The following is a 57,671-nucleotide window of genomic DNA, read 5'->3' as shown; positions in this document are numbered from 1 at the left end:
GGGTGGTAAGGTTTTCATTTAAAAATCTTTTTTAACTAAAATACAACCTAGATTTGAATAGATAAAAAATATATTTGTAAAAAACGATATGAATTACGAAGAAGCTGAATTAATTACCCAAAAGATTTTAAGAAAGGAAGGGGTTTCTCGTGATGAAAAGCTACAAGAGCTTTGCGAGTATATGGAAATAGAGTTTTCTCTCTATGATTGGGTAGGTTTTTATTTTGCAGCAGAGTCAGATACTGTTCTTTATTTAGGTCCTTTTGCTGGGGAGCCTACAGATCATACAGTTATTCCTTTTGGAAAGGGAATTTGTGGGCAGGTAGCAGTTAGTGGGAAAACATTTGTTGTCGATGATGTAAATGCACAGGATAATTATATTGCTTGTAGTATTGATGTTCGGTCAGAAATAGTTGTTCCAATTTTCGTTAATGGTAAGAATATTGGGCAGATTGATATCGATTCACATACAGCAGAGGCTTTTGGAGACGAGGATGTTTTGTTTTTGGAGAAGGTTGCTGAGGAGGTTGCTTTATTGTTTTAATAAATAATCGAGTTAGCAGGACTTTTATTTTAAAAATAAAGTAGATTTTTTCGATGTGTTTAGTTTTATTTCAAAAATAGAATTACATTTGCGCCTGAATTGTACGGGTTGTATAATTCATTACATAATAATCATTTAAAGAATATTGGCATGTATTTGACAAAAGAAATTAAAGGAGATATTTTTACTAAACACGGTGGAAATATTGCAAACACAGGTTCTGCAGAAGGGCAAATCGCACTTTTTACATTCAGAATTTCACACTTAACTGAACACTTGAAAAGAAATCGTAAAGATTATAATACAGAGCGTTCATTAGTACTTTTAGTAGGAAAAAGAAGAAGACTTCTTGATTACTTGAAGAAAAAAGATATCAATAGATATCGTGAAATTATTAAAGAATTGGGTATTAGAAAATAATCCATACTAAAGAGGTGCTTTTGCGCCTCTTTTTCTTTTTAGTCTTTTGGCAGAAAAAAAGTCTGGTTTTTCATTGGGTTTCATACAACTACACACAACTACAACAACACAACAACCCATTTAGTCCTTTTTTATAAAGGCGAAAACCTTTTAATTAATCAAAGTAAAAATTTAGTATGATTCCTAAGGTAACTAAAGAAATTATCGATTTGGGAGATGGTAGAAGCATCTCCATCGAAACAGGAAAATTGGCAAAACAAGCTGATGGTTCTGTTGTGGTGCGCATGGGAGATTGTATGTTGCTTGCAACTGCGGTTTCAGCGAGAACAGCAAATCCAGGGGTGGACTTTTTGCCACTAACTGTAGATTACAGAGAGAAATTTTCTGCCGCTGGACGTTTTCCAGGAGGCTTTTTTAAACGTGAAGCTCGTCCGAGTGATAGAGAAATTTTAACCATGAGATTGGTTGACCGTGTGTTGCGTCCTCTTTTTCCAGATGACTATCATGCAGAGACTCAAATCATGATTCAGATGATGTCTTATGACGAAGAAGTAATGCCAGATGCATTAGCTGGTTTAGCGGCTTCAGCTGCTTTAGCAGTGTCTGATATTCCTTTTTACAATTATATTTCAGAAGTACGTGTTGCACGTGTTGATGGGAAATTGATTGTAAATCCTAGTAAAGCCCAATTAGAGGTTGCGGATCTTGATATGATGATCGGTGCTTCTAAAGATTCTATCGCAATGGTAGAGGGGGAAATGAAAGAAGTTTCTGAAGCTGAAATGATTGAAGCTATTAAATTCGGTCATGAAAGTATCAAAGCTCAAATCGAAGCACAAGAACGTATGCGTGCTGCTTTAGGTTTGGGATATAGAACGTATGAAGGAGAAGAAGAAGATGCAAATGTAGAGTCTGCTATTCATTCTGCTGCATATGATAAAATGTATACTATTGCTTCATCTGCTAGTTCTAAACAAGAACGCAGTGAGAATTTTGATATTGTTAAAGCAGAGGTGTTAGCTTTATTCTCAGAAGAGGAGCAAAGTGCAAAATCTGATATGATTTCAATGTACTACTCTAAAGTTCAAAAAGAAGCAGTTCGTAATGTTATTTTAGATCAAGGTCTTCGTTTAGATGGTCGTAAAACGGATGAGATTCGTCCTATTTGGTCAGAAGTAAATTACTTGCCATCTGCTCATGGTTCTTCTATTTTTACACGTGGAGAAACACAAGCATTAGCAACTGTTACTCTTGGAACATCTAGAGAGGCTAATATTATTGATTTACCAAGTGATCAAGGAGAAGAGCGTTTCTACTTACACTATAATTTTCCTCCATATTCTACAGGAGAAGCAAGACCACTAAGAGGTACTTCTCGTAGAGAGGTTGGGCATGGTAACTTAGCACAACGTGCTTTGAAAAACATGATTCCTGCCGATTGTCCTTATACTATTCGTGTGGTTTCTGATGTATTAGAATCTAATGGTTCTTCTTCTATGGCTACTGTTTGTGCAGGTACATTGGCGTTAATGGATGCTGGTATCCAAATTAGTAAACCAGTTTCTGGTATTGCTATGGGATTAATTTCAGATGCAAAAACGGGTCGTTGGGCTGTTTTGTCTGATATTTTGGGGGACGAAGATCACTTAGGAGATATGGACTTTAAAGTAACAGGTACTGCTGAAGGAATTACAGCTTGTCAAATGGATATCAAGATTGAAGGTTTGGCATATGATATCATGGAACAAGCTTTATCTCAAGCTCGTGATGGTCGTTTGCATATTTTAGGTAAAATCATGGAAACTATGGAAGTTCCAAATGCTGACGTGAAACCTAAAGCTCCGAAAATTATTACAAGAACTATTCCTGGTAACTTTATTGGTGCTTTGATTGGTCCAGGTGGTAAAGTAATTCAAGAATTACAAAAAGCTACTGGCACAACAATTGTTATCAACGAGGTGAATGAAGAGGGTGTTATTGAAATCCTTGGAACAGATCCAGATGGTATTGAAGCTGTTTTAGCGAAAATTCGCTCTATCACTTTCAAACCAGAAATGGGTGGGACTTATTCAGTGAAAGTAGTTAAAATGTTAGATTTTGGTGCTGTTGTTGAGTATATAGATACACCAGGAAATGAAGTTTTATTACACGTTTCTGAATTGGCTTGGGAGAGAACTGAAAATGTATCTGACGTTGTTAAAATGGGAGATGTATTTGATGTTAAATACCTAGGGGTTGATCCTAAAACTAGAAAAGAAAAAGTTTCTAAAAAAGCTCTTTTACCTAGACCTCCAAGAGAGCCTAAGGCTGAAGGTGATTTTAAACCGAGACAATCTGATTCTGACAAAAAGAATTAGTATTTTGATAAATAGGAAAATGGGCTACAATTTGTAGCCCATTTTTTTTATATATTAACGAAATGATTGGAAAGATATGTTGAGAGCTTAGAGTGCTAATTTTTGGTTAATTCTTTTAAGTTGTTTATTGTTCAAGTGCTTTGTGTTTTGTCTTTTCTTTAAATTTTAGTATATTTGTAGTTGTAAGGAAAATAAATGTGATTAAAGTTTTTATAATCACTTAAATATTTGCACATAGTGCATCTTAATAATAATGGATTTCCTTTCTTTTAAGAGTCTTTCTGACTCTCCTTTATTGGGCTAGTTTTCTAGTCTGTCAAAAATCATTCTTTTGAAGAATGTCGATAGTTGAATCCTTAGTGGTTCTATCTGGACTGAGTAATCAGTATAATCTAGATTATTAATTGCGCTCTGTAAAGGAGCTAAACGATTTTGTAGTAAAATGAAAAATTTAAAAATTGGAATTATTGGTGCTGGTCCAAGCGGGCTTGCTATGTTGAGAGCCTTTGAAGCTGAAGAGAAGAAGGGAAATCCAATTCCAGAAATTAAGTGTTATGAGAAACAGGATAACTGGGGCGGTATGTGGAATTATACTTGGAGAACAGGTGTAGGAAAGTATGGTGAGCCGATTCACGGGAGTATGTATAAGTATCTTTGGTCTAATGGACCTAAAGAGTGTTTAGAGTTTGCAGATTATACTTTTTCTGATCACTTCGAACAGACTATATCTTCTTATCCACCTAGGGAAGTGTTATTTGATTATATACAAGGAAGAATTAGACAGAGTAATGCTCGAAAGTATATTCAGTTTAATACGGTAGCTCGTTGGGTTGATTACATTGAGGGTAAAAAACAGTTCAGAGTTGTTTTTGATAATTTGGTGGAGAACACCACTTTTGAGGAGTATTTCGATTATTTGGTAGTTGGAACAGGGCATTTCTCTACACCAAATATGCCTTATTTTAAAGGGATTGATAATTTTTCTGGTTCTATAATGCATGCTCATGATTTTAGAGGGGCTGATCAATTTACTGGAAAAGATATTTTACTAGTGGGTAGTAGTTATTCTGCTGAGGATATTGGAGTTCAGTGCTATAAACACGGTACGAATTCTGTGACAATTTCTTATAGAACAAATCCTATTGATTGTAAGTGGCCAGATGGAATTAAAGAAGTGCCTTTAGTGACTCATTTTGATGGAGATACTGCTTATTTTAAAGATGGAACTTCTAAGCGTTTCGATGCGGTTATTTTCTGTACGGGTTATCAACATAAATTTCCTTTTTTACCTGATAATCTTAGATTGAAAACCAAAAATTGTTTATATCCTGATGGGATTTATAAAGGAGTGGTGTATAATGATAATACGCAGCTGATTTATCTCGGTATGCAAGATCAGTATTATACTTTTAATATGTTTGATGCGCAGGCTTGGTTTGCTCGTGATTATATGATGGGAAGAATTGCTGTTCCTGAGAAATCATTAAGAGAAGAGGATATTGCAAAATGGATGGAAGGAGAAGCTAATTGTGGGACTAGTTGTGATCATGTTGATTTTCAGACGGAGTATATTCGGGATTTGATGGCTCCAACTGATTATCCAGATTTTAATCTTGACAAGGTTGCAGAAATGTTTAAAAGTTGGTTGTTGGATAAAGAAGAGAATATTCTAACGTACCGTGATAAAATCTATACTTCTGTAATGGATAATACCAAAGCAGAAAAGCATCATACTCCATGGATGAAGGAGTTAGATGATAGTTTGGAACGTTATTTAGAAGAAATCCCTGCTGATGAAAAGGAATTAAGTAAAGTAAATTACTATTAATATATTCTATAAAGCCCCACTAAAAGTGGGGCTTTATTTTTATTTAAAACTTTTTTACAAAAAAATGAAACCTTTTGTACTCATCGTACGTATAACTAGTAGTTGGTGACAACAAAACACAAAATTAAACGGATATAATACTATGAGACAACTTAAAATTACCAAGCAAGTAACCAATCGTGAGACGGCGTCGTTAGATAAATATTTGCAAGAAATTGGTAAGGTAGATTTGATTACGGCAGATGAAGAGGTAGAGTTAGCACAAAGAATCAAAGCAGGTGATCAAAGAGCTTTAGAAAAATTGACTAAGGCGAATTTACGTTTTGTAGTTTCAGTAGCGAAACAATATCAAAACCAAGGGTTGACACTTCCCGATTTGATTAATGAGGGTAACTTAGGATTGATCAAAGCAGCACAACGTTTTGATGAAACTCGTGGATTTAAATTTATTTCTTATGCTGTTTGGTGGATTAGACAGTCTATTTTGTCTGCCTTGGCAGAACAATCGAGAATCGTACGTTTACCTTTGAATAAGATTGGGTCGATTAATAAAATCAATAAAATGTATGCTTTGTTGGAGCAATCTAATGAGCGACCACCTTCTGCTGAGGAAATTGCTAAAGAGCTTGACATGACTGTTAATGATGTGAAAGAGAGTATGAAAAACTCTGGACGTCACTTGTCAATGGATGCACCTTTGGTTGAAGGAGAAGATTCTAACTTATATGACGTTTTGCGTTCTGGAGAATCTCCAAACCCAGACCGTGAGTTAATTCACGAATCTTTGCGTACTGAGATTGAGCGTGCATTAGAGACGTTGACGCCTAGAGAAGCTGATGTAGTGCGTTTGTATTTTGGATTGGGAGACCAGCATCCTATGACATTAGAAGAGATAGGTGAGACTTTTGATTTGACTCGTGAACGTGTTAGGCAAATTAAAGAGAAAGCTATTCGCAGATTAAAACATACTTCAAGAAGTAAAATCTTGAAAACGTATTTAGGATAAGGATTTAGAATATATAAAAAGCCACTTCAGTATTTAATATGAAGTGGCTTTTTTAATGAGGTTTTTTAAAGTAAAAAGGCGTAGCAAGTATTAGAACTGCTACGCCTTTGTTTTTTTAACGTCTGTATTTTAGTGTTTGTAGATTACTACTTTTACGTCGTTTTCTGTCATTACTTGAGTTAAGTCATGAGAAGCAAGTCCTTTCATGGCTTTGTCCCATTTCTTACCGCTTAAGCCAGCTGTTTCTTTTAGAGTGGTTATTTCCATTTTACCTTCTGCTTTTTCCAATATAGAAACCAATAGCTTTTCATCTTCGGATAACTCTACTTCTATTGTTTTCTTTTCAGGGCGCATTTGTGGGAAGAATAGTACTTCTTGGATGGAAGGGTTGTTTGTTAGGAACATTATTAAACGGTCCATTCCAATTCCTAGTCCTGATGTTGGAGGCATCCCATATTCTAGAGCTCTTAAGAAGTCTTGATCAATAAACATAGCTTCGTCATCACCTCTGTCAGCTAATGCTAATTGAGCTTCAAAACGTTCTCTTTGGTCTATTGGGTCGTTTAATTCTGAATATGCATTGGCAACTTCTTTACCACATATCATAAGTTCAAAACGCTCTGTTAATTCTGGGTTATCACGGTGTTCTTTGGTTAATGGAGACATCTCTTTTGGATAGTCTGTAATGAAGGTTGGTTGTATATAGTTTCCTTCACATTTCTCTCCAAATATTTCGTCTATCAATTTACCTTTACCCATAGAGTCGTCCACTGCTATTCCCATTTCTAGTGCGGCTTGGCGGATTTCATCTTCTGTTTTCCCTGTAATATCAAAACCAGTAAACTCTTTGATAGAGTCTGTCATAGTGATTCTCTTATAAGGAGCTTTGAAGTTTATCTTATGATTTCCAAAAGTAGCTTCTGTTGTTCCGTTTACTTCTTTTGCACAATGTTCTAATAAATTTTCTGTAAAATCCATCATCCAATTGTAGTCTTTATATGCTACATAGATTTCCATTGCTGTGAACTCTGGATTGTGGGTTCTGTCCATTCCTTCATTACGGAAGTTTTTAGAAAATTCATAAACACCATCAAAACCTCCAACGATGAGTCTTTTTAAATAAAGTTCGTTGGCTATTCTTAAGTATAAAGGAATGTCTAAAGCATTGTGATGTGTTATAAAAGGGCTTGCTGCGGCTCCTCCTGGTATAGATTGTAGTACAGGTGTTTCTACTTCAAAATACCCTGCTTCATTAAAATAGTTACGCATTGCGCTAAACAACTTCGTTCTTTTAATAAACGTTTCTTTTATGTGTGGATTTACAACTAAGTCCACATAACGCATTCTATAGCGTAATTCTGGGTCTGTGAAAGAATCAAAAACGTTCCCGTCTGCATCTGTTTTTGGTAGAGGTAGAGGGCGAAGTGATTTGCTTAATAGTGTAAGTTTTTCTACGCGAAGTGTCTTTTCACCAACCTGAGTTGTAAAAAGAGATCCTTCTATACCGATAAAATCACCAAGGTCTATTAGTTTTTTATATACCTCATTATATAAGGTTTTATCTTCTCCTGGGCATAATTCATCTCTATTGATATACAATTGAATTCTACCTTCGCTATCTTGTAGTTCTGCAAAAGAAGCCTTTCCTTGAATTCTAGAAGACATTAGTCTTCCTGCTACAATTACCTGCTTACCTTCCTTAAAATCATCCTTAATTTGCTTTGAAGTGTGGTTCACAGCAAATAGGTTAGCAGGATAAGGATTGACACCAAGTGCTTGTAGCTTACTTAGCTTTTCTCTTCTGATGATTTCTTGTTCTGAAAGTTGCATAATAATTGTGAATTTATATAAGAGCGCAAATATAGTTATTATTTGAGAGCGTGGCAATTGTAAGTGTGTAAATCAAGTGTTGGTTTTCAATAAACGATAGAACTGTTCTATAGTTGCTGATGTTTTGTTTTAAAATTGAAGGACTGAAAGTCAAAGATTTATTGTAAAAATAAAAGCAATTGCTAAAAGAGTTGAGTATTCAATCAAAAATGACGAATTTTGTAATCATATGTAAAAACAATATAGTATGAGTTTTTGGAGAGTAATTTTGTCTTTGTTTCTACCACCTCTTGCGGTGTTTGATAAGGGATGTGGGTCTATTTTAATCGTATTGCTTTTGACTATTTGTGGATGGGTTCCTGGAGTTATAGCTGCTTTGGTGATTTTAAATAACCCTAAATACAACCGTTAGGATGAATAAGGAAGTACAAATTTTAGATTTAGGGTTGAAAGATTACAAGGAGACTTGGGATTTTCAAGAAGCTCTTTTTCAAGGTATTTTAGATGTTAAGATATCGAATCGCAGAAATGAGCAGAATGAACCAACTAAGAACTATTTGATATTTGTTGAACATCCACATGTTTATACATTGGGTAAGAGTGGTGATTTTGCAAATTTGTTGTTAAGTGAAGAACAGTTAGCAGAGAAGGGTGCTTCGTATTATAAAATTAATCGTGGTGGTGATATTACTTATCATGGACCGGGGCAAATTGTTGGATATCCAATTTTAGATTTGGAAAATTTCTTTTCTGACATTCATAAGTATTTACGCTTATTAGAGGAATCGATTATTTTGACTTTGAAGGAGTATGGAGTTGAGTCGGGGAGAAGTGAAGGGGAAACGGGTGTTTGGTTAGGTGTTGGGACTCCTTTTGCAAGAAAAATTTGCGCCATGGGAGTTCGTGCTTCTCGTTGGGTTACTATGCATGGATTTGCTTTTAATGTAAATGCTGATTTAGGTTATTTTGATAATATTATTCCTTGTGGTATTCGTGGTAAAGGAGTTACTTCTTTGCATGTAGAACTTGGTATAGAACGAGTGGATGAAAAGGAAGTTGAGGAAAAGATTATCAAGCACTTTAGTTCTCTTTTTGAGGCTGAAATGGTTAGGTAGTATTAATGTTGAGTATTTTATAGATAATATTTTATTAGAACCATATAAAACAAGAATGAGATTTTCTTTATTTCGTATCTTTGTTTAAACAAAACATTTTATGAGAAATACAAAAATTGCACCTTCGATTTTAGCCGCCGATTTTGCTAATTTGCAAAGGGATATTGAAATGGTTAACGCAAGTCAGGCTGATTGGTTTCATATAGATATTATGGACGGGGTTTTTGTTCCTAATATTTCATTTGGAATGCCGGTTTTAGATGCTATTAGAAAACATGCACAGAAAACGATTGATGTGCATTTAATGATTGTAGATCCTGATCGATATATTAAAGTGTTTAAGGATTTGGGAGCGAATGTTCTTACTGTTCATTATGAGGCTTGTACGCATTTACATAGGACGCTTCAAGCTATTAAAGCTGAGGGCATGCGGGCAGGTGTTGCTTTAAATCCACATACTTCTGTTTCTTTATTGGAAGATGTTATTCAGGATATAGATTTGGTGTGTATAATGAGTGTTAATCCTGGTTTTGGTGGTCAAAGTTTTATAGAAAACACCTATGATAAAGTTAAGAAGTTGAAGCAGTTGATTATTGAAAAAGGGGCAAGTACGATAATCGAAATAGACGGAGGTGTTACGTCTGGAAATGCAAAGCAATTGGTAGATGCTGGTGCGGACGTTTTAGTTGCTGGAAGTTTTGTGTTCAATGCGCAAGATCAATTAGGAACGATTGCTGATTTGAAAAAACTTACTTGTTCTTAATCCATAGGGTTGAGTATAGATATAAAAAAGCGGGTTGGAATTTAAATTCCAACCCGCTTTTTAAATATATGATTGTAGGTCTTACATCATTCCAGGCATTCCACCTCCCATAGGAGATCCGCCATTTTCGTCTTTAATTTCTACTAAAGCACATTCGGTTGTTAGAATCATCCCAGCAACAGATGCTGCATTTTCTAAAGCTACACGAGTTACTTTCTTAGGGTCAATAATTCCAGCAGCAAGCATATCTACGTATTCGTTTGTTTTTGCATTGTATCCGAAGTTTCCTGTTTCTTCTAATACTTTTGCTACTACTACAGATCCTTCTAATCCTGCATTTTCTACAATAGTTCTCAAAGGAGACTCGATTGCTCTTGCTACAATTTGAATTCCTGTTTCTTCATCTGCAGATGCTGGTTGTATGCTAGCAAGTGATATTTTAGCTCTTAAAAGTGCTACTCCCCCTCCTGCAACGATTCCTTCTTCCACGGCTGCTCTAGTTGCGTGTAGTGCATCATCAACGCGGTCTTTCTTCTCTTTCATTTCTACTTCAGAAGCAGCTCCTACATAAAGAACAGCTACTCCTCCAGCTAATTTAGCTAGGCGTTCTTGTAGTTTTTCTCTATCATAGTCAGAAGTTGTTGTCTCCATTTGTGCTTTGATTTGGTTTACTCTATTTTTTATCATAGAAGCTTCTCCAGCACCGCTTACGATAGTGGTATTGTCTTTATCAATGCTAACGCGCTTGCAAGTACCTAGCATTTCTAAAGTTGTGTTTTCTAATGTGTAGCCTTGTTCTTCAGAAATAACTACACCACCTGTTAGGATAGCGATGTCTTCCAACATAGCTTTTCTACGGTCTCCAAATCCTGGTGCTTTAACTGCAGCGATTTTTAGAGCCCCTCTTAGTTTGTTTACAACTAAAGTAGATAAAGCTTCTCCATCTACATCTTCTGCGATAATAAGCAATGGTTTTCCAGATTGAGCTACTGGTTCTAAAATTGGCAAAAGTTCTTTTAATGAAGATACTTTTTTGTCATATAATAAAATGTAGGGAGCATCAAGTTCCACTTGCATTTTTTCTGAGTCTGTAACAAAATAAGGTGATAAATATCCTCTGTCAAACTGCATTCCTTCAACAACATCTACAAAAGTTTCTGTTCCTTTTGCTTCTTCAACAGTGATAACACCTTCTTTTCCTACTTTTTCAAATGCACGAGCAATTAACTCTCCAATTACTTCGTCATTATTTGCTGAAATAGCTGCTACTTGTTGGATTTTATCCATTGAGCTACCTACTTCTTGAGCTTGTTCTTTTAAATTCGCTACAATTGCTTCTACAGCTTTGTCAATTCCACGTTTAAGATCCATTGGATTTGCACCGGCTGCAACGTTTTTAAGACCTTCTTTTACGATTGCTTGTGCTAAAACAGTAGCAGTTGTAGTTCCGTCTCCTGCTAAATCATTTGTTTTAGAGGCTACTTCTTTAACCATTTGAGCTCCCATGTTTTCAAGGGTGTCTTCTAGTTCGATTTCTTTAGCTACTGAAACACCATCTTTAGTTACAGTTGGTGCGCCAAATGACTTTCCAATGATTACATTTCTACCTTTTGGTCCTAATGTTACTTTTACTGCGTTTGCTAATGCGTCTACACCGCGTTTTAAACCGTCGCGTGCTTCTATTTCGAATTTAATATCTTTTGCCATCTGTATTTACTGTTTAAAATTATTATAGAGTTAGGTGTTGATTAGATAATTGCTAAGATGTCGTCTTCACGCATCATCAAATAATCTTTTCCTTCTAACTTTAATTCTGTTCCTGCATATTTTCCATAAAGAACGGTGTCGCCTAATTTAACAGTCATTTCATGATCTTTAGTTCCCTTTCCAAAAGCAACAACGATTCCCTTTTGTGGCTTTTCTTTTGCTGTGTCTGGGATGAAAATTCCTGAAGCCGTTTTAGTTTCAGCTGGTAGTGGTTCAATAAGAACTCGGTCTGAAAGTGGTCTAATGTTTAATGCCATACTATTTATAATTTATGAAATGGATGTTTATTATTAATCTTTCTAAATAAGAAAATTCACAAAGTATGCCAAAGGTGTTTTATGACAGTTTGTGAAATAAAAAATGCCAGCTTGTCAGGGCTGGCACAGTCTTATATGTGTTTTTTGAACTATTTTGTTTCTTGTACAGGCGCTTCTTCTGTTACTGGAACAACTTCATTGTTAGCTGGAGTTGCTTCGTTAGTTTGAGGTGTGCTTACTGGTGTGATTGGCGTAGCAACGGCATTCGGGTCTAGTACTTTAGAATCTCCATTTATACCACCTCCACTGAAGCTCATGCTTGATAACAGTATCAATGCGATTAATAAACCTCCTAATGTCCAAGTACTTTTGTCTAAGAAGTCATTTGTGTTTTTTACACCTCCAACTACTGTTGAACCTCCGAATGAAGAATCTAATCCTCCTCCTTTAGGGTTTTGTATCATAATTGCTACGATAAGTAAGAAACAAACAAATGTTATTAATATTAAGAATATGGTAAATGTGTTCATTGTTTTTAACTGTTATGTTGTTGTAACGCTTTTATATCTATAATTTGGTCTGCAAAGAAACTACTTTTTTCTGGATATTTCAAAATTAAAATCTCATAAGCTTGTATTGCTTTCTGATATTTTTTCTGCTCTAGGTAAATTTTAGCTAATGTTTCTGTCATTAGACTTGAATTGTCTTGAATAGAAACCTCTATATTTATTGGTGTTAGAGGCATATTCTTTGTTGTGATAATTTTAGGATTTGTTTCGATAAATTTATCTATCAAATCTATTTTTTTTTGTCTTTTTGGGTCAGAAAATTCATAATTGCCGTCTTTTATTTCGTCTTTTTCTCGATTTATAGGGCCTGATTTATGTAGTTGTAGCCATTCTTGAAAGGAGTGCTTCTCCTTTTTATTGAATTCTAGAGGTTCTCCGATATGTAAACGTTGTTCTAAATTTACTCTATTTTCAATAATAGTATTCGACTCTAATTTAATTTCAGTCGATCTATTTTCGTTTAAATCTTCTTTATTGTCTTCAGTAGTATCTACAGCTATTTTTGGGCTCTTTTTTTCTAAAGTTGTTATTGCTTGAATAAGAGAGTCAACTAATTTATTTGATTTACTTTCTTTAGCTTCAATTTGCTCTTCTTTAATATCAGTTACAAGACTAAATGGTTTGTAGGAAACAAATTCAGTAGAAGTGATAAATTCAAAAAGGATGTCTCTGTCAGCGGTATGGGCAGCCGTCTTTTTTAATTCTGTGTTATACTTAAAACTTTTTTGTTTGTATAGACTTTGTAAATAAAGGGCTCGAGCAGATTGAAAGTACGGGAAATCATGAAGAAGCTCTTCTAGAAAAGGAGCGTCTTCCGATTTTATAAGGTTTGGATTCTGAAGAATATTATGTAAGTCGTTAGTATTCACTTTTATGATTTGTTTTTACCATTTTGCTAAAGATTCATTGAAAACGTCTTGTGTAATTCTCTCATAAATTTCGTCTAGTGCTGTTGATAATGCTGATCCTGCTAACTGTGTATCTGCCCCGAAATCATAAAAATGTGAAAATCTTTTTTCAAAGTCGTCTTCTGGATTTTTCTTGTTGATAAAACGAACATTGATTGAGATGTACAATCTGTTTTGAGCAGCTCGTTGGTCTGCTGTTGCTGTCATGGGGGATATTCTAAAGTCAGTGATTTCTCCCTCGTAAATTAAATCTGCTCCAGAATTAGTTAAACTTAAGCTTGTTTGATTCTGAATTAAATCTTGTAAAGCTAAGGTGAATGTTCTTTCAATTCCTGGTTCTACTAATTCGGCATTATTCTGAAAGTAATTTACTTGAAATGAATCAGCATCTATTTTCCCCGTTCCTGTAAAATTGTAATATTTACAACTGTTAAAACAAACGGTTGTAGCCAAAAATAGTAAAATATATTTGAATCTCATGGTGTTACAAATTAAATTGTTTGATTTTTCGATACAAAGTTCTTTCGGAAATTCCTAATTCATCTGCGGCAGCTTTCCTTCTTCCGTCATTTCTCTCTAAGGCTTTCTTTATTAATTCGATCTCTTGCTCGTCTAATCTTAATGATTCTTGGTCATCTATCGTTTCTGCTAATAAATATGTGGTGTTATCATCTTCATCTTCATTGTCTTCAAATGTTCGCTGTCTATTGGCTACATCAATAGGGTAGATTTCTACGTTGAGATTTGTGTCTTTGCTTTCTGTGGTGGGTGTAGAATCATCTTGACCGTAGATGCGTTTGATTAAGTTCTTATTTGTTTCTTGAACGTGATTATGATCGTTTTCCATTAACTCAAGAGTGAGTTTTTTTAAGTCATTTAAATCATTTCTCATGTCGAAAAGAATCTTATATAAAATTTCTCTTTCGCTGCTGAAATCACTTTCTGCCTTCTTTGTATTTATAAGTGAGGGTAGTTGTTTATCGTGATTTGATGGTAAATAACTTTGTAGTATTTGTAATGAGATGATGCGATTGGTTTCGAGTACGGAAATTTGTTCTGCTACATTACGCAATTGGCGAATATTTCCATCCCATCTGTATTTAACTAAATAATTTGCGGCTGCTTCGTCTAATTTAATAGGTGGCATTTTGTACTTATGAGCAAAGTCTGATGCAAATTTACGAAAGAGTAAATGAATGTCTTCTCCTCTTTCTCGTAAAGGCGGTAAGGTAATCTCGACGGTACTCAATCTGTAATATAGGTCTTCTCTAAACTTTCCTTTTTCAATAGCTTCTGCCATATTTACATTTGTAGCAGCAACGATTCTGATATCTGTTTTTTCAACTTTGGAAGATCCTACTTTCATAAACTCTCCATTTTCTAATACACGGAGTAGTCTTACTTGTGTAGTTAAAGGGAGTTCTCCTACTTCGTCTAAAAATATGGTACCGCCATCTGCTACTTCAAAATAACCTTCTCTTGTTGCTGTAGCTCCTGTAAAAGCACCTTTTTCATGACCGAAGAGCTCGCTGTCTATAGTCCCTTCTGGGATTGCTCCACAATTGACTGCAATGTATTTTCCGTGTTTTCTATGAGAAAGCGAGTGTATTATTTTTGGAATATTTTCTTTTCCCACACCACTTTCTCCTGTAACTAGAACCGAGATATCGGTAGGTGCTACTTGAATGGCTTTTTCAATAGCTCGGTTTAGTTTGGGATTGTTTCCTATGATTTCAAATCGTTGCTTGATGGCTTGAACGGTTTCCATAGATGTTTTTATAAGGTTAGAGAATGGTCTAATTTTTTGGTTTTAGTGCTAAGAGTGCATTTCACTGTAATTTACAGCTTCACCTATTAGAGTTGCAGAGGTGCAATTCGTGATTTTTACTAAAACAAAATCTCCTGCTTTATAGTTTTCTTTAGGAAATACTACAACGGTATTTTGAGAGGTTCTTCCAGACCATTCGTTTTCTGATTTCTTAGATGTTTTTTCGATAAGTACTTCAACTGTTTCACCTATGAAACGCTGTGTTCTTTCTAGTCCTATTTCTCTTTGTAAATCTACAATCTCTTGAAGCCTTCTTTGTTTAACATCTTCAGGGATATCATCCTCTAGTTTTCTAGCTGCTAAAGTTCCTGGTCTTTCAGAATAAGAGAACATAAAGCCAAAATCGTACTTAACATATTCTATAAGGGATAAAGTATCTTGATGGTCTTGTTCTGTTTCTGTAGGGAAACCTGCTATTATATCTTGTGATATGCTGCAATTTGGAATTATGCTTCGAATTTTATCAACGAGTGCCATGTATTCTTCTCTTGTGTGCTGGCGATTCATTTCTTTTAAAATTCTGGTGCTTCCTGATTGAACTGGAAGGTGTATGTATTTACAAACATTATGATATTTGGCAATAACATGAAGTACCTCTTCGTGCATATCCTGCGGATTAGACGTTGAGAATCTAAAGCGCATTTTTGGAAATTGAATTGCACAATTTTCAAGTAGTTGTGCAAAGTCAACTGCTGTTGCTTTTTGCATATCAGTTGCTTTGTCGTAGTCTTTTTTCAGACCACCACCATACCAAAGATAGCTATCGACATTTTGACCTAGTAGCGTTACTTCTTTAAATCCTCTACTGTAAAGATCAGTGATTTCTTCTAAAATGCTTTGTGGGTCCCTACTGCGTTCACGCCCTCTTGTAAATGGAACGACACAGAAAGTACACATGTTGTCACAGCCTCTAGTGATTGATACGAAAGCGGTTACTCCATTGCTCATCAATCGAACAGGAGAAACGTCTCCGTAAGTTTCTTCTTTTGAAAGAATTACATTTATAGCATCTCTACCTTCTTCTACTTCTTTAAGTAGGTTGGGGATGTCTTTGTATGCATCTGGACCTACTACTAAATCAACAATCTTTTCTTCTTCTAAGAATTTGCTTTTTAATCGTTCAGCCATGCAACCTAAAACTCCTACTTTCATTTTAGGATTAGATCTTTTTACCTTATTATACTTTTCGAGTCTTTTTCTTACAGTTTGTTCTGCTTTGTCTCGAATTGAGCATGTATTTACCAAAACCAAATCAGCTTCTTCTAAATTTTGAGTGGTATTATATCCTTGATCTAAAAGTATAGATGCGACTACCTCACTGTCTGAGAAATTCATTTGACATCCATAGCTTTCAATAAAAAGCTTTTTTGTGTTGTTTTCTTTTTGCGCTAATTCTAGGCTAGTTCCTTGTAAACTTTCTTCAATTACCTTTTCCATTGTGTCTTTGTAATGGGTTTTATTCAATTGACAAATATACTTTTTAATATGGTTCTGACAAGTTGGCAGTTGAGTATTTAACGTTTATTTCAATTTTCACCATATCTGGATCGTGGATTAGGTAGTAAAATGTTATTTCATGATAATTATCGAGGATCGAGGTGTCTTAGGAAGGGGCAGAGAACTATTTCTAAAGAGGTTTGTTGGTGTTTTTTTTAGTAAACCAAGGAAACTTAGTGTTATAGAGTATATCGAATTACATCATTTTCGCTATTTGTATTTATCAAAGGGAGCCTTATTGTTGTAAGAGGTCCCTTTATTTGGAGTTTTTGATTTATTGTCTAAATTAATGGTGATAGTATTAATGAGTAAAAATTTTACAGCTAAAGATATGAGTGGTGAATTGAAGTGTTAGTTTAAGGTAGTTTCATGTGATAGAAAAGTCATTTGATTTTTTAAAAGAGGTAATAAATGTAATATTTAAAAAAATCCTATACTTTTGTTGGCAAAATAATGAAATATGGCAAAGAATTTAGTGATTGTTGAGTCCCCTGCAAAGGCAAAGACGATTGAAAAGTTTTTAGGTAAAGATTATCAAGTAGAATCTAGTTATGGGCATATAGCAGATTTACCTTCTAAGGAAATTGGAGTGGATGTTGAGAATAATTTTAAACCTAAATATGAAGTTTCGTCTGATAAAAAAGCTGTTGTAAAGAAACTTAAGGATCTTTCTAAAAAAGCGGAAATGGTTTGGCTGGCTTCGGATGAGGACCGCGAAGGTGAGGCTATTGCTTGGCACTTGGCGGAAGAATTAAAGTTGAGTGAGGAGAAAACTAAACGTATAGTATTTCATGAAATTACAAAGACTGCTATTTTAAAAGCTATTGAAAACCCACGAAAAATCGATTACAATCTGGTAAATGCACAGCAGGCTAGAAGAGTATTGGATAGATTGGTTGGATATGAGTTGTCTCCTGTGTTGTGGAAGAAGGTGAAAGGAGGACTTTCTGCAGGAAGAGTGCAATCTGTTTCGGTGAGATTGATTGTTGAGAGAGAGAGAGAAATCAACGAATTTAATTCAAAGGCTTCTTATAGTATAACTGCTGAGTTTACTAATGAAGGAGGGAAATTGGTTAAGGCTAAGCTTCCGAAAAATTTCGAATCATTAAGTGAAGCAGAGGCTTTTCTAAATAAAAATGTTGGTGCAAATTATAAGGTTAGTGAGTTGGATACTAAACCTGCTAAGAAATCACCAGCAGCACCTTTTACTACTTCTACTTTACAACAGGAAGCGGCTAGAAAGTTGTATTATTCCGTGGGGCAGACAATGATGCTTGCGCAGAGGTTGTATGAAAGTGGATTGATTACTTATATGAGAACAGATAGTGTTAATCTTTCTCAAGACGCTATAAATGCGGCGGCAGCGGAAATTACAAAGTCTTATGGTAAAGAATTTAGTAATCCAAGAACTTACGTTAATAAAAACAAAGGTGCACAAGAGGCTCACGAGGCGATTAGACCTACGGATATGTCTTTGCATAATGCTCCTGTAGATAGAGACCAGGCTCGGTTATATGATTTGATTTGGAAGCGAACGTTGGCTTCTCAAATGAGTGATGCAAAATTAGAGCGTACAAATGTGAAGATTGTGGCTGATGCTTATTCTGACCAATTTGTTGCGTCGGGTGAGGTGTTGCTTTTTGAAGGTTTCTTAAAAGTTTATTTAGAGGGTAATGATGATGAAGAGGAAGAAGTGGAAGGTATTTTGCCAACACTTCGAATAGGAGAAAAAATGTTAAATAAGAAAATTGTAGCGACACAACGTTTTACCAGACCTGGTGCTCGTTATACGGAAGCGTCTTTAGTAAAGAAATTAGAGGAGTTGGGTATTGGTAGGCCGTCTACGTATGCTCCAACTATTTCTACTATCATAGCTAGAACTTATGTTGAGAAAGGGACATCAGAGGGTAAAGAACGACCTTACAAGATGCTTGTACTTAAAGATGGAGCAATTACTTCTTCTGATTTAGTGGAGAAAGTGGGAGGAGATAAAGGACGATTGATACCAACAGATATTGGTATCGTAGTGAATGATTTCTTGGTAAAGAATTTTGAGACTATTCTTGATTATAATTTTACAGCGAAAGTTGAACAGGATTTTGATGAAATTGCTGCTGGAAATGAAGATTGGGCTAAGATGATGAAGGATTTTTATGATCATTTCCATCCAAGAGTCCGTGATGTTGAAGAAAATGCGGAACGTGAATCAGGAGAGCGAATTTTAGGAACAGATCCCAATACGGGTAAGCCAATTTTAGTTCGTTTAGGTAAATTTGGCCCTATGGCTCAAATAGGGGCTGCAGATGATGAAGAGAAACAATTTGCTAGTCTAAGACCTGATCAAAATATTGGAACGATTACCTTAGAAGAGGCACTTGTACTGTTCCTTCTTCCAAAGAAATTGGGAGAATACAAAGGAGAAGAAATTGAGGTTAGTAATGGAAGATTTGGACCTTATGTAAGGTTTGGGAAAACTTTTATATCTCTAGATAAAGGTGAGGAACCTTTAGATGTTACTATTGAAAGAGCTATGGAGTTGATTAAGCGCAAAGAGGAAGAGGACGCTCCAATTGCTACTTATCAAGATTTGCCAGTACAGAAGGGTGTAGGGCGATTTGGACCATATTTGAAATGGAATGGATTATTTATTAATGTGAATAAAAAATACGATTTTGACAATCTTTCTAAAGCTGATATTGATGCTTTAATTTCGGATAAGGTTCAGAAGGAGATAGATAAAGTAATTCACGATTGGAAAGAAGAAGGGATTCGCGTAGAGAAAGCGCGATGGGGGAGATCTGTGATATTAAAAGGAAAAACGAAAATAGAATTGGGTAAAGAGATTGATGCTGAGGCTCTAACTTTAGAAGAGGTTCAGGATTTAATTGAAAAAAAGACACCTGCAAAAAAGAAGACAGTAGCAAAGAAACCAACGGTAAAGAAAACAGTAGTTAAGAAAGCAACGACTAAAAAATCTACAAAATAATTCAGGCATATGATTTTTGAATTGATTAGACCTTTAGATTACGATTTTTTAAAATTTATAGACGGATTACCTAGTCAGTCTTTGGGGAAAAAGGTGACGTTTCATTCAGGAACTTCATTTGATTCTTTCTCTAATTATCAAATTGCTATTGTGGGCGTTTTAGATAATAGGGGTTTGGAAAATGGAGATGATATCGTTGATATCTCTAAAGTTAGAAAAGCGTTTTATAGTTTATATCCAGGAAATTGGGCTTCTAAAATTATTGATTTTGGAGATATTTTGCCTGGTGAAAGTCTTGCAGATACTTATTATTTGGTTAGAAAGCTTACAGAGATTTTATTGAAAAACAATGTGATTCCTGTTGTTATTGGAGGATCTCAAGACATGACTTATGCAATGTATCGTGCTTACGATTCTCTAGAGCAGATGGTTAACTTGGTTTGTATAGATGATAGATTAGACTTGATGAAAGAAGGAAGCTTTCCTGCTGCGTCATTTTTATCGAAAATTATTGTTGATGAACCTAATAATTTATTTAATTATTCAAATCTGGGATATCAGACTTACTTCAATTCGCAAGAAGAGATTGATTTGATTGAAGGATTGTATTTTGAAGCATACCGTTTAGGTGAGATAGTAAATAACGGTAAGTTGGCAGAACCTGTTTTAAGAGATGCGGATTTGGTAAGTTTAGATTTAAATTCAATAAAATCTGGGGATTCTGGAGACTATGAGAATTTTAATCCTAATGGTTTTGATGGTAGAGAAATTTGTTCTTTAGCTCGATATTCAGGTTTAAGTGATAGGGTAAGTTCTTTTGGTGTGTTTAATTATAATAATTCAAATAGTGAGACGTTATTAATAGCACAAATAATCTGGTATTTTGTCGAAGGAGTTAATTTTAGATCCAACGAATATCCATTTACAAGCAAAGAATCTTATTTTAAATACATAGTTCCTTTGGAAGATTATGAGGATTTAGTGTTTTATAAAAGTGATGTGTCTGGAAGATGGTGGATCGAAGTGGAAATGGAGACAAGTGTTAATAAAAATATAACTAGAAAGTTATTGTTACCTTGCGATTATGACGATTATCAAAGCGCTATTAGACAGCAAGTGCCTGATAGGTGGTGGAGAGCGTTGAAAAAGAGTTTGCTTTAACTGTTAATGCTTGATTTTCATCAAATGTTAAATATAAATTAAATTTTTTTTAGTTTTTCTTTGTGTAATTAAAAATAATTAGATAGGTTTACGGCTTTAAAACCTAAATTAAAAATAAACCCCAAAAATATATGAAGAAGTTCATTACACTAGCAGCATTTGCATCGTTATTATTCAGTTGTGGTTCTGGAGATAGAGGTGAACTAATGGGTGGTGTACCTGGAAAAGAATGGAAAGTAGAGAAGCCACACGGTATGTCTTTAATTCCTGGAGGTACATTTACTATGGGAAGTTCAAACGAGGATTTCTTAAATGCACAAGATGCGCCTACTCGAACCGTGACAGTTGGATCATTCTATATGGATGAAACAGAGGTCACTAATAATCAATATCGAAAGTTCGTTGAGTGGGTTAAAGACTCAGTGGTAAGAACAAGATTGGCTATCTATGCAGATGAAATGGGTATGGCAAAAGGTTCTGGTGGAATCGGAGAGTATGCTTTTGTTGAGGAGAATGAGCCAGAAAACCAAACTCCTTACGAAAAGTACATGTATGATAATTATTATAGCATGGAAATGAGTGATGATATGTATGCTGGAAGAAAAATCAACAAAAGAGCAAGATTACCGATCTCTAAGAAAAGATATCCAGACGAGTATTTTGTAGAGGTTATGGATTCTTTGTATTTACCTGCAAGTGAATCTTATAATGGGATGAGTAGTTTTGATGTTTCTAGATTGAAATTCAAATACTCATACATGGATATTGAGGGGGCTGTTAAGGATAATGGTCAAGATTTAAGATCAAAAAGAAGTAGACATACTAAAACAGAGGAATTGTTGATTTATCCTGATACGACTCGTTGGATAAAGGAGTTTCAATATTCTTATAATGAGCCAATGCACAATGATTATTTCTGGCATGCTGCATATGGAGAATATCCTGTGGTAGGTGTTAACTGGAATCAGGCAAAAGCGTTTTGTGCTTGGAGAACTCTTTATAAAAATTCATATTTGAAAGATAGAAGACAATCTCATCAAGTAAGTTCTTACCGTCTTCCTATGGAGGCTGAATGGGAATATGCTGCTAGAGGTGGTTTAGAAGGTGCTAAATACCCTTGGGGTGGACCTTATACGACAGATGAAAAAGCATGTTTCTTAGCAAACTTTAAGCCTACAAGAACTGATTATGCTGCTGATGGTGCTTTGTATACTGCAGAAGCTAGATCGTATGTTCCAAATGGGTATAATTTGTATAATATGTCTGGAAACGTTTCTGAGTGGACAAGTTCTTCTTATGATGCTTCTTCTTATAGTATTGTTTCATCTTTGAAACCTAAGGATACAAATACTAGTAATCCAATAAAAGTAGTTCGTGGTGGTTCTTGGAGAGATCCAGCTTACTTCTTACAAGTTAGTACACGTGATTCGGAATATGCAGATTCAGCTAGAAGTTATATCGGATTCAGAACAGTACAAACATATTCAGGACCTAATGTAGTACAAACTGCTAGAGGTGCTAGATAATCATGAAATTTATAAAAACGAAAAACTTAAACAAAACCAAATAACTAACTTAAACTAACTATATTTAATTATGGCAATACCAAAAAAAGTGATGAACTTCTGTTACGGGATGGGAGCGTCAGTAGTAATTATCGGAGCATTATTTAAAATTACTCACATGGAGCTAGGTCCTATTAACGGTAATAATATGTTGACTTTGGGACTTGTGGTGGAAGCATTGATTTTTGCTATTTCTGCTTTTGAACCTGTGGACGATGATCTTGATTGGACAAAAGTTTATCCGGAATTGAAAGGTGGTGAAGCACGTTCTATCCAAATTGCTGGTGGCGGTATGATTGGTTCTAATGGAGGACAAGAAGAAGGAATGTTGTCGCAAAAATTAGATCAGTTATTAAAGGATGCTAAGATTGATGGTCAGTTAATGAGTAGTCTAAGTAGAAGTATTCAAAATTTTGAGGCTGCAGCAAAAGAAATTGCTCCAACTGTTGATTCAGTTGCTTCAACTCGTAAATATGCTGAAGAAATGTCATTAGCAGCTACTCAATTAGAGTCATTGAATTCAATGTATAAAGTTCAGTTAGACAGTGCAACTAGAAATGCTGAAATAAATGAAGAAGTTGCAGAAAATAATTTGAAATTGAAAGATCAAATGAAATCATTAACTAATAATTTATCATCATTGAATACTGTGTATGGAGGAATGCTTTCTGCTATGGGTTCAAGAAGTGCTAGTTAGTTTATAATTATTAATTATTTTAAATGAAATTGTAAACTATGGCAGGAGGTAAATTGACGCCAAGGCAAAAGATGATTAACTTGATGTATTTAGTGTTTATCGCGATGATGGCACTTCAAATGTCGAGGGAGGTATTGTCTGCTTTTGGTATGGTAAATGAAAAGTTTGAATCGGCAAACGAAGCAGCATTAGTGAATAATGGGATTTTGCTCGATGCTTTAAAAATAAAAGCAGCGGATGATCCTACTCGTTACGCTATTCCAGCTAAGAAAGCTGAGGAAATGAGTGTTGTCACTTCTGAATTTTTTAATTACTTAGGTAGTTTGAAAACAGAAATTCTTGGTCCAGTAACAAAGGATGAGAATGGTGAACCGATGTATGAAAATATGGATAAAGGAGAGGTTACGGATTCTCAATGGTTTGTTGGGGATAAGTACTCTGATAAAGGAAATGAGATTATATCAAATATTGAAAAATTCAAAACTCAGGTTAAAGATATTTTAGGTACTGATGTTAAATTTCAACCAATCTTAAATGATTTAGAGAAGAGGTTTAATCTTGAGGATGTTAAGGATAAAGAAGGTGTTGTTAAGCCATATTTAATGTATCATTTTCAAGGATTTCCAGCAGTATCATCTTTAGCAAAAATATCAACAATGCAAAATGACGCTAAAGTTATTGAGCATGAAGTTATGAATAGCTTGCTAGGAAATACATTAAGTCAAGCGGCTTCAATGAAAAATTATGCTGCAATTGTTATTCCTGAAAAGTCTGCATTTTTCGCGGGTGAAACATTTAAAGGTAAGGTTGTTTTAGGTCGTTATGACAAATCAACAGTTCCTACGAAAGTTGAAGTTAATGGTAACACAATTGATTTGTCTACTGCATTAGAAGATGGACAGGTTAATCTAGCTTTTGGTACTGGAAATGTCGGGGAACATGAAATAAATGGAAAGTTTACTTTTATGGAAGATGGTAAGGAAATTCCTATCGACATAAAAGGAAATTATGTGGTTGTTCCAAAGCCAAATGAAGCTACTATTTCTGCTGATAAAATGAATGTTGTGTATAGAGGAGTTAAGAATCCTATGACAATTTCATTTGCTGGTATTTCACACGATAAAGTTGTTGCTTCTGCTCCTGGATTAGTGAAGGGATCAAAAGCTGGACAATATGTTATGAGTCCTGGTGCCGGTAGAGAAGTGGTTATTAATGTTGTTGGAACTCTACCTGATGGTCAGAAAGTTGCAGATAAGAAGACTTTTAGGATTAAAGGAATTCCTGCTCCTAGAGGAACAGTTCGTGGAGAATATTCAGCAAAAGGACAAAAATCTAACTTAGAGATTGTGACGGTAGGAGCAAAATTAGAGGATTTTGATTTTGAAGTTGGGTTAACAGTTACAGGGTTTGTTCTTCAAGTTCCAGGGCAACCTAGTGTTGTTGTTGCTGGTAATAGAATGAATGATAGAGCAAAAGATGCTATTAGTAAAGCTAGAAGAGGAGATGTAGTTGTAATTTCTGATATAAAAGTGCGTTTAGAAGGTGCGGGAGATTATATGTTGCCTCGTACTGCTCCGTGTACTTTTGAAATCAATTAATTGCATTTTAATTAAAGAAGAAAATATTTACAATATGAACTGGAAAAAAATATCAACATTCATTGCGTTTAGTGCAATTTCTTTAGGAAGTTACGCGCAGGCAAATTTATTGAATGCAAGATCTGCTGATGAGATTGGAATAAAAGATCTTGCTGAAATTGTTGCTGAGAGTGAAGGGCCTATACCTTATGGGCGAGTTTCGGATCGTGACATACTTTTTGGTATGAAAGTTTGGGAAACAATTTCTTTAGAGGAGAAAGTTAATGCTCCTTATTATTTTCCAACTGAAGCTATTGCTGCTGAGGGTAGAAAATCTTTGTTTCAAGTTTTAATAGATGGAATTAAATCGGGAGATTTAGATGAAGTTTATGGAGATAGTGATTTTAAAAAGAAGCGTACTTTGAAAGATTTAGAGTCGGCTTTTACTAGAATTGATACTACGGATGCAGGTCGTGATTTTTACAATGCAGGAGAGAAAATTCCTGATGAATATATTGTAAGAGAAGAATTGCAGCCACACCATGTGAAAGAATATCATATTGTTGGAATGTGGTTTTTTGATAGAAATCAAGGCGAGCTGAAATATCGTTTACTTGGAATTTGTCCAGTAGTTCCGGATATCTATACTTTAGGTTCTGAGAATGAAAATCTAGTAGAGTTATTTTGGGTTTTTTATCCTGGAGCACGTGAACTTCTATTTAGAAATTATGCATTTAATGAGAAGAATCCTATGAAGCCAATTAATTTTGATCATATGTTGAATTCAAGAAGATTTAGTGCATCAATCTATAAAACAGATAATGTTTATGGTGATAGAAGAATTGATGATTATATTCAAGATAATTCAATGAGACAACTTTTAGAGTCTGAAAGAATAAAAGAATCTATCAGAAATTTAGAAGATGATATGTGGAATTACTAAATTTGTAATTGCAATCATAAAGACTCTTACTTACTTTTGTAGGTAAGAGTTTTTTTATTTTTAGTTATGTTAGATTATATTATAGTAGGAGCTGGATTAGCTGGGGTTTGTTTCGCAGAAACTGTATTGTGTGAGAATAAGAGCTTTTGTCTTATAGATGGCGGGAGTCGTTCTTCTTCATTAGTTGCTGGTGGTATGTATAATCCTGTTGTTTTAAAAAGATTTACTGAGGTATGGAAAACCAAGGAGCAAATAGATTTAGCAAAGCCTTTCTATAAAGCTATTGAGCGGCGATTGGATATTTGCTTTAATCATCCCATGCCTTTGTATAGAAGATTCGCCTCTGTTGAGGAACAGAATAATTGGTTCCAAGCTTTGGATAAACAGAATTTATCGAGTTATCTTTGTCCAGAATTAATATATGATAAAGTTTTGGGTGTCAGGTCTGAATTTGGTTTTGGAGAAGTGAAAGAGACTGGTTATCTAGATGCTAAATTATTAATTGAATCATATCGATCTTTTTTAGATTCGAAAGGACTTTTTGAAAATGAATGTTTTGATTATTCTGAGTTACAATACACTTCATCTTATGTTGAGTATAAGGGTATTCGTGCCAAAAACATTGTATTTGCTGAGGGTTTTGGTTTAAATGAGAATCCTTTTTTTAATTATCTTCCTTTAGATGGAACAAAAGGGGAGTTGTTGGTCGTTAGAATTCCTAATCTGAAAGTCAATTTTATTTTAAAGGCTAAAGTGTTTCTAATTCCTTTGGGTAATGATTTGTTTAAAGTAGGGGCAACTTATGATTGGAAGGATAAAAGTGACTCTATAACTGAGGAAGGGAAAGATGAACTACTCGAAGGGCTTAAGGAAGTAGTTGGTTTGGATTTCGAAGTAGTTAGTCATGTTGCTGGTGTTAGACCCACAGTAAAAGATAGACGTCCTTTGGTAGGGAGTTCAGAGGCTTCTAGTGCTATTCATGTATTAAATGGATTAGGTACTAGAGGAGTATTGTTAGGGCCTTTTTTAGCGAAGGCTTTATACAATTATATTGAAAATGGTGTTGAATTGGATAGAGATATTTCAATTGAACGTTTTAAAAAAAATAATAATTAAATTTATTTATGCTTAATATACATGACTTGTCGGTTTCATTTTCGGGTACTTTTTTATTTGAGAGTGTTACATTTCGACTAGGTGCTGGCGATCGTATTGGATTGGTAGGGAAGAATGGTGCTGGTAAATCTACTATGCTTAAGATTTTATCTCGTGACGTTGCTCCAGATTCTGGAAGTATTGCAACTGAGAAAGAATTGAAAATTGGATTTCTTCGTCAAGATATTGATTTTGTTCAGGGCAGAAGTGTTTTGGATGAGGCTTATCAAGCTTTTGAAGAAATTAAGGATGTAGAGGCTAGGCTAGAGGCTGTTAATAAGCAATTAGCGGAAAGAACGGATTATGAGAGTGATAGTTATTCAGATTTGATAGAGTCTTTGAGTGATTTAACGCATCGTTTTGAAATTATTGGTGGATATAGTTATGTTGGTGAGACTGAGAAGGTTTTACTTGGTCTTGGTTTTAAAAGAGAAGATTTTAATAATCTGACAGATACTTTTTCTGGAGGATGGCGTATGCGTATTGAATTGGCAAAGTTGCTTCTTCAGAATAATGATGTGCTTCTTTTGGATGAGCCTACTAACCACTTGGATATTGAAAGTATTATCTGGTTAGAAGGATTTTTAAGAAATTACTCTGGTGCTGTAGTAATTGTTTCTCATGACAAGATGTTTCTGGATAATGTTACTAATAGGACAATAGAGATTTCTTTAGGTAAGATCTATGATTATAGCAAGCCCTATAGCGAGTATTTGGTTTTGCGTGAGGAAATGAGAGAACAGCAATTGGCTGCGCAAAAGAACCAGTCTAAGAAAATAGAAGAGACGGAAAAGCTTATTGAAAAATTTAGAGCTAAAGCAACAAAGGCTTCTATGGCTCAATCTTTAATTAAGAAATTAGATAAGATTGAACGCATCGAAGTTGATGAAGATGATAATTCTGTAATGAATATTTCTTTTCCTGTTAATTTAACTCCTGGTAAGGTGGTGCTAGAAATGAATCATGTTACTAAAAGTTTTGGCGAAAAAGTAATTTTTGAGGATTTATCTTTGTTGGTAGAAAGGGGGGCTAAAATTGCATTTGTAGGTCAAAATGGACAGGGTAAATCAACTTTGATTAAGGCTGTGGTAAAAGAGTTTGAATATGAAGGTGAGATAAAAATAGGACACAATGTTCAAATTGGATATTTTGCACAAAATCAGGCGGAGTACTTGGATGGTGAGAAAACTATTTTGGATACTATGTTAGATGCTGCGACTGATTCTAGTAGAACTAAGGTTCGTGATATGTTAGGTGCTTTTCTTTTTAGAGGAGATGATGTTGAAAAGAAAGTTAAAGTCTTGTCGGGTGGAGAGCGAAATCGTTTAGCACTGTGTAAAATGCTTTTAAATCCAATAAATGTAATGTTAATGGATGAGCCTACGAATCACTTAGATATTAAGTCTAAAAATGTTTTAAAGGCTGCTCTTAGGAGCTTTGAAGGAACTTTAATTATAGTTTCACATGACCGTGATTTCTTGCAAGGATTGACAGATTTTGTTTATGAGTTTAAGGATAAAAAAATAAAAGAGTATTTAGGAGATATTAATTATTTTTTAGATGAAAGAAAAGCGATGGATATGAGAGAAATTGAGAAGGTAGAATCTGTTAAAGTTTCTAGTTCTCAATCAGGATCTTCGGGATCTGCAGCTTTATCATATGAAAATCAGAAAAAACAAAAGTCAATACAAAATAGATTGAGTAAGATTGAAGCTGAAATTGGTAGTTTGGAAAAGAAAATTGTGAAAGACGATGAGCGTTTGAGTGTTGACTATGAAAAACTGATGAAGGATGTCGTTTTCTTTGAGGATTATAAGAAGAAAAAGAACAAGGTAGAGAAGCTTATGGAGGAATGGGAAGTGTTACAAGAAGAACTAGAAAGCGTTAAGTAGATTTAAAAGTCTTAAGTAAAGAGTTGTATAATAAAAAAAGCCATACTGAAAAGGATGGCTTTTTTTATTATATAATATTGGATGATAGGTTTTTATAAATAAAAAAACCACTTCGATTTGAAGTGGTTTAATTTTAGTAGCGGGAACAGGACTCGAACCTGTGACCTTCGGGTTATGAGCCCGACGAGCTGCCTACTGCTCTATCCCGCGCTATTGTGGTGCAAATATACTATGAATAATTGAATTGACAAATAAATACAGCATTTAAATATTTTTTTATTGTATTTGATTGATATAAGCTACCTTTGTACTCGTTAAAATATATAAATATGGAACATAAAGCAGGTTTTGTAAACATAATTGGTAATCCAAATGTTGGGAAATCAACCTTAATGAATGCTTTAGTAGGTGAGAGACTTTCTATTATTACATCTAAGGCACAGACTACAAGACATAGAATTCTAGGTATTGTAAATGGAGACGACTTTCAAATTTTGTTTTCAGATACTCCTGGTATTATTAAACCTGCCTATGATTTACAGGAATCTATGATGGATTTTGTGAAGTCTGCTTTTGATGATGCTGATATTTTAATATACATGGTTGAAATTGGTGAGAAGGATTTAAAGGATGAAGCTTTTTTTAATAAAATAACGAATTCTAAAATTCCTGTTTTATTACTTATAAATAAAATTGATAAGTCTAATCAAGAAGAATTAGAAGAACAAATTGCTTTGTGGGAGTCTAAGGTTCCTAATGCTACTGTTTTTCCTATTTCAGCTCTTGAAAATTTTAATGTTCAAGCGGTGTTTGAACGTATAATAGAATTGCTACCAGTCTCACCTCCATATTATCCAAAGGATGCTCTTACGGATAAGCCTGAGCGGTTCTTTGTGAATGAGATAATTAGAGAAAAGATTTTACTTAATTATGAAAAGGAGATTCCATATTCTGTTGAGATCGAAACAGAGGAGTTTGTAGAGGATGACGATATCATACGTATCAAATCTGTGATTATGGTTGAACGTGATAGTCAGAAAGGAATAATCATAGGGCATAAAGGTAGCGCCTTAAAGAGAGTAGGTATTGCTGCACGTTTAGATATGGAGAAGTTTTTTGATAAAAAAGTACATATTGAACTTTTTGTAAAAGTGAATAAGGATTGGAGAAATAATACCTTCCAATTACGTCGTTTTGGTTACAATCAAAAATAGAGATTGTAGATAGAGACGTATTAAAAAATAAGTTTAAAATTGTCACACCGAACATAGGTAAGTGACTTAGTTAATAAGAATTATGAGCAGTATAGTAGCGATAGTTGGGAGACCAAATGTAGGAAAGTCGACTTTTTTTAATCGTTTGATTCAAAGAAGAGAAGCGATAGTTGATTCTGTAAGTGGTGTTACACGAGATAGAAATTACGGAAAAAGTGAATGGAATGGTAAGGAGTTTTCTGTTATAGATACAGGAGGATACATTAAAGGGTCGGATGATGTTTTTGAAGGGGAAATCCGTAGACAGGTTGAATTAGCAATTGACGAGGCAGATGCTATTGTATTTGTTGTTGATGTTACTGAGGGAATTACTCCTATGGATGAAGAGGTAGCAAAATTGTTAAGAAAAGTTACAAAACCTATTTTCCTAGCGGTTAATAAAGTTGATAGTGGATCTCGTGAGAAAGATGCTTTTGAGTTTTATAACTTAGGATTGGGCGAATATTTCACTATGGCAGGTATGAGTGGTAGTGGAACTGGAGATTTGTTAGATGCTCTAGTGCTTGCTTTACCAGATGCTCAAGAACCTGAAGAAGATGTTGTTGAATTACCTCGTTTTGCAGTTGTAGGACGTCCAAATGCTGGTAAATCTAGTTTTATAAATGCTCTTATTGGTGAAGATAGATATATCGTTACTGATATAGCTGGAACTACAAGAGATTCTATCGATACACCTTATAATCGTTTTGGATTTGAATTCAATTTGGTTGATACGGCTGGGATTAGAAGAAAAGCTAAGGTTAAAGAAGATTTGGAATTTTATTCTGTAATGAGATCTGTTCGTGCAATTGAGCATAGTGATGTTTGTATTTTGATGATTGACGCGACAAGAGGTTTTGAAGGTCAAGATCAAAGTATTTTCTGGTTGGCTGAAAAAAATAGAAAAGGAATTGTTATCTTAGTTAATAAATGGGATTTGGTTGAGAAAGAAACAATGACCACTGTACAGTTTGAGAAGAAGATACGAGAGATGACAGCTCCTTTTACTGATGTGCCAATTATTTTTACATCAACTATTACAAAGCAACGTTTATTGAAGGCATTGGAGACAGCAGTAAAGGTTCATGAAACTAGAAAGAGAAGAATTCCAACTTCTAAGTTTAATGAAACCATGTTGCCTATTATTGAGCAAACTCCTCCTCCTGCAATCAAAGGGAAGTATATTAAGATTAAGTATTGTATGCAATTGCCAACACCAACACCGCAGTTTGTGTTTTTTGCTAACTTACCTCAATATGTAAAAGATCCTTATAAGAGATATATTGAAAATAAACTGAGAGAAATTTATGATTTCAATGGGGTTCCTATTGATATTTATTTCCGACAAAAGTAAATTTATAAGTTTTAATGCGGTTTGGTACTTTGGTATTATAACCGCTTTTTTTTTGTATGATTAGACATTTTTTATTTTTTTTAGCAGCTTTTTTAATTTCTGTTTTTGGTTTTTCTCAAAATAATCTACTTATAAAAGGTAAGATTATGGAAGGAGAAATTATATCTGCGGAGGCTGCGACGGTGTTTTTATCTAAGGCTAAAGACTCTACGTTGGTTGATTATGCGGTTACAAATTCGCAAGGTATTTTTGAATTAAAAGTCAAGAAACAGACAGAACCAATCCATTTAGTGGTTTCAATGATAGGCTTTGAGGATTTTAAGAAAGAGTTCCTGAAAGTAGATGAAACGATTGATCTAGGAGTCGTATTTTTAAAAGCCATCAGTACTAATTTAGATGAGCTTATAATACAAGCAGAGATACCACCAATAAGAATAAAAAAAGATACTATTGAATTTAACGCTTCTTCTTTTAAAGTTAGACCTGATGCAAATGTTGAAGAACTTTTAAAACAATTGCCAGGGGTTGAAATTGATGCTGAAAAGAAAATTACCGTAAATGGTAAAGAGGTTAATCAAATTTTAGTTAATGGTAAGCCTTTCTTCGATGAGGACGGTAATATTGCAATTCAAAATATCCCTTCTGAATTAATTAATAAAGTTCAAATTACAAATACAAAGTCTAAGAAGGAAGAGTTTACAGGAAAGGTATCTACTTCTGATAAGGCTAGTATCAATCTAACAATCGATGAGGATAAAAACAAAGGGTTGTTTGGGAAGTTTATGGGGGGCTATGGTTCAGGTAAACGTTATGAGAGTAGTGGCTTGCTAAATTATTTTAAAGGTACTCAAAAGATTAGTGTGTTGGGATCATCTAATAATATTAATGCTTCTGGGTTCTCTATGGATGAGGTGTTTGATAATATGGGAGGAGGTAGATCTAGAAGAGGAGGAGTTAATTTTTCTAGAGGTAATGGAATAACTAGATCTAACTTATTGGGTATCAATTTTAGTGATGAGTATTTTGATAAGCTACAAGCAAATGGTAGTTATATGTTTAGTACTAGTGATAATGAAAATAAAAATCGTTCTACAAGAATTAATCTTCTTCCGACGGATGAGTTTACAACGGTATCAGAATCCAATTCCAATAGTTATAATGAAAATCATAATGCTAATTTTTCATTCGAGTATAAAATAGATTCAACATCTACTTTGTATGTAGCTCCTGTTTTTTCGAAAGTGTTTAATCATTCTACTTTTGCTTCTAGTGAGTTTTCTGAAGATGCTGATGGTGTTGCATTGAATGAAAGTAATTCAAGTTCTGATGCTAGTAGTAATAGCGTGAACTTTAATAATAATTTACTTTACAGTAAAAGGTTTAAGAGAAAGGGGAACTATATGTCTTTAGGGATTACAAACTCCAACTCCAAGCAAGATGGTGTGTCCCATGTTGAATCCTTAACTCGTTTTTTTAAAGATAATCAACAAGATGATATTAGAAAACAGCTTCGTGATACGTATTCTACCTCTGATAATTATAATTTTAATATTGAATACTCCCAGCCAATAACTGACTCCTTGTCTTTAGTTCTTGGTGCAGATTATAATCATGCTAATTCTATTGATGACAGGCTTGTTTATGATTTCAATGATCTTTCGGGTGGGTATATGGATTTAAATGTAAGTGAGTCTAATCGGTATAGAACTACTTTGAATCAATATACTCCTAAGGCAGGTCTAATATTGTCAAAAAGTAATCTAACTATTGATTTAGAGTCGGGGGTAGTGATTGCAGATAATTTCTCTAGTGCATTGTTTAATCAAGAGAATTATTCTTCTTCTAAGAATTACGTTACTCCTCATGGAAGAGCTTTTGCTAATTTTAGATTGAATAAAGGGATGTCGTTATTTGGGAATTATAGTTATAACGTTCAATACCCAACAGGGTTTCAAGTATTAGATATTGAGGATGTAAGTAATCCACTAAATACAATTGTTGGAAATCCAGATTTGAAGCCAAGTGAAACTCATGCAACCTTTCTTAGTTTTAATAATTATAATTTTGCTTCCAGATCAGGATACAGTATAAATATTAATTCATCCTTTTTTGAAAATCAAGTTGTTTCAACAGTTGTTTATGATGAGAATAAAAAAAGGACTACTTCTTATGAAAATATTTCTGGGTCTTACAATATAGGAATGGGGGGTAATTGGAGTAAGTCGCATAAAATTGAAGAGCACCAATTGCGTTACGGCTTTAATGCTAGAATTTCTTATGCTAAGACTAAAGGTTTTACTGATGGTATTGAGTTTGTGTCTAAATCCACAACATATAGTCCAAGAGTATATGTTAGTTGGGATTATGGAGAGGTTCTCTCAATGACACCTTCGTATAGTTATAGTTATTATAAATCTACGTATGATAATTATATGGTTGATCAGGCTAATAATTTTCAACACAATTTTAATATTCAGTTGACTTCTTATTGGCCTAAGAATTGGGTTTTTGGTAATGATTTTGGTTATTCATATAATTCTAAGATAGCAAGTGGTTTTAAAAAATCGTTCTATTTATGGAATACGAGCTTGTCTTATGCTTTTAAGGACAAGGCTTTTGTTGCTAAAGTTAAGGTATATGATCTTTTGAATCAAAATATAAGTTCTACTCGAACTTTAGATCCAACAATGATATTAGACCAAGAAAATACTGTTTTGAAAAGATATGTTATGTTTTCATTGGCATACAAGTTTGATCGATTTGGAAATGCTGATTCAAGGGAGAAGAGAGGGGGGCAAAGAAGGATGAGAATGTAAATTAGAAGAGTTCGTATATGTGATAATTTTGCTTTTAAAATAATACAAAGAGGGCTTTCGATTATGAAAGCCCTCTTTGTATTATTTGTTTTTATGTTATGGGGTTTACCAACTTCCTCCTGCTCCACCACCAGAGAATCCTCCGCCGCCAAATCCACCGCCGAAGCCACCTCCACCAGAGAATCCACCACCTCCACTCCCGAAACCGCCTCCTAAGATGCTACCAGCTCTTCCAAGTGTAATCATGTCAAATAAATCTGGGCCCGAATGTGTGCCTCTATTGCCTCTACCTCCTCCTCCATTTTTTCTAGTGAAAAGAAAAAGTAAAATAAGTGCGATTACAATAATGGTTCCTATACCTATACCGTCTCCTATATTGTTTGAAGGTTTTTTGTCGTTAACATATTTTCCTTCTAATGCACGAATGACTTCATCAGTACCAGATTCTAAGCCTTGATAGTAATTTCCCTGTTTAAAGTAAGGTGTTATAGCTTCTCTTATTATTTCTCCTACCACACCAGCGGTTAACCTATCCTCAACGCCATAGCCTGCGGAAATCCATATTTCTCTTTCTTCGTAAGCCAATAATACTAATACACCATTGTCTTTACTTTTACCTCCTATTCCCCATGCATGTGCCCATTTAGGAGTTAGTAGACCTAAGTTTTCTCCTTTAGATGAAGGTATTGTGATTACAACGACTTGATTAGAAGTGCTGTCAGCATAATTGATTAGTTTTTGTTCTAATTGTTTCTTTTGACTTGCTTCTAAGATGTTGGCATAATCATATAGGCTAGTTTGTTCAGAGGAACTTTTTGGTTTTTCTGGTATATCAAATTGCGCGTGACTGATAGTGCTCACTAAAACACTTAGCAATAGTATTAGGAAATAAAATTTTTTCATTTGTTTTTTCATTCTCCTTTTGATATTTCATTTGGCAACTCATTCGTGTCGTTTCTCTCGAATGGAAAATGAGTATGAAGTTTATTGCCTGTTTCAATGATACCTTTGATGAGTCCTATTTTAAATTCCCCCATTTTAAAATGTTTGACCATAGTATCTTTAATGCTGTCCCAGAAGTTGTGTTTAACGATTTTGTCAATTCCTTCGTCTCCTATGATTGCAAAGTTTTTTTGTTTTATAGCAATGTAGAATAAAACGCCATTTTTAGATGCGGTTTGATCCATTTTTAGAAGTTCAAAGACTTCTTTAGCTCTTTCTAAAACAGGCTTATCATAACCACTTTCTATATGCACTCGAATTTCTCCAGATGTGTTCAATTCTGCTTCTGTTATGGCAGCTACAATCTCTTGTTCGTCTGACTTAGAAAGTATACCGTCTGTAATAGCCATGTGTTAGTCAAATGAGAAATTTACATCAACTGGTTTTTCTGCACCTTCAACTGCATTGAAATATGCTTTTTCTTTAAAACCGAATATGCCTGCAAAAAGATTGTTAGGGAAAATTTTTATGTGGTTGTTGTAGCTCATTACTGATTCATTAAAACGCACACGTGCAGTTTGAATGGTGTTTTCTGTGCTTGCTAATTCATCTTGCAATTTTAGAAAGTTTTGATTTGCTTTTAAATCAGGGTATCGCTCTACATTTACTAATAATCTTGATAATGCTGATGATACACCACTTTGTGCTTTATTGAATTCTGCTAATTGTTCTGCTGTTATATTTGAAGGGTCAATAACAGTCTTAGTTGCTTCTGATCTGGCTTTAATTACACCTTCTAGCGTGCTTTTTTCAAAATCTGCAGCACCTTTAACGGTATTTACTAAGTTACCTATTAAATCATTTCTACGTTGATATGAGGTTTGTACATCTCCCCATGTTTTTTCAACTGTTTGATTTAATGTTACAGCAGTGTTGTTGATTCCTTTCGCCCAGCTAAAAAGACCAATGATAATTACTACTACAATGATGATTGGGATAATTGCTTTTTTCATTTTTTTTTATTTAAAGTTCGTTTTTAATGTTTAATAATGTGTTTTTTATGGACTCTAATTTCTGTATCAATTCAAAATTATCTAATGATTCTTTTGGTTTTGTTTTCAAATAGTCTTTAGCTCCGTCTAATGTGAAACCTCTTTCCTTTACTAAGTGAAAAATAATTTTAAGGTTTTTTAAATCTTCAGGAGTAAACATTCGATTGCCCTTTGCATTTTTCTTGGGTTTAAGAATGTCGAATTCTTTTTCCCAAAAGCGAATTAGGGAAGTGTTTACCTGAAAGGCTTTTGCAAGCTCTCCAATGCTATAATATCTTTTTTCTGGTAGTTCTAACATTAGTCTAAAGATTGGTTTTCATGACTCGCTTGTTCTGCTAATAATTCATATTCTTTCGCAGAAATTGAACCGTAATAATAATTTAATGGATTGACCACTTTTCCTTGGTAATAAACTTCATAATGTAAGTGAGCACCTGTGCTTCTTCCTGTATTACCTACATATCCAATAATATCTCCTCTTTTTACTTTTTGACCTTGCTTTGCATTGTATTTGCTCAAATGTCCGTAACGTGTTTTATATCCAAATCCATGTGTAATTTCTATCAAATTTCCATATCCGGAAAGTTGATTGTTCGCTCTTGTTATGGTTCCGTCTCCTGTTGCATAGATTGGAGCTCCTACATGTGCAGAAAAATCCATTCCTTCATGGAATTTGCGAATCTTAGTAAAAGGGTCTGTTCTGTATCCGTATCCTGAAGCCATGCTTTTTAAATCTTCATTTTTTACTGGTTGAATAGCTGGGATAGAAGCTAATAATTTTTCTTTTCCTTTTGCTAAATCAACTAATTCATCTAAAGATAAGGATTGTATTGCAATTTGTTTGGATAAACGATCCATTCTCTCATTTGTGGATATTAATAATTCTTCATTATTGAATTCTTCAAATTCTTTATATCTATTGATTCCTCCTAATCCAGATCTTCGTTGCTCACTTGGGATTGGTGCAGCGTTAAAGTAAGACCTGTAAATGTAATTGTCTCTAACTTCAAGTTCATCTAAAACTTCGGTTAACAAATCCATTTTTTTACTTAATAGCTTATAGTTCGTTTTGAATGCTGCAATCTCTCTTGCTTGTCTTTTTTGTTTTGGAGTTTCTAACAGGGAAGTGTTTAGAAGAATAAAAAAAGCTAACAATCCGAAAAGAGCTGCAGTGAATATGAAAAGGAAAAAATAGCCAAACTGCTTCCTTTTTTTAGGAAGTATTTTGTGAAATGCTAATTTCTCCGGATCGTAATAATATTTAACCTTAGCCATATACTAAAAAAATATACTATTTTTGCAAGTTCAAAACGGTATGCTATGCAGTGTATAGTGATCAATAGCTAACAAATTTAAAAAAATGTTTTTCATTTGATTGATGCAGTGTGTTTATTTAATAGTTTTTTGGTAATAATGATGTTATTTAGTTTCTTTTGCTAAAAAACGCTAGTCCAGTTTTGAATTAATTTAGTTTTAGAAAATAGTTTCCTTAAGATATGAAATCACAAGAAATTCGCAAGAAATTTTTAAACTTTTTTGAGGGGAAAGGTCACCTTATCGTTCCCTCTGCACCTATTGTTTTAAAGGATGATCCTACATTGATGTTTAATAACTCAGGAATGGCTCAATTTAAAGAGTATTTTCTTGGGAATGCCACACCAAAGAGTAAACGTATTGCTGATACGCAAAAATGTTTACGTGTTTCTGGAAAGCATAATGACTTAGAAGATGTCGGTTTTGATACATACCATCACACTATGTTTGAAATGCTGGGTAACTGGTCTTTTGGGGATTATTTCAAAAAGGAAGCAATTAAATGGGCATGGGAGTTTTTAACTGAAGAGTTGAAAATAGATAAGGATAGATTGTATGTTTCTGTTTTTGAGGGAAATGAACAAGAAAATGTTCCTTTTGATCAAGAAGCTTTTGATTTGTGGAAGCAATATGTTTCAGAAGACCGTATTATCCTTGGGAATAAGAAGGATAATTTTTGGGAAATGGGTGATCAAGGACCTTGCGGACCTTGCTCTGAAATTCATATTGATATTCGTTCAGAAGAGGAAAGAGCGTCTGTGTCTGGTCGTTCTTTAGTGAATGCAGATCATCCGCAGGTGGTTGAAATATGGAATAATGTTTTTATGGAGTTCAATAGAAAGGCCGACGGCTCTCTTGAAAAACTACCAGCAAAACACGTTGATACAGGAATGGGCTTTGAGCGTTTGTGTATGGCAATGCAAGGTGTTACCTCTAATTATGATACAGATGTGTTTACACCGTTGATTTCTAAAGTGGAGGAAATAACAAGATTAAAATACACTAATAATGAGATTAAAGAAATCTCTGAAGAACAAAATAAGGTTAATATAGCTATCCGCGTTGTCGTTGACCATGTGCGTGCGGTTGCTTTTGCTATTGCTGATGGACAATTACCTTCAAACAATGGAGCTGGTTATGTTATTCGAAGAATATTAAGACGTGCTATTCGATATGGTTTTACCTTTTTAGGAACAAAAGAACCTTTTATTTATAAGTTAGTAGATGTGTTGGCTGAACAAATGGGAGACTTCTTCCCTGAAATTGTAAGTCAAAAGGGATTGGTTCAAAATGTGATAAAGGAAGAAGAATCTTCTTTCTTGCGTACACTTGACCAAGGGTTGCATTTGTTAGATACGGTTATTGGAAATACAGATGGAAAGATCGTTGATGGGGCTAAGGCTTTTGAATTGTATGATACTTTTGGTTTTCCTATTGATTTAACGGCTCTAATTCTTAGAGAGAAAGGATATGAATTAGATGAGGAAGGTTTTAAAAAGGCAATGCAAGTTCAAAAAGACCGTTCACGTGCTGCTTCTGAGGTTTCTAAAGATGATTGGAAAGTGTTAATAGACGGAAATGTTGAAACATTTGTTGGATATGATAAAACAGAAAATGAAGTTCAAATTACGAGAATTCGTAAAGTTGAAACGAAGAAAGATGGGGTCTTATATCAATTAGTTTTAAATAATACTCCGTTTTATCCTGAAGGAGGTGGACAAGTTGGTGATAAAGGGTTGCTGGTGTCTGCTAATGAAACTATAGAGATTTTTGATACTAAAAAAGAGAATAACCTTATATTACATTTTACAAAAATGCTTCCTGAGAATTTGGAAGGAGTATTTATTGCTAAAGTTAATACAGATTTACGTTCAAAATCTTCTAAGAACCACTCTGCGACACATTTGTTACACCAGGCATTGCGTTCTGTGTTGGGTACTCATGTAGAGCAAAAAGGCTCATTGGTTGCTCCTAACTATCTTCGATTTGACTTTTCTCATTTTTCTAAGGTTACTGATGAGCAGTTAAAAGAAGTGGAGAATTTTGTGAATGCACGTATATCAGAGCAATTACCACTTGTTGAAAGACGTTCAATTCCATTTCAACAAGCTTTAGAAGAGGGAGCAATGGCATTGTTTGGAGAAAAGTATGGTGATGAAGTAAGAGCAATTAAGTTTGGTGAATCTATGGAGTTATGTGGAGGAATTCATGTGACTAATACTGCTGATATTTGGTCTTTTAAAATCATTTCTGAAGGAGCTGTGGCTGCAGGTATTCGTCGTATTGAGGCGATTACAGGTGATGCTGTTAGACAGTTTTATTCGGAGCAAGAAACGGTTTTGAAGGATGTAAAAGAAATTTTAAAAAATCCTCAAGATACTTTAAAGGCAGTTTCTTCCTTACAAGAAGATAATGCAAAGCTTAAAAAACAAGTTGAACAGCTGTTGAAGGAAAAGGCGAAACAGATGAAAGGTGAATTGATGCAAGATATTCAGATGGTTAACGGAGTTCAGTTTTTAGCAAAGCAAGTTGATTTGGATGTTAATGGAGCTAAAGATTTGCTGTATGAGATTGGTGGGACAGCTGAGAATTTCTTTATGGTACTTGGTATAATACAAGACGGTAAGCCGATGTTAAGTTGCTATATTTCTAAAGAATTATCAGAAAGTAAAGGATATAATGCAGGACAAGTTGTTCGTGAGCTAGGTAAATTTATTCAAGGTGGCGGCGGAGGTCAAGCATTTTTTGCTACTGCTGGTGGAAAAAATGCAGAGGGTATGCGAGAGGCGATTGATAATGCAGTATCTTTTATAAAATAACTTGAAGATTCTCCGTTTTGGAGAATCTTTCTTTTTTCATTCAATTCTTATATTATGAAGTTTAGTACTGTAGTTCCGGTTGATGAAGCCTTGGTTAAAATCGACTATAATTCCAAAATAGTTAGTTTGGGGTCTTGCTTTGCGGTTAATATGGCTCAAAAGTTTAAGAGATTTCAGTTTAAAACTGAAACTAATCCAGTTGGGATATTGTTCCATCCACTCGCTATTCAAAGGCTACTAGAATATGCGATTACTAATTATGAATTCTCTAGTAAGGATGTATTTCTTTATAATGAAATTTGGAGTTGTTTTGATGCGCATTCCGATATGAATGAATTAGAGGAGGATGCAATTATTGAGAGTTTAAATAACGCAGTTATTGAGTTTTCTAAGTCTCTAAGAGAGGCTTCTCATGTTTTTTTGACATTTGGCACAGCATGGGTATATGAGAGAAAGGAAGATAGTAGAGTTGTTGCTAATTGCCATAAGGTAGCTCAAGATGTTTTTGAAAAACGTTTATTGTCTTATGACGAGATATTGCAAAGTTATCAGGAAATTACTCGATTAATTCATGAGTTGAATCCTAATGCACAAATTGTATTTACAGTTTCTCCTGTGAGACATATAAAAGATGGTTTTGTTGGAAACCAAAGAAGTAAGGCAAATCTTATTGGAGCTTTACATCAGTTTTTAGATGAGAATTTGGATGTGAAATGTTTTTATTTTCCTGCCTTTGAATTGGTAATGGATGAGTTGAGAGATTATAGGTTCTATGATCAAGATATGTTACACCCAAATCAATTAGCAATTGATTATATATGGGAGCGGTTATTAAAGTCTTTTGTTAGTTCGGAGACAATGATGATTATGAAAAAAGTAGAAGAGGTTACTAAGGCTATGGAACATAGACCTTTTAATCCAACTTCTGAACAGCATTTGAAATTTATGGATAGCTTGATTGATAAAATAGATTATTTGCTAGATCGTTATCCGTTCATGAGTTTTAGGTAGTATTCTGTAATATAAAAAAATCCACTTCATTGAAGTGGATTTTTTATTGAGGTTTAATTTAAGATCTCAATTCCATTGTCGATAAGATGTTTTATTTCAGGTCTTGAATTCTTTACATTTTCTAAATGTGCATAAGAATCTTTTTCCAATTGTTTGTCGGATTCTTTAGTAGCGATTTCTAAAATCTCTAATGTAAGAAGCCAGTCGTTTTGAAATTTATTTTTTAGAGTTTCAAGAATGGTATTTAAATCTGTTTTTCCTTCATTTTCGCGATGTTTTCTAACAGCTAGATACATTCTTTCTAATTCGACCTTTTCCTCATTGCTAATTGCTTTGATGGTTTGAGAGGAAGGGACATGATTAATCAAATTGAAACTCTTGAAGTCAGCAGGACCTGAGAAGGCAGATACTATTTCTGAACCAATTGCCATATCATATGTACCCCATTCAGGTTTAAAAAGGATTTGATTTTCATAGTTAACTGTACAGTTTTTAAAGCTAATTAATATGATTTTGCCTTTTAAATTTCTGATGCCTGTTATAATTTCTCCTTTTACAGTAACTCCTCCTTCGAATTCTAAAGTAGCAACCTTTCCCTCATAGATATTGTAAGCTTTAAGGTCTTTTGGACTCATATCTTCAATAGCTAGATTTATTCCTTTTAATTTACCTATTGCAGATCCAAAACCTGAGGAGTGAAGATCTGTTCCGTGACCTACTAATTCTTTTTCTCTATAAGCTAAAGCTGTTTTACCTGTGGTTTGAAGGTATATAGGTTTGTTTTGATATTCTATAACATTTGTGAAAACACCGGATACTTGTAATCCTGTGTTTAACTCAATAGTTCCTATTGCTTTGGAATCTATAAGTTTTGATATTCCTTCTAATCCTCCGGTTCTCAGTGCCATTTTGCTCGCAAATTCCTCGAGTACTTCACTTAAATGAGCAAAATCAGGAGTAACATATAATTGTGGTTGAGGCTTGGTAATGTCAAAATCTTGATATGCCGCTTGGATCGTATAAGGTAGTTTTTTTACTTTATCGGTCATACACCATGAACTTTCTCCAATGGAAGAAAGTAAACCAGCTCCAAATATTTTCGGATTTTCCATAGTTCCTATAAGTCCGTATTCAACAGTCCACCAATGAAGGTTTCGAATAAGAGCCATTTCAGAAGGGGTTTCTTTTTTATTTTGAAGTTCATCTACTCGGTTAGCTGCCGCTTCAACTTCTTCTGGAGCTACATTTTCTGCTTCTTTAAGAATAGATAATAAGCGAATTGCTTCATACATTTCATAGTCATGAGCTGACGAGATAGCTTTGCATCCAATTTCTCCAAACCTTCTTAAGTATTCAGCATATTCAGGATTAGCTATAATAGGAGCATGTCCTGCTCCTTCATGTATGATATCTGGTGCAGGGGTGTATTCAATGTGTTCAAGTTGACGTATGTCTGATGCAATCACTAAAACTTTGTATGCTTGAAATTCCATAAAAGCATTCGGAGGGATAAAGCCATCAACAGCAACGGCTGCCCATCCAATCTCTTTTAGAATCCTATTCATGCCATACATATTGGGAATGCTTTCAATCGAAATTCCAGTCTGTTTAAGTCCGTTTATATAGGATTCGTGAGCTACTTTACCTAAGTAATCTACATTCTTTCTCATAACATACCTCCATACAGCTTGGTTTATTGGAGTGTAATCATCATAATGTTGAGGTTTGATAAATTGCTTTAAATGAGGTGGAAGTCTGTCTATTAACGGATTGCTTTCATATTCCTTGGCATTCATGTTTTTTTGTTATTGGTTATTTTAATGGGGTAAATATAATAAAAGTGTTTTATTAGAGTGCTCTTTAATAGGAATTTGTGATTCATAAAGGTTAATGACTTAACGTATGATTTAAAAAAAATTAACTTTATTTTTTTCAATTGTAAAAAAGTTTTATATTGCGCCGTGATTAACTATTTAAAATAAAACATTTATGAAAAAATTATTTATGTTCCTTGCGGTAGCGGGACTTGCGACATTCGGAGCATCATGTAGTAGTGATGACGGAGGAGGAACTCCACCAAAAACGTCACAATTATTGGCGAAAGCATCTCCTTCAACGGTTGAAGTTAATAAAGCAGTTACATTCTCTGCTACTTCTGATGGGAAAGCTGTTGATGGTGTTAAATTCTATGATGGAAGTACAGAATTAAAAAACCCTCATACTTTTACAGCAAAAGGAGAATACAAAATTGTTGCTAAAAAACAAGGATTTACAGATAGTCCTGCAATTACAGTGACAGTTAAGGATGTTGTTGTTCCAGGAGAACAAACATTAATGTTGACAGTATTGCCTTCTGAAGTTACTTTAGGAAGCGCTGTAACTTTTGTTGTTAAGGAAGGTTCTGCTGACGTGAGTACTTCTGCTGAAATTTTTGTTAATAATCAAAAAATTACTGGAACTTCTTACACTGCAACTGCAGTTGGAACTTATAAGGTAATTGCTAAGAAAGCTGGTGCTATTGATAGTGCTGAGAAAACTTTCACTGTTGTAGAAGGTGGTGTTGAGCCAGAAGGATCTTTTATTGAAATTGGAGGCGAGTACTATGATGTTGCAAGTGCAAGATTGTCAGCAAATGCTGCATCAGATGGTAAAGGAGGTTGGACTGTTTATGTTTATACTAATGAAGATGGTGAGAAGTATAGTGTTTTTGCTATGGATTTAGCTAAAATAAATGCAGCGGGTACAGAATATGTGGCTAGATCACTTGTTACAGTGGTGGTATTTCAAGACCCTGCTAAGCCTGGAATTTTACTACCTGGTCAAGGGGCTTTCCAATTTGTAGGAGGAATGGCAACTGATTTTACAACTACAGTACAATTTGCATTTGATGATATTAAAAACTTTACATTTACAACGCCTGGTGCAAATGGAGTTGTTGAGCTTGCTGCATCAAATGCGGAAGGATCAATAAAACACAACGGTGCATATGAAGGTATTGGAGTTTTACCTGTTGATGCTAATGGAGATCCATTGCAATCAAAATCAGCTTTTGGAGTTTCTAAAGCTGTAACTAAGAGTAATCTACAAGCGAGATTCTAATGATCTCTGTTATGTAAATAGATGTTATTAGAAAAAAGGGTATTCAATCGAGTTGAATACCCTTTTTTTAATACTAAAACCTATGAGTAAGGTAGTATAAGATAATTATTAGGATTAGAATTTAAGATTGGGTTTTAAGGATATAAATTAATGTCACGTCCTGAATATCGATACATAAAAATCATCGATATGGATAATACCACAAACTATTTAAAGCGTTCACAAAAAGACTATACGCTAAGTTTTAAACTCCAAGTTGTTAAGGAGGTTGAATTAGGAGAGTGTAGCATTTCTTTTACTTAACAAAAATATGGAATTCAAGGCAGATCTACCGCTGTAAATTGGTTGCGAAAATATGGTAACTTTGATTGGGAAAACCAAACTCCCTTAAATATGCCAAAGACAGCAGAACAACGAATTATGGTGCTAGAGGCTAAGGTTAGCTTTTAGAAAAGCAAAAGGCACATCTAGAGAGACAAACTTATATTGTTGGTTCTAAGCTGTGTTTTTGATATGATGATTGACTTAGCTGAAAAAGAGTATAAAATCAATATCAGTAAAAACTCTGCACATGAGCAATCCAATCTTTCTGCAAAGAAAGGCAAGAAACTATAAGTTTTACTTGTGGTTTGTTCGGGTCCAACAGATAGGTTTATTATCGTTCCTTAGCAAGAGTAAAAAGGAAAAAGTCTATTGCTAAACAAGTAGTAGAAATGGTCAGTGACAAGCGCATGCTTCTACCACGTGTTGGCACAAGAAAACTTTACCATATGCTTTATCGAGAGCTTAAAGAACTAAAAGTTGGCAGAGACAGGTTCTTTTCGATTTTAAAACGAATCATTTATTGATACATCCAAAGAAAAGTTATCATATTACAACTTGGTCACATCATAGGTTTCGTAAGTATACCAACATACTTTTAGGTTTGTCAGTCACTAGGTCTGAACTGGTGGGTTGCAGACATAACTTACCTTGGAGAAAGATAAAAAGCCTTATTACCTAAGGTTGATAAGCGATGCTTATTCTAAAAAAAATATAGGTTATGATGTATCAAATAGCTTAAATAGCCAAAGTTGTAATGGCTCATTAAGAACGGAAATATAGCCAAAAGATTATTCACCGCTCTGATAGAGGAGTTCAATACTGTTGTGATGAATATCAAAGTATGCTGGAAAACTATAAAATGGGTTACAGTATGACACAAAACTCTAATCCCTACGAAAATGCAGTGACAGAAAGAATAGATGGTGTTTTAAAGCAAGATTCATATTATATATTTGGACCTTTCTGTTATGTAGGAAATAGTGAGCGAGGCCATTAAAATATATAATACTATAAGATCACATCTATCAAACAGTATGTTAATACCTGTTAAGATGCATCAACAGAGAAAATTAAAAATGGAAACTTATAAAACAAAAAACAGTAGTAAGAACTTGCCTACTACTGTTTAAGATAATAATTTTATTTATCTAAAATCCTGTATCTTTATTTTAGGATTATTCTAATATTAATTACTTCTTAGGAGGAAAATCTTTTAAAATCTCTTTAACAAATTCTTGAATACGTTGCTCTTTTTTGGCTCTAGTATTTGTTAAGTAGCCAGTTCCGGTTCCTTGCCAAATCAACTCTTTTTTGTTAGCGTCTAATATGTCTATAAATAAACGACCTTCTGTCGAAGTAGATACTGAGTTGTAAGACGAGCCCCAATAAGGTCCCCATCCATATCCATAATAGCCCCAAGGGCTATAGTAGTTATTGTTATATACATCTACTCTTTGTTGAGCTTTAGTAAAGATGTTGATTAAGACATCTGGACGATCTCCTTTTACTAAACCTCTAGATGAAAGTTCTGCATCAATTGCGTTGAGAATTCTTTTTTTATCTAAATCGGAGATCTCTGCTTTATCTATACCGTCTTTAAAAAAGGCGTAAGATTTAATTTGATTGAAATCTGTTTTGTCATCATAATCTGAATGTACTCGTACACTGCTGCATGAAGAAGCTAAAGCCATAAAGGCTATGACTGATAAGATTTTTAAAGCTTTCATAATTTTAGGTTTTAGTTAGTAATCTTATAATAAACTATCATCAACTAGATTTGGAAGAGTTACTTTTAATAAAGGTTCTACTTCCATCGCTCTTTTGATAGCGAAAACTGCTTCTTCATTTCTAGCCCAACTTCTTCTAGCGATTCCGTTGTTTACATCCCAAAATAGCATTGATTTTAAGCGCTTTGAAGCTTCTTTTGAACCATCAAGAAACATGCCAAAGCCACCATTTATTACTTCACCCCATCCTACACCTCCACCATTGTGGATTGATACCCATGTAGCTCCTCTGAAACTATCTCCAATTACATTGTGAATAGCCATGTCCGCTGTAAATCGAGATCCATCATAGATGTTTGAGGTTTCTCTGTAGGGTGAGTCTGTTCCAGATACATCGTGGTGATCTCTTCCAAGAACTACTGGTCCAATGATTCCTTTTTCTATAGCTTGATTAAAGGCTTCTGCAATTTTGATTCTTCCTTCTGCATCTGCATATAATATTCTGGCTTGTGAACCTACTACTAGTCTGTTTTCTTGTGCACCTTTAATCCAACGAATGTTGTCTGCTAGTTGTTGTTGAATTTCTATTGGTGAGTGTTTTTTGATTTCTTCTAAAACGGCACAAGCAATTTCATCTGTTTTAGCTAAATCTTCAGGTTTTCCTGATGCACAAACCCATCGAAAAGGACCAAAACCATAATCAAAACACATCGGGCCCATAATGTCTTGTACATAACTTGGGTATTTGAAATCTATATTGTTGTCTGCCATAACATCTGCACCTGCTCTTGAAGCTTCCAGTAAGAATGCGTTACCATAATCAAAGAAATAAGTTCCTTTTGCAGTGTGATTGTTTATTGCAGTTGCTTGTCTGCGCAAAGATTCCTGAACTAGTTCTTTAAATTTGTCAGGATTTTTAGCCATCATTTCGTTTGCTTCTTCAAAAGAAATCGAAACTGGATAATAACCTCCTGCCCAAGGATTGTGGAGAGAGGTTTGGTCTGAACCTAAATCAACGTAAACATTCTCTTTATCAAATTTTTCCCATATAGAAACTATGTTTCCTAGGAATGCAATAGAGACTATTTCTTTGTTCTCCTTTGCTTTTTTGACTCTGTTCACTAATTCATCTAAATCGCTAATTACTTCGTCGACCCATCCTTGACTGTGTCTTGTATGAACAGCTTTTTCGTTTACTTCAGCACAAACGGTTATGCAGCCTGCAATATTACCTGCTTTTGGTTGTGCTCCACTCATACCTCCCAAGCCTGAGGTTACAAATAGTTTACCTGCTAAGTCTTCACCATTCTTCGCTATTTTTCTACCTCCATTTAGAACGGTAATAGTTGTTCCGTGTACTATTCCTTGAGGACCGATGTACATGTAGCTTCCAGCTGTCATTTGTCCGTATTGAGATACACCTAACGCGTTGAATTTTTCCCAGTCATCTGGTTTTGAGTAATTCGGTATCATCATGCCGTTTGTCACAACTACTCTTGGAGCATTTATGTTTGAAGGGAAAAGTCCCATAGGATGTCCAGAATACATGACAAGGGTTTGCTCATCTGTCATTTCAGATAAGTATTGCATTGTAAGTAAGTATTGTGCCCAGTTTTGAAAAACAGCACCATTGCCACCATACGTGATTAGTTCGTGTGGGTGTTGTGCAACTGCATAATCCAAATTGTTTTGAATCATCAGCATGATTGACTTTGCTTGTGTTGAATTCCCAGGGTATTCTTCAATCGGGCGGGCATACATTTTGTATTCCGGACGAAAGCGATACATATAAATTCGGCCGTATTTTTCTAATTCCTCTTTGAATTCTTCTAGTAAAATAGGGTGGTGTTTAGCATCAAAATAACGCAACGCATTTCTAAGAGCTAATTTCTTCTCGTCATCAGATAAGATTTCTTTTCTTTTAGGAGCATGGTTGATAGTTAAATCGTATTCTTTTTTTTGCGGTAATTCTGTAGGAATACCCTGTTTAATTAAATCTTGAAAGTTCATTTTTAGTATTTCAGTTGTAATTATTTGTGTGATATTGAATCTGATAACAGCTTATATTGTGTAATTTTGTTGTGTTTAAAACAGATGTAAATTTGGAGTCTAAGTTACAGATTTAATTAGATGTTTAAAAGGGGTAATTTTAAATCATATAGATGTATAGGGTATTAGTGGTAGGCGGTTTAATTCCGAAAGGATTTGACGGGCTTAGTTTTTTTCCATTCTTATTTGTTAAAGATAAGAAGTTGCTTGATTCTAAGGTTTTTATGAATCATGAGAAAATTCATTTGAAGCAACAATTAGAAATGCTATTACTGATTTTTTATGTTTGGTATCTCCTTGAGTTTGTAGTTCGTTGGATTCAATGTGGTTCAAGATACAGAGCTTATCGTGAAATTTCTTTTGAAAAAGAAGCGTATCAAAATGAGATGGATTTAGATTATTTAACTAGAAGAAAACTGTTTTCATTTATAAAATATTTATAGAGTGTTTGAAGAAGAATTGGTGTCAAATGAAAAAATAGAGTTTGATTTTCCTGATGGAATTGAATTATATATCAAGAGAGAAGATTTACTACATAAAGAGATTTCGGGTAATAAATTTAGAAAGCTTAAATACAATTTTAAAGAAGCAAAAGGATTAGGGTTTTCTAAAATAGTAACTTTTGGAGGAGCTTATTCGAATCATATAGCAGCGACTGCAGCAGCAGGACGTATATATGGAATGCAAACAATAGGAATTATCAGAGGAGATGAGTTAGTATCTAACTTTATGAATAACCCAACCTTAAAAAAAGCTCATGATGATGGAATGAGGTTTGAATTTATTAGTAGAACGGAGTATAGGAAGAGAAATGATATCGGTTTTTTAGAGATGCTAAAAAAAACATATCCTGATAGTTATATAATTCCTGAAGGAGGAACGAATGAAGTTGCTGTATTGGGATGTGAGGAGATTTTAAAAACTAAAGATAATTCTTTTGATGTGATATGTTGTGCTGTTGGTACTGGAGGAACCTTGTCGGGTTTGATAAAAACATCTAATAGTAATCAGAAAATATTGGGGTTTCCAGCATTGAAAGGTGATTTTTTAAGTGAAGATATTCGTAAGTTTGTTGGTGAGAAAAGCAATTGGGAATTGAATTTGGAATATCATTTCGGAGGCTATGGGAAAATGACTAATGAACTGATGTTGTTTATAGGGAAATTTAAGAAGGATACAGGTATTTTGTTAGATCCAATATATACTTGTAAAATGATGTTTGGAATAATGGATTTAATAGAGAAAAGAAAATTTAAAAAGGGGTCAAAGATTTTAGCTATTCACACGGGTGGATTGCAAGGCTGGAATGATTCTATCAAATTAAAAGGGTAAGACTATGAGGTTAATAGTTATCGTATTAACGGTGTTTCTTTTTGTTGGATGTGGTTCAAGTAAAAAGAGTTTAACAGGTAAGAAAATTAGGAATCAGGAGCTGATTGATAAGGCAACTTATAGAGCAAACCTGAATAAGGAAGCAGCTAAGTCTGGAAAGAAATTATATAAGAACACAGAGACCTTGGAAGCTACTTCAAAATTGAGTGTAACTTCGGATGTTATTCGCGCTTATATTATGAGATATAAAGATGTAGCGAAAACGAATATGAGAAAACATGGGATTCCGGCGAGTATTACTTTAGCGCAAGGTGTTTTGGAATCAGGTTCGGGGCAAGGTACGCTAAGTAGGAACGCTAATAATCATTTTGGGATTAAGTGTCATGACTGGACAGGAGATTCAGTTCGTCATACAGACGATGCTCCTGATGAGTGTTTTAGGAAATATTCAGATCCAGAGGAGTCGTATAAAGACCATTCTATATTTTTAACAAGTAGAGGTAGATATAGTGATTTATTTAAATTAGATAAATCAGATTATAAAGGATGGGCAAAAGGACTTCGTAAGGCTGGATATGCAACAGATCCAAAGTATCCAGATAAATTAATCAGTTTAATTGAGCGCTATGAGTTGTATAATTTCGATTCAGAAGTTTTAGGAAATAAGTATAACACTTCGGCAATTGATAAAGCGATAAGTGGGGATGCAGTAGTGACTTCAAGTTATCACAAAGTGGTGGCAGGAGATACTTTATATTCTATATCGAAGCGTTATAATATTACTGTTTCGGAATTGCAAAATCTTAATAATTTATCCGATAATTCTATATCAACAGGGCAGTTGCTAAAAATAAATTAAATATGTTATATCAGAGAAGTAGTCAGCTATTTGCTGAGGCTGAAAAAGTTATACCAGGAGGAGTGAATTCTCCAGTACGCGCATTTAAATCAGTTGGTGGTACACCTATATTCGTTAAAGAGGCGAAAGGAGCTTATTTGTACGATGAAGACGGTAATCGGCTGATAGATTACATCAATTCTTGGGGACCTATGATTTTAGGCCATGCTTATGAACCTGTGGTTCAGGCTGTAATTGAAAAAGCGAAGAAAGGAACATCTTTTGGTATGCCTACGGAAATAGAGACGGAAATTGCTTCATTAGCAATATCAATGGTTCCAAATATTGATAAAATTCGTTTTGTAAATTCAGGAACAGAAGCTTGTATGAGTGCGGTTCGGTTAGCTAGAGGGTTTACATCAAGAGAAAAAATAATAAAATTTAAAGGTTGTTATCACGGACATTCAGATTCTTTTTTAATTCAAGCTGGTAGTGGAGCTGTTACTTTCGGGGCGCCTAATAGTCCTGGTGTAACTATGGGGACGGCTAAAGATACTTTGTTGGCGAATTATAATGATTTAGGACATGTTCAAGAAATATTAGAAAATAATAGGGGTGAAGTAGCAGCAATTATAATAGAGCCTGTGGCTGGTAATATGGGCTGTGTACCTCCGATTAAAGGCTTTTTAGAAGGGTTAAGAGCATTGTGTGACGCTCACGGTACTTTACTCATATTTGATGAGGTAATGACTGGGTTTAGGCTAGCAAGAGGTGGTGCGCAAGAGCTTTTTGGAGTTAAAGCTGATTTGATAACTTTTGGAAAAGTTATAGGAGGTGGCTTGCCTGTAGGTGCATTTGCTGGAAGGCATGAAATTATGGATTATTTAGCACCAGTAGGCCCTGTTTATCAAGCGGGAACTCTGTCTGGAAATCCTTTGGCTATGGCTGCGGGATTGACTATGTTGAAGTCTATTGAGTCTGATTTAGAGTTGTTCAGAAGATTAGAAGAAAAAACTGCCTATTTAGAAAGAGGAATTAGAAAAGTATTAATGGATAGAAACATCGAGCATACTATAAATAGAGTTGGATCAATGATTTCAGTTTTCTTCGATGAGCGTGAGGTTTTAGATTTTGAGACTGCGGGTTATGGTAATAATGATACATTTAAGAAATTTTTCCATGGGTTATTAGCAGAGGGCGTTTATATTGCTCCATCATCTTATGAAACATGGTTTATAACAGATGCGCTTACTTATGAAGATTTAGATTACACCATAAATGCTGTAAATAAAGTGTTTTCATAGTTAAATACTTTTTTTAAATATTCTAGAGCCCCATTTGATATTTTTATTAGATGGGGCTTTTTATTTTAGAAATCAATTTTTATTTGGTCAGGAAGCAGCTTGAATGTCATTCTATGGTATTTACTAGGACCATATTTTTCAATTGCCATTCTGTGTTCTTTAGTAGGGTAACCTTTATTTTTTTTCCAATTATACATTGGAAATTCTTCGTGTATTTCATTCATATAATCATCTCTAGCAGTTTTTGCCAAGACAGATGCTGCTGCAATACTTAGAAATTTCATATCACCTTTTACGATACATTGGTGAGGGATGTTTGGAATTGCATGAAATCGATTGCCATCAACGATAATAAACTCCGGTTGTGGTTGTAAAAGCAATAATGCATTTTGCATTGCTTTTATAGAAGCATTTAAGATGTTTATTTCGTCTACAACAAGATGATCTAAGTGGATGATTTTGTACGAGATTGCTTCTTTATATATAATTTCTCTTAGTTGAAAACGAGTTTTTTCAGATAGCTTTTTCGAATCATTAAGTATAAGGTTTTCGAAATCAGGAGGAAGAATGACGGCTGCTGCTGTAACAGGACCTGCTATACAGCCCCTTCCTGCTTCATCAGTTCCTGCTTCAAGTAGGTAAGTAGAATAATTCTTTTTTAGCATAGTATATTCCAGAAATAGATAAACGACTTTTATTAAGGCGCAAGTTACTCAAATAATCCATTTTCTTTTTAGCTAATTGGGTATGTTTTATTAGGAAGGCTTAGCGTATTTCTAGTAAGTTTGTTAGGTAGAAAGAAATTTTTTCGAGATTATAGTGACATTGTTTTACTATCGCAACAAAATATTTTTTTGTTGTGAGTTTATAAAAGAATGTGAAAGAGTTTAAAAAAAATAGAGACCGATTATAAATATTTGTATTGAATTTCAACGAAAAAGAATGCGTAATTAAATTAGATTTGTAAAAGTAGAATTGTTAATGAAAATAAAAAATGGAAAAAAGAAAGATTTTTAAATCGGTTTTAGCTGTGTTCTTTTTAGTGTATTCTCTAAATGGAGTTGCACAGAATTTAGATGTACGCAATAGAATACAATCAAGTTATGAGCTGAAAGATGTAGCAGATTTGAAAATCAAATATAAATCAAATAAAGATTTTAGGTTCAAGAGTAAATTACCTCATGATTCAGTTGATTTGATGGAGGTCGATTCTTTGGGGGTGGCTTTGTATTATAAGAGTTATAATCAAGTTTCTGCTAGAGTTTCCAATGTGATTGATGAAAGTGGAAATAATGTTATGGGATTTTCTGGAAAGGGAATGATAGTTGGTTTGTGGGATTCTAAATTACCTAGACTAGACCATTTAGATTTAAAGGGTTCTATACGTGTTACTGACGATTCAGATTGGTTGAGTTATAGTAATCATGCTACGCATGTTGCAGGTACTATTGTTTCAAGAGGGGGTGTTAATCCAAAGGGGAGAGGATTGGTCTATCAATCTACAATATGGGCCAATGATTGGACGAATGATTTTGAAGAAATGGTTGATCTGGCGTCTAAAGGGATTTTGGTTTCGAATCATTCTTATGGAGTTGATCCTAAAAACATACCTGTAACGTATTTTGGAGCATATTTGTCAAGCAGTCAGCGCTTAGATGCTATTGCTTCTAGGTTTTTATTTTACCAACCTGTTGTTGCGGCTGGCAATGATAGGGAGCAGTTTGGGAAATATAATCCTACAAAAGAAGGAATGGATTTGTTGTTGGGAATGACTACAGCTAAAAATGCTATCGTCGTTGCGGCTGTTGAAGGGGATGATATTGATAATCTGAAAATGTCTAGTTTTAGCAATTGGGGACCTACGGATGATTTAAGAATTAAGCCAGACATCGCTACAAGGGGAGTTCGGGTGTTTTCTACGCTTGATGAAAATACTACAGATTACGGTTTTTTAAGTGGGACTTCTATGGCCGCACCTGTGGTGTCTTCGGTAATAACTATATGGCAGGAGGCAGCTATAGCGTTTTCGGGTAAACCTTTATGGTCTTCATCTATGCGCGCCCTTATGGTTCATTCTGCGTTATCGATTAATCAGGTTAATGAACCAGATTATAAAACAGGTTGGGGGTTGATTAATAATAAGGAGGGATTAGAGATATTAAGAAGCAGTGTTGATGAGGATGGAGTGCGATTGATTGAGACAGATATAAAGCAAGGAGAAAAACACAAATATAAATTAAAGGCTTCTGGAGATTCTTTTGAAGTAAAGGTGACTTTGAGTTGGACGGATCCTGAAGGTAAGGTTAAGTTTGGTTCTTTGGATGATGTAACTCCTGATTTGGTAAATGATTTGGATTTGAGGTTAATTGATGTTAAAGGGAATATCTATTACCCTTGGATGTTGAAAAGACAAGACGGGCGAATAATTGCGGTTCAGGGAGATAATACTGTTGATAATCTAGAGCAGATAACGGTTGTGAATGCTATAGATTTAAATGAACTTGTTTTAGAAGTTAGCTATAAGTCAAAGATATATAGAGGGGTTCAGTCGTATAGTTTATTAGTGTCAGGAATTGATGATTTTGAGGAGGTTATAGATGATGAGAATACGATAAAAAAAGAAGGTATAACGGTATGGCCTAATCCGACGCAGGATTTTTTGGTTTTAAGTGGAATTGATGTGAATACGCCCTTTGAGTTAGAAGTGTTAACTGTTTTAGGAAAACGTGTAAAGTCAATTAACAGTTATTTTCAAAATGATAATATAATTTTAGACGTTAATGAGTTGTCTGAAGGTTTGTATGTAGTCCGTATTCGGTCAGTATTGGTGTTTAAAGATGTTGTTTTTATTAAAAAATCTTAAAAAAGAAATTTTAAACTCATTATTTTAGGATTGTTAGTGTAAAATATTGTTAAGAAGTCTAAAAGCTTGTGAAAAAGCATATGTGATTTTTTAGATTTGTGAGACTAACTAATTCAATTTATAATGAGATCAAAGTTAAAATGGACAATAGCGCTTTTTATGGCGTTAGTTGTGCAGCTTTCTTTTGCACAAGAGAAGACTCTTTCGGGAGTTGTAACGGAGTCTGGGATGACATTGCCTGGCGCTACCGTGATTATTAAAGGTACCCAAAATGGTACTCAAACCGATTTGGATGGACATTACAGCATTAAGGTGAATCCTGGTGATGTAGTGATTTTTTCTTTTATCGGATTAGATGATGTTGCTTACACAGTTGGAGCTTCTAACACTTACAACGTTGCTATGAAGGCAGGTGATGAAATGTTGGAAGAAGTAACTGTAACAGCATTCGGTATTAAAAGAAGTTCTAAATCATTGGGATATGCTACACAAGAAGTGAAGAGCGATGAGTTGAACAAAACTTCCAATACTAGTTTATCAGGAGCTTTACAAGGGAAATTGGCAGGGGTGAGTATTACTCCTTCTTCTGGAGCACCAGGAGCTTCTTCTCAAATCATGATTCGTGGAGCGCGTTCATTTACAGGTGATAATACGCCATTGTATGTAATTGACGGTATGCCAGTTTCTTCTTCTTCAGATTTCTCTACAGGAAACAGTGTTTCGGGTTCAGACGTTGCAAACCGTGCGGTGGATATTGATCCAAGTGATATTGAAAGTATTTCAGTGTTGAAAGGACAAGCGGCTTCTGCTTTGTATGGATTACGCGCTTCAAACGGGGTAATTTTAATTACGACAAAAAGTGGTAAAGGATTAGAAGCAGGAAAACCAGTTATTTCGTATAACACGACTTCAAGTTTTGAAACGATTTCTAAGAAACCAGACTTGCAAAATGTTTATGCACAAGGTTCAGCGGGGAAATTTAATCCTTACGCTTCTACGAGTTGGGGACCAAAGATTTCGGATTTGGTAAACGATGTAGATAATGCTAAAATGAAACTTCCGGGTTATGGAGGAAATTTACCAAATAGTACTAATAACGGTGTTTTACACCCAGGAAAATACTATGTTCCTCAAAGAGCAACTATGGGATTAGATCCATGGGTAACTCCACAGGCATATGACAATGTTGATGATTATTTCAAAACAGGTTATACGATTTCTCATAATTTAAATGTGAGTCAGTCAACAGGTAAAACAAATTATTCTTTCGGATTTGGTACTTCAACTCAGGATGGATTTATGCCAGGAACTGGGATGGAGCGTTACAATTTGAAATTAAATGCGAATACCAAATTAAATGAAGAATGGAATACAGGTTTCTCTGCAAACTACGTTCAAACAAAAATTGATAAAGCAACTGCCGCAAACGATTCTTCTTTGCCAGGGGTTTATGGAGCGCCTTCTAGTTATGATTTGAAAGGAATTGGATATGGAGAGCCTTTAGATCCTTACAAACAAGTGTTTTTTAGAAAATCGGCATTCAATAACCCTTATTGGGCTGCGGAACACAATGAGTTTAGTGAAAAAACAAATCGTTTCTATGGAAATGCTTTTGTGGAATATGCGCCAAAAATTAGTGTAGATGAAGTTCATTCATTGACATTCAAATACCAATTAGGATTAGATTCATATACAACGAATTATCGCGATGTATATGAATATGGTCATGCTCATACTAGTAAAGGAAGTGTTAGTTTAACAGGAGTTACTAAAGATGTAGTGAATTCTTTGTTTACAATGAATTACAACTGGGATATTACGGATGACTTGCGTTTCGACGTAATGGCGGGTACTGAGTTGAACCATGAAAATTACAAAGGCTACGAAGATTTTGGAAACAATTTAAACTTTGGAGGTTTTGCTACTATTAAAAATGCTCAAAATGTATCTTCTGTAGAGTTGCGTAACCAAGAGCGTACGGTTGGTTTTTTCAGTAATGCAGGATTGTCTTATGCTGATGTAATTTTCTTAAGTGGTTCTATCCGTAAAGATATTACTTCTACGATGCCAAGAGGAAATCGTTCTTTTGTGTATCCATCAGTGTCTTTAGGATTGGTATTGACAGGTATTGAAGGATTGAATCAGAGTGATATAGTTTCGTTTGCTAAAATTCGTGGGTCTTATGCGCACGTTGGTCAAGCAGGACGTTTTAAGAAGCCTTATTACTCTACACCATCTTATGGAGGTGGATTTTGGTCAGGAACTCCATTTAGCTACCCAATGGGAGGAGTTGGAGCTTATATGCCTTCATTGACAGTATATGATCCAGATTTGAAACCTCAAAACACAAAATCATTTGAAATTGGTGCAGATGTGCGTTTCTTTAATAATCGTTTAGGTTTCGATTATACTTATTCAGAACAAAGAGCAGATGACCAAATTTTCAATTTACCATTGGCTGGTTCAGTTGGGAAAGCTATCTATGTTACTAATGGTGGGTCTATGCAGACTAATTCACATGAATTGGTAGTATTTGCAACTCCTATTCAGACTAAGGATTTTGAATGGAATGTAAATGTGAATTTCACGAAAGTAGACACTAAAGTTAACTCTTTGGAGTATGGTTTAGAGAATATTATGATAGGAGGGTTTGTAGAGCCACAGATTCGTATTAGCCAAGGTGATCGTTTTCCAGTGATTTACGGAAATAGTTTTGCACGTCATGAAAATGGACAAATCTTAGTAGATGAAGATGGATTGCCAATGATTGGTGGACAAAAAGTTTTGGGAGATGTGATGCCTGATTTTATTCTAGGAGGAGGAATGGATTTCAGATATAAAAACTGGAATTTAGGAGCTACAATGGAATGGAAAAATGGAGGAAAACTGTACAGTGGAACTAATAAAAC

47 protein-coding genes and 1 tRNA gene (2 of these 48 only partly in view) are annotated in these 57,671 nt (G+C 34.6%); 29 read left to right on the top strand and 19 right to left on the bottom strand.

From position 1 onward, the window contains the following. Positions 1-18 carry the 5' end (the start) of an exosortase family protein XrtF gene (gene xrtF, locus BM024_RS02800; protein ID WP_090677938.1) on the bottom strand. It extends 513 nt beyond the left edge of the window, so 18 of the gene's 531 nt are visible here — the first part of the coding sequence; it begins with the start codon at positions 16-18; its stop codon lies beyond the left edge, outside the window. A 70-nt stretch (positions 19-88) separates the two neighbouring features. Here xrtF and BM024_RS02795 point away from each other — a divergent pair, with 70 nt between their 5' ends. The 5 genes from BM024_RS02795 to BM024_RS02775 all read left to right on the top strand — a co-directional run bounded on the left by BM024_RS02795 (position 89) and on the right by BM024_RS02775 (position 6,155). Then, on the top strand, positions 89-544 hold the full coding sequence (locus BM024_RS02795) for a GAF domain-containing protein (protein ID WP_090677937.1): 456 nt from the start codon (positions 89-91) through the stop codon (positions 542-544). A gap of 150 nt (positions 545-694) precedes the next feature. After that, positions 695-964 (top strand): 30S ribosomal protein S15, encoded by a 270-nt coding sequence (rpsO, locus tag BM024_RS02790; protein ID WP_090677936.1) that lies wholly within the window; start codon positions 695-697, stop codon positions 962-964. A gap of 176 nt (positions 965-1,140) precedes the next feature. Further along, positions 1,141-3,321 carry a polyribonucleotide nucleotidyltransferase gene (locus BM024_RS02785; RefSeq protein WP_090677935.1) on the top strand — a complete coding sequence of 727 codons (2,181 nt, stop codon included), beginning with the start codon at positions 1,141-1,143 and terminating at the stop codon, positions 3,319-3,321. Between the two features lie 442 nt (positions 3,322-3,763). Continuing rightward, the gene (locus BM024_RS02780) at positions 3,764-5,149 is read left to right on the top strand and encodes an NAD(P)-binding domain-containing protein (protein ID WP_090677934.1); all 1,386 of its coding nucleotides are present in this window, start codon (positions 3,764-3,766) and stop codon (positions 5,147-5,149) included. Between the two features lie 142 nt (positions 5,150-5,291). Next, positions 5,292-6,155: a sigma-70 family RNA polymerase sigma factor gene (locus BM024_RS02775; protein WP_090677933.1), complete on the top strand. Its 864-nt coding sequence runs from the start codon at positions 5,292-5,294 to the stop codon at positions 6,153-6,155. A 129-nt stretch (positions 6,156-6,284) separates the two neighbouring features. Here BM024_RS02775 and lysS read toward each other — a convergent pair whose 3' ends face one another. After that, a complete protein-coding gene (gene lysS, locus BM024_RS02770; protein ID WP_090677932.1) occupies positions 6,285-7,985 on the bottom strand; it encodes a lysine--tRNA ligase in 1,701 nt (566 codons plus the stop codon). Between the two features lie 247 nt (positions 7,986-8,232). Between lysS and BM024_RS02765 the strand changes: the two genes are divergently transcribed. From BM024_RS02765 to rpe, 3 genes are all read left to right on the top strand, one after another. Beyond that, positions 8,233-8,397: a YqaE/Pmp3 family membrane protein gene (locus tag BM024_RS02765; RefSeq protein WP_090677931.1), complete on the top strand. Its 165-nt coding sequence runs from the start codon at positions 8,233-8,235 to the stop codon at positions 8,395-8,397. 1 nt (position 8,398) lies between these two features. Continuing rightward, complete coding sequence (gene lipB, locus BM024_RS02760) at positions 8,399-9,100, top strand: lipoyl(octanoyl) transferase LipB (RefSeq protein ID WP_090677930.1); 702 nt, start codon at positions 8,399-8,401, stop codon at positions 9,098-9,100. A 100-nt stretch (positions 9,101-9,200) separates the two neighbouring features. Continuing rightward, positions 9,201-9,863: a ribulose-phosphate 3-epimerase gene (rpe, locus tag BM024_RS02755; protein WP_090677929.1), complete on the top strand. Its 663-nt coding sequence runs from the start codon at positions 9,201-9,203 to the stop codon at positions 9,861-9,863. Between the two features lie 81 nt (positions 9,864-9,944). On the opposite strand, the gene groL is transcribed toward rpe, so the two are convergent. The 7 genes from groL to miaB form a co-directional block, all read right to left on the bottom strand. Beyond that, the gene (gene groL / locus BM024_RS02750; protein WP_090677928.1) at positions 9,945-11,570 is read right to left on the bottom strand and encodes a chaperonin GroEL; all 1,626 of its coding nucleotides are present in this window, start codon (positions 11,568-11,570) and stop codon (positions 9,945-9,947) included. 41 nt (positions 11,571-11,611) lie between these two features. After that, a complete protein-coding gene (locus BM024_RS02745) occupies positions 11,612-11,887 on the bottom strand; it encodes a co-chaperone GroES (protein WP_090677927.1) in 276 nt (91 codons plus the stop codon). Between the two features lie 149 nt (positions 11,888-12,036). Continuing rightward, on the bottom strand, positions 12,037-12,417 hold the full coding sequence (gene secG, locus BM024_RS02740; protein WP_090677926.1) for a preprotein translocase subunit SecG: 381 nt from the start codon (positions 12,415-12,417) through the stop codon (positions 12,037-12,039). A 5-nt stretch (positions 12,418-12,422) separates the two neighbouring features. Further along, entirely contained in the window at positions 12,423-13,325 is a 903-nt protein-coding gene (locus BM024_RS02735; RefSeq protein WP_090677925.1) for a tetratricopeptide repeat protein, read from the bottom strand. A 15-nt stretch (positions 13,326-13,340) separates the two neighbouring features. Further along, positions 13,341-13,844: an LptE family protein gene (locus BM024_RS02730; RefSeq protein ID WP_090677924.1), complete on the bottom strand. Its 504-nt coding sequence runs from the start codon at positions 13,842-13,844 to the stop codon at positions 13,341-13,343. Between the two features lie 4 nt (positions 13,845-13,848). Further along, complete coding sequence (locus BM024_RS02725) at positions 13,849-15,132, bottom strand: sigma-54 interaction domain-containing protein (protein WP_090677923.1); 1,284 nt, start codon at positions 15,130-15,132, stop codon at positions 13,849-13,851. 48 nt (positions 15,133-15,180) lie between these two features. Further along, positions 15,181-16,629 (bottom strand): tRNA (N6-isopentenyl adenosine(37)-C2)-methylthiotransferase MiaB, encoded by a 1,449-nt coding sequence (gene miaB / locus BM024_RS02720; RefSeq protein ID WP_090677922.1) that lies wholly within the window; start codon positions 16,627-16,629, stop codon positions 15,181-15,183. Positions 16,630-17,149: 520 nt separating this feature from the next. Between miaB and topA the strand changes: the two genes are divergently transcribed. The 8 genes from topA to BM024_RS02680 all read left to right on the top strand — a co-directional run bounded on the left by topA (position 17,150) and on the right by BM024_RS02680 (position 28,665). Next, complete coding sequence (gene topA, locus BM024_RS02715) at positions 17,150-19,675, top strand: type I DNA topoisomerase (RefSeq protein WP_090677921.1); 2,526 nt, start codon at positions 17,150-17,152, stop codon at positions 19,673-19,675. 9 nt (positions 19,676-19,684) lie between these two features. Continuing rightward, the gene (locus BM024_RS02710) at positions 19,685-20,836 is read left to right on the top strand and encodes a formimidoylglutamase (protein WP_090677920.1); all 1,152 of its coding nucleotides are present in this window, start codon (positions 19,685-19,687) and stop codon (positions 20,834-20,836) included. 131 nt (positions 20,837-20,967) lie between these two features. Beyond that, positions 20,968-22,362 carry a T9SS ring complex lipoprotein PorK/GldK gene (gene porK, locus BM024_RS02705; protein ID WP_090677919.1) on the top strand — a complete coding sequence of 465 codons (1,395 nt, stop codon included), beginning with the start codon at positions 20,968-20,970 and terminating at the stop codon, positions 22,360-22,362. A 70-nt stretch (positions 22,363-22,432) separates the two neighbouring features. Further along, the gene (porL, locus tag BM024_RS02700; protein ID WP_090677918.1) at positions 22,433-23,098 is read left to right on the top strand and encodes a type IX secretion system motor protein PorL/GldL; all 666 of its coding nucleotides are present in this window, start codon (positions 22,433-22,435) and stop codon (positions 23,096-23,098) included. Between the two features lie 38 nt (positions 23,099-23,136). Further along, positions 23,137-24,696, top strand: a complete 1,560-nt coding sequence (gene porM / locus BM024_RS02695; protein ID WP_090677917.1) for a type IX secretion system motor protein PorM/GldM — start codon at positions 23,137-23,139, stop codon at positions 24,694-24,696. A 34-nt stretch (positions 24,697-24,730) separates the two neighbouring features. Next, a complete protein-coding gene (porN, locus tag BM024_RS02690; RefSeq protein WP_090678088.1) occupies positions 24,731-25,618 on the top strand; it encodes a type IX secretion system ring subunit PorN/GldN in 888 nt (295 codons plus the stop codon). A 66-nt stretch (positions 25,619-25,684) separates the two neighbouring features. Then, the gene (locus tag BM024_RS02685; RefSeq protein ID WP_090677916.1) at positions 25,685-26,734 is read left to right on the top strand and encodes an NAD(P)/FAD-dependent oxidoreductase; all 1,050 of its coding nucleotides are present in this window, start codon (positions 25,685-25,687) and stop codon (positions 26,732-26,734) included. 8 nt (positions 26,735-26,742) lie between these two features. Next, the gene (locus tag BM024_RS02680) at positions 26,743-28,665 is read left to right on the top strand and encodes an ABC-F family ATP-binding cassette domain-containing protein (protein ID WP_090677915.1); all 1,923 of its coding nucleotides are present in this window, start codon (positions 26,743-26,745) and stop codon (positions 28,663-28,665) included. 137 nt (positions 28,666-28,802) lie between these two features. Here the strand turns inward: BM024_RS02680 and BM024_RS02675 are convergent. Then, a tRNA-Met gene (locus BM024_RS02675) sits at positions 28,803-28,875 on the bottom strand. Positions 28,876-28,994: 119 nt separating this feature from the next. Here BM024_RS02675 and era point away from each other — a divergent pair. The 3 genes from era to BM024_RS02660 all read left to right on the top strand — a co-directional run bounded on the left by era (position 28,995) and on the right by BM024_RS02660 (position 34,088). Then, positions 28,995-29,879 carry a GTPase Era gene (era, locus tag BM024_RS02670; RefSeq protein ID WP_090677914.1) on the top strand — a complete coding sequence of 295 codons (885 nt, stop codon included), beginning with the start codon at positions 28,995-28,997 and terminating at the stop codon, positions 29,877-29,879. A gap of 82 nt (positions 29,880-29,961) precedes the next feature. Further along, positions 29,962-31,272, top strand: a complete 1,311-nt coding sequence (gene der / locus BM024_RS02665; RefSeq protein WP_090677913.1) for a ribosome biogenesis GTPase Der — start codon at positions 29,962-29,964, stop codon at positions 31,270-31,272. Positions 31,273-31,418: 146 nt separating this feature from the next. Continuing rightward, positions 31,419-34,088 carry a TonB-dependent receptor gene (locus BM024_RS02660; protein ID WP_245753848.1) on the top strand — a complete coding sequence of 890 codons (2,670 nt, stop codon included), beginning with the start codon at positions 31,419-31,421 and terminating at the stop codon, positions 34,086-34,088. Between the two features lie 105 nt (positions 34,089-34,193). Here BM024_RS02660 and BM024_RS02655 read toward each other — a convergent pair whose 3' ends face one another. The 5 genes from BM024_RS02655 to BM024_RS02635 are packed head-to-tail and all read right to left on the bottom strand — an operon-like array spanning position 34,194 to position 37,357. Further along, positions 34,194-34,991 (bottom strand): TPM domain-containing protein, encoded by a 798-nt coding sequence (locus tag BM024_RS02655; RefSeq protein WP_090678087.1) that lies wholly within the window; start codon positions 34,989-34,991, stop codon positions 34,194-34,196. Positions 34,992-34,999: 8 nt separating this feature from the next. Then, entirely contained in the window at positions 35,000-35,440 is a 441-nt protein-coding gene (locus BM024_RS02650) for a TPM domain-containing protein (protein ID WP_090677911.1), read from the bottom strand. Positions 35,441-35,443: 3 nt separating this feature from the next. Continuing rightward, positions 35,444-36,043 (bottom strand): LemA family protein, encoded by a 600-nt coding sequence (locus tag BM024_RS02645; RefSeq protein WP_090677910.1) that lies wholly within the window; start codon positions 36,041-36,043, stop codon positions 35,444-35,446. Between the two features lie 10 nt (positions 36,044-36,053). Then, the gene (locus BM024_RS02640; protein ID WP_090677909.1) at positions 36,054-36,380 is read right to left on the bottom strand and encodes a MerR family transcriptional regulator; all 327 of its coding nucleotides are present in this window, start codon (positions 36,378-36,380) and stop codon (positions 36,054-36,056) included. Next, positions 36,380-37,357 carry a M23 family metallopeptidase gene (locus BM024_RS02635; RefSeq protein ID WP_090677908.1) on the bottom strand — a complete coding sequence of 326 codons (978 nt, stop codon included), beginning with the start codon at positions 37,355-37,357 and terminating at the stop codon, positions 36,380-36,382. Before BM024_RS02635 ends, BM024_RS02640 begins: the two co-directional genes overlap by 1 nt. A 221-nt stretch (positions 37,358-37,578) precedes the next feature. Here BM024_RS02635 and alaS point away from each other — a divergent pair, with 221 nt between their 5' ends. Both alaS and BM024_RS02625 read left to right on the top strand, forming a co-directional pair. Beyond that, complete coding sequence (gene alaS / locus BM024_RS02630; RefSeq protein WP_090677907.1) at positions 37,579-40,215, top strand: alanine--tRNA ligase; 2,637 nt, start codon at positions 37,579-37,581, stop codon at positions 40,213-40,215. A gap of 54 nt (positions 40,216-40,269) precedes the next feature. Continuing rightward, positions 40,270-41,226, top strand: coding sequence for a GSCFA domain-containing protein (locus BM024_RS02625; protein WP_090677906.1), 957 nt, complete (start codon positions 40,270-40,272; stop codon positions 41,224-41,226). Between the two features lie 53 nt (positions 41,227-41,279). On the opposite strand, the gene BM024_RS02620 is transcribed toward BM024_RS02625, so the two are convergent. Next, on the bottom strand, positions 41,280-43,022 hold the full coding sequence (locus BM024_RS02620) for an aromatic amino acid hydroxylase (RefSeq protein WP_090677905.1): 1,743 nt from the start codon (positions 43,020-43,022) through the stop codon (positions 41,280-41,282). Between the two features lie 193 nt (positions 43,023-43,215). Here BM024_RS02620 and BM024_RS02615 point away from each other — a divergent pair, with 193 nt between their 5' ends. Together BM024_RS02615 and BM024_RS13840 are read left to right on the top strand one after the other, a co-directional pair. Continuing rightward, a complete protein-coding gene (locus BM024_RS02615) occupies positions 43,216-44,325 on the top strand; it encodes a hypothetical protein (protein WP_090677904.1) in 1,110 nt (369 codons plus the stop codon). 1,195 nt (positions 44,326-45,520) lie between these two features. Then, on the top strand, positions 45,521-45,646 hold the full coding sequence (locus tag BM024_RS13840) for a hypothetical protein (protein WP_262493008.1): 126 nt from the start codon (positions 45,521-45,523) through the stop codon (positions 45,644-45,646). 193 nt (positions 45,647-45,839) lie between these two features. Here BM024_RS13840 and BM024_RS02605 read toward each other — a convergent pair whose 3' ends face one another. Both BM024_RS02605 and BM024_RS02600 read right to left on the bottom strand, forming a co-directional pair. Beyond that, the gene (locus BM024_RS02605) at positions 45,840-46,376 is read right to left on the bottom strand and encodes a DUF4136 domain-containing protein (RefSeq protein WP_090677903.1); all 537 of its coding nucleotides are present in this window, start codon (positions 46,374-46,376) and stop codon (positions 45,840-45,842) included. 24 nt (positions 46,377-46,400) lie between these two features. Then, positions 46,401-48,386, bottom strand: a complete 1,986-nt coding sequence (locus tag BM024_RS02600; RefSeq protein ID WP_090677902.1) for a urocanate hydratase — start codon at positions 48,384-48,386, stop codon at positions 46,401-46,403. Between the two features lie 152 nt (positions 48,387-48,538). Here BM024_RS02600 and BM024_RS02595 point away from each other — a divergent pair, with 152 nt between their 5' ends. The 4 genes from BM024_RS02595 to hemL are packed head-to-tail and all read left to right on the top strand — an operon-like array spanning position 48,539 to position 51,899. Further along, a complete protein-coding gene (locus BM024_RS02595) occupies positions 48,539-48,868 on the top strand; it encodes a hypothetical protein (RefSeq protein WP_090677901.1) in 330 nt (109 codons plus the stop codon). A 1-nt stretch (position 48,869) separates the two neighbouring features. Further along, entirely contained in the window at positions 48,870-49,757 is an 888-nt protein-coding gene (locus BM024_RS02590) for a 1-aminocyclopropane-1-carboxylate deaminase/D-cysteine desulfhydrase (protein ID WP_177190149.1), read from the top strand. A 4-nt stretch (positions 49,758-49,761) separates the two neighbouring features. Next, a complete protein-coding gene (locus BM024_RS02585; RefSeq protein WP_090677899.1) occupies positions 49,762-50,616 on the top strand; it encodes a glucosaminidase domain-containing protein in 855 nt (284 codons plus the stop codon). Positions 50,617-50,618: 2 nt separating this feature from the next. Continuing rightward, positions 50,619-51,899 carry a glutamate-1-semialdehyde 2,1-aminomutase gene (gene hemL, locus BM024_RS02580; RefSeq protein WP_090677898.1) on the top strand — a complete coding sequence of 427 codons (1,281 nt, stop codon included), beginning with the start codon at positions 50,619-50,621 and terminating at the stop codon, positions 51,897-51,899. Positions 51,900-51,964: 65 nt separating this feature from the next. On the opposite strand, the gene BM024_RS02575 is transcribed toward hemL, so the two are convergent. Further along, positions 51,965-52,564 carry a ribonuclease HII gene (locus tag BM024_RS02575; protein ID WP_090677897.1) on the bottom strand — a complete coding sequence of 200 codons (600 nt, stop codon included), beginning with the start codon at positions 52,562-52,564 and terminating at the stop codon, positions 51,965-51,967. A gap of 329 nt (positions 52,565-52,893) precedes the next feature. Here BM024_RS02575 and BM024_RS02570 point away from each other — a divergent pair, with 329 nt between their 5' ends. Beyond that, positions 52,894-54,762: a S8 family serine peptidase gene (locus BM024_RS02570; RefSeq protein WP_090677896.1), complete on the top strand. Its 1,869-nt coding sequence runs from the start codon at positions 52,894-52,896 to the stop codon at positions 54,760-54,762. Positions 54,763-54,885: 123 nt separating this feature from the next. Beyond that, positions 54,886-57,671, top strand: the 5' portion of a protein-coding gene (locus tag BM024_RS02565) for a SusC/RagA family TonB-linked outer membrane protein (protein ID WP_090677895.1). 409 nt of this gene lie beyond the right edge of the window; the window shows 2,786 of its 3,195 coding nt (coding positions 1-2,786); it begins with the start codon at positions 54,886-54,888; its stop codon lies off the right edge, out of view.

Origin of the sequence: Myroides guanonis (genome assembly GCF_900114085.1) — a bacterium.
Lineage (GTDB): Bacteria > Bacteroidota > Bacteroidia > Flavobacteriales > Flavobacteriaceae > Flavobacterium > Flavobacterium guanonis.
This window is presented reverse-complemented; position numbering and strand designations above follow the sequence as displayed.

What these genes read in the sequence shown, in the direction of transcription:
- BM024_RS02780 (WP_090677934.1), top strand. Translation starts at nt 3,764, where the DNA reads ATGAAAAATTTAAAAATTGGAATTATTGGTGCTGGTCCAAGCGGGCTT.
- BM024_RS02625 (WP_090677906.1), top strand. Translation starts at nt 40,270, where the DNA reads ATGAAGTTTAGTACTGTAGTTCCGGTTGATGAAGCCTTGGTTAAAATC.
- BM024_RS02710 (WP_090677920.1), top strand. Translation starts at nt 19,685, where the DNA reads ATGATTTTTGAATTGATTAGACCTTTAGATTACGATTTTTTAAAATTT.
- era (WP_090677914.1), top strand. Translation starts at nt 28,995, where the DNA reads ATGGAACATAAAGCAGGTTTTGTAAACATAATTGGTAATCCAAATGTT.
- alaS (WP_090677907.1), top strand. Translation starts at nt 37,579, where the DNA reads ATGAAATCACAAGAAATTCGCAAGAAATTTTTAAACTTTTTTGAGGGG.
- miaB (WP_090677922.1), bottom strand. Translation starts at nt 16,629, where the DNA reads ATGGAAAAGGTAATTGAAGAAAGTTTACAAGGAACTAGCCTAGAATTA.
- BM024_RS02655 (WP_090678087.1), bottom strand. Translation starts at nt 34,991, where the DNA reads ATGAAAAAATTTTATTTCCTAATACTATTGCTAAGTGTTTTAGTGAGC.
- BM024_RS02595 (WP_090677901.1), top strand. Translation starts at nt 48,539, where the DNA reads ATGTATAGGGTATTAGTGGTAGGCGGTTTAATTCCGAAAGGATTTGAC.
- BM024_RS02680 (WP_090677915.1), top strand. Translation starts at nt 26,743, where the DNA reads ATGCTTAATATACATGACTTGTCGGTTTCATTTTCGGGTACTTTTTTA.
- BM024_RS02640 (WP_090677909.1), bottom strand. Translation starts at nt 36,380, where the DNA reads ATGTTAGAACTACCAGAAAAAAGATATTATAGCATTGGAGAGCTTGCA.
- lysS (WP_090677932.1), bottom strand. Translation starts at nt 7,985, where the DNA reads ATGCAACTTTCAGAACAAGAAATCATCAGAAGAGAAAAGCTAAGTAAG.
- BM024_RS02685 (WP_090677916.1), top strand. Translation starts at nt 25,685, where the DNA reads ATGTTAGATTATATTATAGTAGGAGCTGGATTAGCTGGGGTTTGTTTC.
- BM024_RS02725 (WP_090677923.1), bottom strand. Translation starts at nt 15,132, where the DNA reads ATGGAAACCGTTCAAGCCATCAAGCAACGATTTGAAATCATAGGAAAC.
- BM024_RS02605 (WP_090677903.1), bottom strand. Translation starts at nt 46,376, where the DNA reads ATGAAAGCTTTAAAAATCTTATCAGTCATAGCCTTTATGGCTTTAGCT.
- BM024_RS02615 (WP_090677904.1), top strand. Translation starts at nt 43,216, where the DNA reads ATGAAAAAATTATTTATGTTCCTTGCGGTAGCGGGACTTGCGACATTC.
- porL (WP_090677918.1), top strand. Translation starts at nt 22,433, where the DNA reads ATGGCAATACCAAAAAAAGTGATGAACTTCTGTTACGGGATGGGAGCG.
- BM024_RS02775 (WP_090677933.1), top strand. Translation starts at nt 5,292, where the DNA reads ATGAGACAACTTAAAATTACCAAGCAAGTAACCAATCGTGAGACGGCG.
- BM024_RS02730 (WP_090677924.1), bottom strand. Translation starts at nt 13,844, where the DNA reads ATGAGATTCAAATATATTTTACTATTTTTGGCTACAACCGTTTGTTTT.
- BM024_RS02600 (WP_090677902.1), bottom strand. Translation starts at nt 48,386, where the DNA reads ATGAACTTTCAAGATTTAATTAAACAGGGTATTCCTACAGAATTACCG.
- hemL (WP_090677898.1), top strand. Translation starts at nt 50,619, where the DNA reads ATGTTATATCAGAGAAGTAGTCAGCTATTTGCTGAGGCTGAAAAAGTT.
- porM (WP_090677917.1), top strand. Translation starts at nt 23,137, where the DNA reads ATGGCAGGAGGTAAATTGACGCCAAGGCAAAAGATGATTAACTTGATG.
- BM024_RS02785 (WP_090677935.1), top strand. Translation starts at nt 1,141, where the DNA reads ATGATTCCTAAGGTAACTAAAGAAATTATCGATTTGGGAGATGGTAGA.
- BM024_RS02620 (WP_090677905.1), bottom strand. Translation starts at nt 43,022, where the DNA reads ATGAATGCCAAGGAATATGAAAGCAATCCGTTAATAGACAGACTTCCA.
- topA (WP_090677921.1), top strand. Translation starts at nt 17,150, where the DNA reads ATGGCAAAGAATTTAGTGATTGTTGAGTCCCCTGCAAAGGCAAAGACG.
- BM024_RS02635 (WP_090677908.1), bottom strand. Translation starts at nt 37,357, where the DNA reads ATGGCTAAGGTTAAATATTATTACGATCCGGAGAAATTAGCATTTCAC.
- BM024_RS13840 (WP_262493008.1), top strand. Translation starts at nt 45,521, where the DNA reads ATGACACAAAACTCTAATCCCTACGAAAATGCAGTGACAGAAAGAATA.
- BM024_RS02765 (WP_090677931.1), top strand. Translation starts at nt 8,233, where the DNA reads ATGAGTTTTTGGAGAGTAATTTTGTCTTTGTTTCTACCACCTCTTGCG.
- BM024_RS02585 (WP_090677899.1), top strand. Translation starts at nt 49,762, where the DNA reads ATGAGGTTAATAGTTATCGTATTAACGGTGTTTCTTTTTGTTGGATGT.
- BM024_RS02570 (WP_090677896.1), top strand. Translation starts at nt 52,894, where the DNA reads ATGGAAAAAAGAAAGATTTTTAAATCGGTTTTAGCTGTGTTCTTTTTA.
- BM024_RS02650 (WP_090677911.1), bottom strand. Translation starts at nt 35,440, where the DNA reads ATGGCTATTACAGACGGTATACTTTCTAAGTCAGACGAACAAGAGATT.
- der (WP_090677913.1), top strand. Translation starts at nt 29,962, where the DNA reads ATGAGCAGTATAGTAGCGATAGTTGGGAGACCAAATGTAGGAAAGTCG.
- porN (WP_090678088.1), top strand. Translation starts at nt 24,731, where the DNA reads ATGAACTGGAAAAAAATATCAACATTCATTGCGTTTAGTGCAATTTCT.
- BM024_RS02645 (WP_090677910.1), bottom strand. Translation starts at nt 36,043, where the DNA reads ATGAAAAAAGCAATTATCCCAATCATCATTGTAGTAGTAATTATCATT.
- rpsO (WP_090677936.1), top strand. Translation starts at nt 695, where the DNA reads ATGTATTTGACAAAAGAAATTAAAGGAGATATTTTTACTAAACACGGT.
- BM024_RS02575 (WP_090677897.1), bottom strand. Translation starts at nt 52,564, where the DNA reads ATGCTAAAAAAGAATTATTCTACTTACCTACTTGAAGCAGGAACTGAT.
- BM024_RS02660 (WP_245753848.1), top strand. Translation starts at nt 31,419, where the DNA reads ATGGAAGGAGAAATTATATCTGCGGAGGCTGCGACGGTGTTTTTATCT.
- groL (WP_090677928.1), bottom strand. Translation starts at nt 11,570, where the DNA reads ATGGCAAAAGATATTAAATTCGAAATAGAAGCACGCGACGGTTTAAAA.
- porK (WP_090677919.1), top strand. Translation starts at nt 20,968, where the DNA reads ATGAAGAAGTTCATTACACTAGCAGCATTTGCATCGTTATTATTCAGT.
- BM024_RS02745 (WP_090677927.1), bottom strand. Translation starts at nt 11,887, where the DNA reads ATGGCATTAAACATTAGACCACTTTCAGACCGAGTTCTTATTGAACCA.
- lipB (WP_090677930.1), top strand. Translation starts at nt 8,399, where the DNA reads ATGAATAAGGAAGTACAAATTTTAGATTTAGGGTTGAAAGATTACAAG.
- rpe (WP_090677929.1), top strand. Translation starts at nt 9,201, where the DNA reads ATGAGAAATACAAAAATTGCACCTTCGATTTTAGCCGCCGATTTTGCT.
- BM024_RS02795 (WP_090677937.1), top strand. Translation starts at nt 89, where the DNA reads ATGAATTACGAAGAAGCTGAATTAATTACCCAAAAGATTTTAAGAAAG.
- secG (WP_090677926.1), bottom strand. Translation starts at nt 12,417, where the DNA reads ATGAACACATTTACCATATTCTTAATATTAATAACATTTGTTTGTTTC.